Source organism: Catelliglobosispora koreensis DSM 44566 (genome assembly GCF_000379685.1).
In the GTDB taxonomy this organism is placed as follows: domain Bacteria; phylum Actinomycetota; class Actinomycetes; order Mycobacteriales; family Micromonosporaceae; genus Catelliglobosispora; species Catelliglobosispora koreensis.
Genome location: NZ_KB903292.1, coordinates 284,770 through 340,441, shown reverse-complemented (window position 1 = coordinate 340,441; position 55,672 = coordinate 284,770). Strand labels below are relative to the sequence as shown.

The following is a 55,672-nucleotide window of genomic DNA, read 5'->3' as shown; positions in this document are numbered from 1 at the left end:
TGACCCGGCACCCGGCTCGGAATAGCCCTGACACCACATCTCGGTCGCGTTCTTGATGCCGGGCAGGAAGCGCTCCTGCTGTGCCGGGGTGCCAAAGGCGATCAGGGTCGGCGCCAGCAGGCCCTCGCCCACAACGGCAACGCGTGCCGGGGCACCGGCCAACGCGTATTCCTCGTGGAAAATCATCTGCTGCGACAGCGGAAGGTCCCGCCCGCCAAGTGCGGTGGGCCAGCCGAGGCAGGTCCAATTTGCCCGGGCCAGCACGCGTTCCCACTCGAGGCGCTCAGCGAACGCTTCGTGCTCCCGCCCGGGTCCGCCCACGTCAACGAGTTCCGGTGGAAGGTTTTCGGCCAGCCACTGGCGGATTTGTTGCCGAAACTCCTCGTCCTGCATAGGCTCACCCTACCAAGCACTTGCTTGTTTGGAGGAGAGGGTGAATCTCACCATTCCCGCCGCGATGGCAAGAGCGGCAAGCGAATTCGGCGCGGCCGAGGCGATAGCCGAGCCGGGCGGCCCCCGCATGACCTATGCCGCCCTGTTCGAGCAGGTGCAGCGGGTCGCCGGGGGCTGGCATGCGGCTGGTGTGATGCCGGGCGACCGCGTCGCGATCTGGGCGCCCAACACGGCTAACTGGGTGCTGGCCGCTTTAGGCGCGCTTTGCGCCGGTGCGGTGCTCGTGCCTATCAACACGCGTTACACGGCGCCCGAAGCACAGGACATCATTTCGCGTACCAACGCCAAAGCGCTTTATGTCGTCAAGGATTTCCTTGGGCGCGACCGTGCCGCGGAGCTCGCCGATCCGCCAGCCGTGATCTGGCACGAGCCGCACTTTGGCGACCCGTTTCTCGCCGATGTGAGCCCTGACGACGTGTGCGACATCCTGTTCACGTCTGGCACGACTGGGCGCAGCAAGGGAGCGATGAGTGCGCACAGGCAATCGCTGAGTGTCGCGCAGGCGTGGGCAGAGTGCGGCGAACTGTCCAAAGACGACAGATACCTCGTCATCAACCCGTTCTTCCACAGCTTCGGGTACAAAGCGGGGGTTCTGGCCTGTCTGCTGACCGGTGCCACGATGGTGCCGCAGCTGCTCTTTGACGTGCCCGAGGCGATGCGGCTCGTGGCGGCCGAACGCATCACGGTCCTGCCCGGCCCACCCACGATCTACCAGACGATCCTCGACCATCCTGATCGGTCCACTTTGGACCTGTCGAGCCTTCGCCTTGCCGTGACCGGAGCGGCCACCGTTCCGGTCGCGCTGATCGAACGCATGCAACGGGAACTGAGCTTCCGCACCGTGCTGACCGCCTATGGCATGACCGAAGCGGTCGTCATCACGATGTGCCGTCCCGGTGACGATCCGCAGCTCATCAGCACCACCTCGGGCCGGGCGACGGCGGGCTTCGAGGTGAGGCTCGGGGAACATGACGAGATTCTGGTGCGCGGGCCAAACGTGATGCTCGGTTACCTTGACGATCCGGCCGAGACGGCCAAAGCTATTGACACGCAAGGCTGGCTGCACACCGGAGACGTCGGCAAGCTCGACGACGGCGGCTATCTCACGATTACCGACCGCCTCAAAGACATGTACATCTGCGGCGGTTTCAATGTGTACCCAGCTGAGGTGGAGCAAGTCATCGCACGCTTGGAAGGCGTGGCGGAAAACGTGGTCATCGGCATCGCTGATCACCGCCTCGGCGAAGTCGGCAAGGCCTTCGTCGTGCCGCGGCCCGGCTTTTCTCTTACCGAGCAAGAGGTCATCGAGCACTGCCGTGCCAGCCTCGCCAACTACAAGCTGCCGCGGCAGGTCGAGTTTCGCGCCGACCTGCCCCGCAACACGACCGGCAAGCCTCTCAAACGGCTGCTGCGGGAGGAGACGAAATGACGGTTCGCTATGAGGTCCGGGGCAGCGCGGCTGTTATCACTATGGACCGCCCGGAATTCCGCAACGCGCAGAACTCCAAGATGACCTATGCGCTCGACGCGGCGTTCACGCGAGCTGTCGATGACCCAGCCGCCAAGGTAATCGTGCTGGCCGGAGCGGGAGACCACTTCTCGGCCGGTCACGACATCGGCACCCCCGGACGCGACGTCGACGAATCCTTTGAGCGCAAAGCCATCACGTGGTGGGATCACACCACGCGCGACGGTGCCGACCGGCGCATGTCCCGCGAACTCGAGGTCTACCTCGGCATGTGCCGCCGCTGGCGCGACATCCCCAAGCCCAGCATCGCGATGGTGCAAGGCGCCTGCATCGCGGGCGGCCTCATGCTCGCGTGGGTCTGCGATCTGATCGTCGCCTCCGAGGACGCCTTCTTCTCCGACCCGGTCGTCAAGATGGGCATTCCCGGTGTTGAATACTTCGCCCACCCTTGGATGACAAACCCCAGATTTGCCAAAGAAATGCTCTTCACTGGTACTAGGTTCAGCGCGCAGCGCGCCTACGAGGTCGGCATGATCAACCGTGTCGTTCCCCGCCCCGAGCTGGAAAGCGCCACTTTGGAGCTAGCCGAGTCGATCGCCAAGATGCCCGCCTTCGGGCTGGCGCTCACTAAACGGGCCGTCAATCAGTGTGAGGACCAGATGGGCATGCGCTCAGGGATGGACTCGGTGTTCGGCCTGCACCACGTCGCCCACTCCCACAACGCGGAGGTCTCAGCGGACTCGCTCGGGGGCATGAACGCCCAGGCGATGAAGGCAGCGTCCTAAGTGGACCGCTTGTCCTACGACGCCGCCGCGGGCACCACTCCTTCGGCCACCGCTAGCGCGGGCGAGGCGCGAGGTGACGCGGCACGTGGTGTGACACCCGGGTTCCGCGATGAGGTGCGCGCGTTTCTGTCCGAACATGCGCCGCATGGCTTGCCATCGCTGGACACGGCGGAAGGCAATCTGCTGCACCGCGAGTGGGAACGCCAACTCTATGACGCCCGGCTCGCGGCCGTTTCCTGGCCGGCCGAGTTCGGTGGGCGGGACGCCTCGCTGATGGACTGGCTGACGTTCGAAGAAGAGTACTGGGCGGCCGACGCTCCGATCCGGGTCGGCCAGAACGGGCTGTTTCTCCTAGCGCCAACACTGTTCGCGCACGGGACGGCGGAGCAGCTGGCCAGGCATCTGCCGGGGATGGCCCGGGCCGATGACGTCTGGGCCCAGGCGTGGTCAGAGCCGGAAGCGGGCAGCGACTTGGCGGCTATCCGGTCGGCAGCCACCAAAGTGGACGGTGGCTGGACCTTGCACGGGCAGAAGACGTGGAGCAGCCGGGCCGCGTTCGCCGACAAGGCTTTTGGGCTCTTCCGCTCCTCCGGCGAGCGCCACCGCGGGCTCACCTATGTGATGTTCGAGTTACGCCAGCCGGGCGTGACGGTCCGTCCTATTGAGCAGCTGAATGGGGAAACGGGCTTCGCCGAGATCTTCCTCGATGGCGCCTTCGTGGCCGATGAAGACGTCATCGGGGAACCAGGCGAAGGCTGGAAAATCGCCATGGGCACGGCAAGCCACGAACGCGGGCTTTCGCTGCGCAGCCCGGGGCGGTTCGTCGCGACGGCCCGCCGCCTGATCGCGCTGTGGCGTGAGCACGGGTCCGATCCGCTGCTTCGGGATCGCGTCGCTGACTGCTGGATCAAGGCACACGCCTATCAGCAGCACACGTTCCAGACGGTGGCCAGGCTGAACGCGGGCGGGCACCTGGGCGCGGAATCCAGCGCTGGCAAAGTGTTCTGGTCCGAGTTGGACATAGCGTTGCACGAGACAGCACTCGACGTGCTCGGTCCGTCAGCGGAGCTGGCGAACCGGTGGACGGATGGCTACCTCTTCTCGCTCGCGGGCACCATCTACGCCGGCACCAATGAGGTGCAGCGCAACGTCATCGCCGAACGACTGCTAGGGCTGCCCCGATGAACCCTGAACAGGAACAGTTCCGCTCTTCGTTACATAGCTTGCTCGCTGCCTCAGACGTCCCGTCGATAGCGCGGGCGTGGGCGGCCGGCTCCTGCGAGCCCGGCCTTGCCATGTGGCGCAAGCTGGCCGACCTCGGCGTCACCGCTCTGGCGATCCCCGCCGAATACGACGGTCTCGAAGCGACCGCGACAGACCTCGTGATCGCGTTCGAGGAGCTAGGACACCACGCCGTCCCCGGCCCCGCGATTGAATCCGTCGCGGTTGTCCCCTCGCTGATCCTTTCCCGCCTGCCGGAAACCGCCGCAGATCCCGCCGTTGCCCGCGCTTCCGACGTGGCCTCGCTAGCCTCGCAATGGTTGCCACGCTTCGCCTCCGGCGAGACGCTAGCCACGCTAGCCTGGCCGCCACATCAACCTTTCGCCGTGGACGCCCACATCGCAGCGCTTCCCTTCGGCGGCACCCCAGGCGAAACTGTCGCTTCCGTCGACCCCACCCGCCACCTAAGCCACATCGAGAGCGAACATTTCATTGGCGGCCGAAATGACAGGGCGTTTGACCTGGGCGCATTGGCCTGTGCCGCGCAGTTGACCGGCCTCGGGCAGGCGATGCTGGATCTGTCCGTGGCTTATGTGCAGCAGCGAGTCCAGTTTGGACAGCCGGTCGGGAAGTTCCAGGCGGTCAAGCACCATCTCGCTGACGTGCGGATCGCTCTGGACTTCGCCCGGCCGCTGGTTTACAGTGCGGCTGAATCGCTGGCGCCACAGGACATTTCCGCTGCCAAGGTGGCTGCTAGCGCGGCGGCTCAACTCGCGGCGCGCTCCGGTCTTCAGGTGCACGGCGCAATCGCGTACACCCGAGAATATGACTTTAGTCTTTGGCTCGTGAAGGCCAGAGCACTCCTCCCGGCCTGGGGCACCGCGTCCTGGCATCGCAATCGGCTACTGGAGTCACTGTGAACGAGCTTGAAGCCCTTCGTGACGCGGTTCGCTCGCTGCTGGCGACCGGCGATGACGCCTGGCCGAGGCTGGCCAAGGAGATTGGTGTCGCTGGCCTGCTCATCCCGGAGGAATCCGGTGGTGCGGGGGCCGGCCTGGCCGAAGCATGTGTCGTGCTTGAAGAACTGGGTGCCGTCCTTTCCGCAGCGCCCATGCTCGGCTCGGCAATCCTTGCCACGCAGGCGATTCTGCTGACAGAAAACCACGACTTGCTGCCTGAGCTAGCTTCCGGCGAGGTGACCGCATCGCTCGCCTGGACAGACGGCAATGGCAGGTGGGAGCCAGAAACGGTCGCGTTCACCGCCGAAGACGGTCGTCTTACCGGTGAGGCGCATTTCGTGCTCGCCGGAGACGTGACGCTTGCCCTGGCGCACCTGACTTACGGCGGCATCGGCCTGTTCCGGGTCGACGTTTCGCCTGAGCCGGTCGCGACGATGGACGAGACCCGCCCCCTCGGCGTGCTGCGACTAGACCACACGCCGGCCGAGTTCATTGGTGCGCCTAATGTGGCGCGGCTGCGGGATGTCGCGTGTGTGGCCCTCGCCGCGGAGCAAACCGGTGCGGCCGCCCGCGCCCTGCAGATCACCGTCGACTATGTTCAAACACGGGTCCAGTTTGGCCGGTCAATTGGGAGTTTCCAGGCGATTCAGCACCGGCTGGCCGACCTGTTTGTCCTTGTCGAGACGGCACGCTCGGCCTACCTAGCCGCGCTCGATGGGCGGCCCGACAGTGCCGCGGTCGCCCGTGTCCACTGCACGGAGGCGCTCAATGCCGTTGCGGCACAGATGATTCAGCTGCACGGCGGCATCGGCATCACCTGGGAACACGACGCTCACCGCTACTTCAAACGTGCACACAGCGCCGCCCAGTTGTTCGGGTCAGCTTCGGCTCATCTGAATCGCCTGGAATCGTCGGCTCTGAGCTAAGCTCCCGGGTCATGGGTATCGGCTTTAAGACATCCTGGATCGCCGTGCGCGATCGCACCCCGGCGGAAGTCGCTGACGTGCTGCGTCTGGCTGACCGCGAGGAGGCCAGCTGGGCCGTGGGCACCGAGCGTGCCTACCGCGATGGCCTCTTTGTTGGTGCTCCGGTTGACGGCTGGACCCTGGCGCACAGTCGCATCGACTTCGACGATGCCGTTGGCGGCGGTCCGATCAACGTGCCGAAATGGCTTGCCCGCCTGAGCGAACAGCTCGGCGAGGTCCAGTTCTTCAGCACCCACCGCGTGTCTGATTACTACGCGTGGGGACGCGCGATCGACGGCAGCGTTACGCGCGCTGTGGTGTGGGGCGACGGATCGGTCACCATTTGCGAAGGTGTGCCGACCGAGGAAGAGCACCAGCTCGGCATCGGCATCGCGTCCGCTGCGGAAGCCAACGACGACGAGAACTACACCGCGGTGCCGCGCGAGGGCACCATCATGGAGCTGGCCGCGCTTTGGAGCGTCAACCCCACCGCGATTGACGACGCCGACGTTGCCACCAACGGGATCTTGGGTAAGCCGCCGGAGTCACCCGAAACCGCCAAGTTCAAGGCTTCGCTGGCTCAGCTGCGCCGGACCTAAATCCAGTCGGTGTGCCGCGCCCACGAAAGCAGGGTGTCCACGACCTCTGGTGGTCCGGGCACCGGGTCGGGAACCGTTGAGCTGTAACGCCCGCGATAGAACAGCAACGGCCGCTCGTCGCGGATCGGGCCCAGTTCGAGGACCCGGCCAACGACGATGAAGTGGTCGCCGGCCTCCGTCGCTTTCTCGATGGCACAGTCGATCCAGGTGAGCGCACCATCCAAAATGGGCAGACCGCCCGGCGACGGTTTCCAGGTGACGCTGGCGAACTTGTCCGCGCCGGCGGTCCCGAAAATGCGGGAAGTCTCGCGCTGCGACTCCGCGAGCACGTTGACACAGAACGAGCCTGCCCGCTCAATGCGCTGCCACGTCGAGGATTTCGTGCCGGGGCAAAACAGCACCAAGGGCGGATCGAGCGACAGAGCCGCGAAGGCCTGACAGGCGAAACCGACCGGAACGCCTGCTTCCACACTGGTCACCACGGTGACGCCGGTGCAGAAGTGTCCTAACACCTGGCGAAACCGGTCGGGTTCTATAGTCATCAGTGGTGCCCGCCGCCGGCGGCGAATTTGTGGCCCCACACGCTGATCGCCGTGGTTTCCCGGCTGATCCAGGCGACGTCGTTGACGAGCATGCCGCCGGTGCCGTATTCGATGTCGAATCCGCCTGGCGTCTTCACGTAGAACGACACCATGTGGTCGTTGGTGTGCTTGCCGAGCGATGCCGAGGGCTCGATTCCGTTGCGCAGACAGCGGTCTAGCGCTTGCCCGACGCCGTCAAGCGAATCCACTTCGATCATGAGGTGGATGATGCCGCTGGGGAACGGAATCGGGCCGTAAGCCAGCGAGTGATGCCGCTCGTTGACACCGAGGAACCGCATCCACAAAGGAGGCATGTCAGCTGGGGCACCGAACGCACGCGGATCCATGCGCATCGAGTCACGCAGCTTGAACCCCATCACGTTGCTGTAGAAGTCAAGCGCCTTGTCGTCTTCCAGCGCTGGAAGCACGACGTGGCCCATGCCCAGGTCACCCGTGACGAACTTTGTCCCATAAGGACTGACGAACGGCCGCTTCGCCAGTGCCGCGCCCCAGAAGACCTCGTGGCCATTGCCGAGAGGGTCCGTGAAGTGCACCATCCCCAGCACCCGGCGGTCCGCCAGCTCCTCAGCCGAGGCGTCCTTCACCGCGATGCCAGCGCTTTCCAGCTTTTCCCGAACGGCGGCAAGCTCAGCGGCGGACGCGACTTCCCAGCCCGACGCCGTCAAGCGGTCTTCGGAACCAGGCTCGACGACGATCCGTGCCGGAAAGTCATCCATGCGCAAGTAGACGGCGTCGGCGTTGGGGCCCTTGCCTTCCACCATGCCAAGGATCTTCGTGCCGAACTCCCGCCAGGCACCGGTGTCGGTCGCGGACACCCGGAGGTAGCCCAGTGATCTGATGCCGGTCATGCTGCATTCCCCTTCAGAAAGTCGATCGCGAGCCGGTTGAATTCGTGGAACTTCTCCAACTGGGCCCAGTGCCCGCACTTGCCAAAGACGTGCAGCTGAGCGTTCTTCATCGTCTTGAGTGCCATCAGCGCACCGTCGAGCGGATTGACCCGGTCCTCGCGTCCCCAGATCAGCAGCGTCTCGTGCTTGACGCGGTGCGCCTCGCGCCAGAGCATGCCTTGTTCGGCAGTCGCGTGGTCCAAGAAGGACTTGCCCATCGCATACATCGCCTTGAGCGCTTCGGGAGAGGCCGCCGAGGCGAACCGTTCCTCAATCAGCTCATCGGTCACCAGAGACTGGTCGTAGACAAGCGTCTTGAGGAAGACCGCCAGCTTCTCCTTGGACGGCCCGGGCGGAGCCGAGAACTCGAAGAGACGCTTGGTTCCTTCGGTCGGATCCGGCGAGAAAACGTTGATACTCAACCCACCCGGGCCCATCAGGACCAAACGGTCCGTGCGGGTGGGGTGGCGCAACGCGAAACGAACCGCCGTGCCGCCACCGAGGGAGTTGCCGATCAGATGTGCCTTCTCGATGCCCAGATCGTCAAGGAGCGCCACCAAGGCGTCGGCCGCGTAGGTGAAATAGTGTCCCTCCACCTGCGACATCGCCATCGACTGGCCGAAACACGGCTGGTCGACGAGGATCGCCCGGAAATGCTCAGCGAACACCGGGAAGTTGGGGCCGAAGTTGCTGCGGCCCGTGGCACCCGGACCGCCACCGTGCAGGAACACCACGGGAGCGCCGGTGCCGGCTTCTTCGAAGTGCAGCTTCATGCTTAAACCCAGGCATCCGTGAAGGGAACCCCGAATTCGCCCTGTCCATACATGGAAAGAGCCCTTTCAGGATCATTGATCGCGTGTACGCGGCCCGCGTGCGCGTCGCGCCAAAAGCGCTGCAACGGTGTCCCCATCGCGATCACGCGAGCGCCAGAGTTCTCAAACAGCCGGTCGATCGCGTTGATGGACCGCCCGGTGGCCTTGACCTGGTCACGCCTGATCCGCAGCCGCAACGGCATCGGGATCTTCTCGTCAGCGTCGGCATAGCGCATGAGCTCGCGCATGTTGAGCTCTAGCTGCGCCCACGCGGCGTCAATCTCCGACGACGCTTCACCGACGCGGACTTGGGCGAACGGGTCCTCGGCGGTCTTCTGCCCGAGGTAGGCCACGCGGACACGTTCCCGCTGCATCGCCACGTGCGTCTCATAGGCTCCCGTGGCCATGCCAATGATGGGCGTGGTGATGGCGTACGGGAAAATCGATCCCCACGGAAGTTTGTAAAGTGACGATTTGTTGATCTCGTGTCCCGGTGTCGCGCACTTGGCCGTGTCAACAATGGACAGCGCCCGGTACTCCGGGATGAACGTCCCCTTGACGACGATGTCGTTGGAGCCCGTTCCGCGCAGGCCGACCGTGTCCCAAACGTCAACGATCTCGTATTCACTGCGTGGCACGAGGAACGTGCGATAGTCCTGCGGCTTGCCGTCGGCACCCCACACCATGCCGCCCAGCAGCACCCACGTCGCGTGGTCACAGCCAGACGAGAAGCTCCACCGTCCACTTAGCTGGAATCCACCCTCGACCGGGGTCGCCTTGCCCGTGGGCGCGTAAGACGAAGACATCCTGGTGTTCTCATCGGAGCCCCACACATCTTGCTGCGCCTGTGGGGCGAACAGAGCAAGCTGCCAGGGGTGCACCCCTAGCACCGACGAAACCCAGCCGGTCGAGCCACAAGCACTCGCGATCATGCGGACCGCGGCGTAGAAAGTGACTGGATCGGCCTCATATCCGCCGAAAGTCTTGGGCTGAAGGAGCCGGAACATGCCAGCTTCCTCAAGCGATTTGACGCTCTCTGACGAAAGCACGCGGCGGTCTTCGGCCTCCTGTGCCCGGTCACGCAGCACCGGCAGCAGTTCTTCGATCCCGGCCAGTACTTCGTCGCCAACTTTTCCGCTCATCAGGCCTCCCGCGTAAACTAGAACGTGTTCTAGTATGCAATGGGCGTTAGTCTAGCGCACGCTGCGAAAGAGTCTATAACCTGTTTCAGGACGGCTGTAAGAGCTGAAGGAGAGCCATGACTGACACTGAGAGTGTCCGGACCATCGAAGCCGGAGCCATCCCGGCCCGGTTCGCCAGAGGATGGCACTGTCTGGGGCTCGCCGACCGGTTCCGTGAAGGCGGCCCGCACGCGGTTGAAGCGTTCGGGACCAAATTGGTGGTCTTCGCGGATTCAGCGGGCAAGCTGAACGTGCTCGATGCCGCCTGCCGTCACCTCGGCGGTGACCTCAGTATGGGCACGGTCAAAGGAGATTCCGTCGCCTGCCCTTTTCATGACTGGCGCTGGGGCGGCGACGGCAAGTGCACGCTGGTGCCCTACGCACAGCGCATTCCGCCACGTGCCCGCACCCGCTCCTGGATCACGATGGAGCAAAACAAGCAGCTGTTCGTCTGGAACGATCCACAAGGGAACCCTCCGCCCGCGCACGTGACGATCCCGCGCATCGACGAGGCCTTCTCCGACGAGTGGAGCCAGTGGAGCTGGAACTCGCTGCGCATCGAGGGCGCCAACTGCCGCGACATCATCGACAACGTCGTGGACATGGCGCACTTCTTCTACATTCACTTCGCGTTCCCCACGTTCTTCAAGAATGTCTTCGAGGGACACGTCGCGGCGCAATACCTGGAAACCAAGGGGCGCCCCGACATCGAGGTCGCGAGTGGATACACCGGGGAAGATACGCGGCTCAAGTCCGACGCCGCCTATCACGGCCCGTCCTACATGATCGACCGGCTGTGGCACGACTTCAAAGGCATCCCGATCGAGAGCTACCTGATCAACTGCCACTATCCGATCACGAACAACTCCTTCATGCTGCAGTGGGGCGTCATCATGAAGCGGTTGCCGGGCCTGTCCAGCGAGCAGGCTGACCGCGCCGCGGTCAAGTTCGCCAACAGCCTGTCGATCGGCTTCGAGCAAGACGTCGAGGTGTGGAAGCACAAGGCGCGCATCGACAACCCGCTGCTGACCCCAGAAGACGGCCCGGTCTATCAGCTGCGCCGTTGGTACGACCAGTTCTACGTCGACGTGGAAGACGTCGAAGATGACATGGTCGCCCGGTTCGAGTTCGAAGTGGACACCACGAAGGCCAACGAGGCGTGGCAGAAGGAAGTGGCCGAGAACCTCGCTCGCAAGGCATAGCCATGGAACGCGACGAGCTGCTGCACGATCTGCAGCCGGTGGAGTGCCTCAGCTGTGGGGCACAGGTCGGCGTGCGCAAGCACAGCATGGTGCACACGAGCGTGCAATGGAGCGCGCCTTCGGTCGCGAAGTGCCTGGAGTTTCAGGGGATCGACAGCGCTCGCAGCCGGGGATGCGAGCGCTTGCGCCAAAGTATCGATTCTGCTGTGGCAGAAGGACGTGTGGAGGTGACCGGTGGCTGAAGTGGTTCGCGTGCTTGACGTCATCGACGAGACGCCAGACGCCCGTTCATTCGTGCTGGACCTTCCGGCGAGCTGGTCCTACAACCCCGGGCAGTTCCTGACTTTCCGCGCGGGGGACGTGGCGCGTTCGTATTCACTGTCGAGTTCCCCGCACTCCGGGGAGCTGCCGAAGATCACGGTGAAGCGGATTCCCACCGGCGTGGGCTCAAACTGGATGTGTGACAACCTTTCGGCTGGGTCGACATTGGAGGCTCAGGCGCCGGGCGGCGTGTTCACACCGGCTGACTGGAGCCGCGACTTGCTGCTCCTGGCCGCCGGGAGCGGGATTACGCCTTGCATGTCCATCCTGAAATCGGCGCTGCTACTTGGTACCCCCAAAATTGTTTTGGGATATGCCAACCGCGATGAGCAATCCGTCATCTTCAAGGCGGAGCTCGACGCGTTGGTGGCGCAGCATCCGGATCGGCTGACCGTCGTGCATTGGATCGACACCGTCGACGGACTGCCGACGGCACAACGGTTGCGGGACTTCGCGTCGCGCCACCCCGGCTACGAGGTTTTCGTGTGCGGACCGGACGCTTTCATGGATTGCGCCGCCGGTTGCGCCGAGGAGGTCCACGTTGAACGGTTCATTTCGATGACCGACAACCCGTTCGAGCCAAAGCCCGAATCCGAACGCATGGCACGGGTGACCGTGGAGCTTTACAACAACACCTATGTCCTCGACTGGCCGGTGCGCACGAAGCTGCTGGACCTGTTGCTGGAAAACAACATCAACGCACCGTTCTCCTGCCGCGAAGCCACGTGCGCCACCTGTGCGTGCCGGCTTCGGTCAGGTGAGGTGAAGATGATTAAGAACGAGATCTTGGAAGAAGAGGACTTCGCCGAGAACTACATCTTGTCGTGCCAGTCGCTGCCGCTCAGCGACGAAGTCCACGTCTCGTTCGATTGACGCCTCAGATCGACCGCCACCAGTTGACTTCCTCATCGATGGCGGACAGCTGCTCCCGCTGCGGTTCGTCAACGGTCATCACACGGCGCAGGCCGGCGGGCACGCTCTTAGCGGCGTGCCGGCCAGCGCGGCGGCCCGAGAACACACAGTCGGCCAGGGATAGCCCGCTGACGTAAGAGTTCGAGGCGATGCCAACCGCGTTGCGCCCGGCGGCGTAAAGGCCCGGGATAGCGGAACCGTCTTCCCGCTTCGCCTGGCCGGTCTCCTCATCCACGACGATGCCACCAAGGGTCAGCATCGGGGCGGGGAAACCAACACGAGGGCGAACCGAACAATCGATGAGGTAATAGGGCTCCTGAAGTTCTTTGCTGGCACCGATTTCCTTCATCGTGGCGGCGAAACCCGCCCGGTCGATGCGGCCGAGGCCCTTGCGGGCGCTCAGCAGGAGATACCACGTTTGCAAGCGCTGGAACCACAGGGTTTGCGAGGTCACCTGGCGCCTGGCCTCGCGCAGAATGTGCTTGTCCACGACCAGCCATGCCTTGCCGCCGTGGTTATCCATGATGGCGTCGCCGATCGCGGCGCCATAGCGCCCCTCTTCGATCACGCGGCGGCCGTCTTTGCCAACGAGCACGCCCTTGGTTAGCGCCGCCGGTGGCGTGATGAACCGCCACACGGAGATGCTGTCCATGTGCCCGGTTGCTGCACCAACGGCTACGCCGAGTTTGATGCCGCTGCCGTCGTCGCCGGGTGTGCCCAAACGCAAGCCGCCCTTGTGGTTCGGCGCGTGCTGGTCCATCATTTCGCGGTTGTGAATGAAGCCACCGGCCGCGAGGATGACGCCCTCGCGCGCACGCACCCGGAAGGTGGTGGCGTACTTGGCTTCTAGCCGCAGGGCCTGCTTGTGGAGAAACCGCCCGAGCTTCGGGTAGTAGAGCAGGGGCTTAGCGGCCCACTTGGATAGCTTCTGGTGCAGCTTGGTTTTCGTGAGCGTGCGGCACTCCACCCCGATGACTTGTCCGTCATTGTCGGTGATGAGGCGCTGCGCCGTGGTCTGCCGCTTGATCATGACGCCGTTGCGTACGACTGATTCGAGCAGCTTCTCGTAGAAATGCCCGCCTGATGTGCCTTTAGCGTAAGTCCTGTGGCCACGCGGAGCTGGCGGGGCTACGTCGCTAAAAGACTGTTCACTCCCTGAGAAATACAGGTAGTGGTCATTTGTCGGGTATGAGGTTTTGAACGGACAGAGCGAGCTGTCGAACGGAACGCCTTGGTCCTCCAGCCAGTCCAGCATCGAAATGCTCTCCTGGCAGAACTTCAGCAGGGTCTCGTTGGACACCGCGCCATCGACTTCGGTGCGCAGGTAGTTGAACATCGCGCCGGGTGAGTCCTGATAACCAGCGTCTTGCTGGAAATAAGTGCCACCACCGGCGTAGACAACACCACCGGACAGGGCGGTCGCACCACCGCCGTTGAACCGGTCCAGCACCACAACATTGGCACCTGTTTCAGCTGCTTCGATCGCAGCGCTAGCGCCGGCGGCACCTAGCCCAACCACGACCACATCAGCCTCTAAGTCCCAATGACCGGACACTGGTCCCTCCCCTGAGCTAGCCCTTCAATGGCAAAAACTATAACCTGTTCTAGTGACTCTGAACGAGGCTGAGTTTGACGTTGTAATTGTTGGCAGTGGTGCGGCAGGCATGACCGCGGCGCTTACGGCAGTGCACCACGGTCTAACCGCTGTGGTCATCGAGAAAGCGGAGCATTTCGGTGGGTCAACCGCCCGATCTGGTGGTGGGGTCTGGATCCCTGGCAACAGTGTTTTGAGGGTAGCCGGGGTGATCGACTCGCCGGAGGATGCAGTCACTTATCTGTCGCACGTTGTTAATAGTGATGCTCCCGAGGCTAAGCAGAAGGCGTTCCTGGAGCACGGGCCCGCGATGCTCGACTTCGTATTGAAGGAAACGCCGCTTCGCTTCGCCTGGGTTCCCGGCTACGCCGACTACTACCCCGAGCTGCCGGGCGGCAAAGCCCGCGGCCGCACGATCGAGCCGTCGCCGCTCAACGGCAAGGTCCTCGGTCCAGAGCTGAGCAAACTCAACCCCCCTTACATCTCCACCCGTGGCGTTACCGTCACCGCGGCCGACTATAAGTGGCTCAGTCTAGGCACACGCCATCCCAGGGCTTTTCTGCGCGGCATTCGTGTGGGCATCCGCACGGTAATCTCGCGGATCCTGGGGCGCAAGCTGCTGAGCATGGGCCAGGCGCTCATCGCTGGCCTGCGTGCCGGGCTGCTCCGCAAGGACGTGCCCGTGCTCCTGGGGACACCGCTCACGGGGCTCGTCATGGACGGGGAACGGGTCGCGGGGGTTCGCACCGCCGACAAGGTTTACCGGGCCCGGCGGGGCGTTCTCATCGCTTCTGGCGGGTTCGAACGCAACGAAGAGATGCGCACCAAGTACCAGCGCTCGCCGATCACTGCTGATTGGACAGTCGGCGCTGTGGAGAACACCGGTGACGGCATCCAGGCTGGGCTCGACGCGGGCGCGGCCGTCGCGCTCATGGACGACGCCTGGTGGGGCCCGTCCTTCCTGCTCTCCGGTGGCCCCTACTTCTGCCTTGCCGAGCGCAGTCTTCCCGGTTGCATCATCGTGAACCAGGAAGGCAAGCGGTTCGTCAACGAGGCGGCGCCATATGTGGACGCTGTGCACGCGATGTATGACGCGGGCAGTGTGCCGTCGTGGCTGATCGTCGACCAGCGCTATCGCAACAGTTACCTCTTCGCTGGACTCGGGCCGCGACAGCCCATTCCCCGGCGCTGGTACGAGGCCGGTGCTTTGGTCAAGTCCCTCACGCTAGACGGGCTCGCCAAGGGAATCGGCGTGGAACCGTCCGCATTGGAGGCGACAGTGTCGCGGTTCAACGGCTTCGCGGAACGTGGCGTGGACGAAGACTTCCACAAGGGCGAATCTACCTATGACCGCTACTACGGCGATCCGCGTAACAAACCCAACCCCAACCTTGCCCCGTTGCTCAAAGCACCGTTCTACGCGTTCAAACTCTGGCCCGGAGACCTCGGCACCAAGGGCGGTCTTGTGACTGACGAGCGCTCACGCGTGCTGCGCGAGGATGGCAGCATCATTCCCGGGCTATACGCCGCAGGTAACGCCAGCGCCGCGGTGATGGGCCACAGTTATGCCGGCGCCGGGGCCACCATTGGTCCCGCCATGACTTTTGGGTACTTGGCCGCGCTCGACATGGCGAAGAAGGAGGACTGAGCCGTGCCGATCGATCCGACCGTCGCCGTGGGAGCCCAGCTGCCCTCACGGGACATGAGCTGGTCCGCCTCTGACGTATTGCTCTATCACCTGGCCCTCGGAGCGAAGCCGACGGCACTGTCCTATGTGTACGAGCGTGATTTGCAGGTTCTGCCCACGTTCTCTCAGGTGATGCCGACGCTGCGCGACACGGAACCTCCGGTCCTGGTGATGCCGGGCATCGAGGTCGACCTCTTCAAAACGCTGCATGGGCGCCAGGAACTCGTGATGCACAAACCGATCCCGGCGTCGGGGTCGGTCACGGCGACCTCCCGCATCGTCGACGTCTACGACAAGGGTTCAGCGGCCATCATCGTGACGGAGACGTCTTGCGAGTACTACACCTCCCGGATCAGCATGTTCGTGCGCGGTGAAGGCGGCTTTGGCGGCTCCCGTGGGCCGTCAACCGCTACCGAGGTCCCCGATCGGGCTCCGGATCACGAGATCCTGACGCCAACATTCCCGGCGCAGGCTGCGCTCTACCGGCTGTGTGGTGACTTGAATCCGTTGCACATCGACCCCGGTTTCGCTGCCATGGCAGGGTTCCCGGCACCGATTCTGCACGGGCTGTGTACCTACGGCATGGTGTGCATGGCTGTTGTCGACGAGTGTCTCGGTGGCGACGCGTCTCGCTTGGCTTCTTACTCAACGCGTTTCGCGGGCGTGGTCTACCCGGGCGAAACGCTGCGTACGCGGGTTTGGCAGACCGCCGAAGGTCTGGCGGTCATAACCACCGTGGCGGACCGCGAGGACGCTCCGGCGCTCGACAACGCCCTCATCACCTACAACTGAGGCAGGCCGCCGGATCACCGGCGGCCTGCCTCACGATCACTCTGCTTTGGACGCTGCTCCCATGGGCAGGAACACCACCAGGGCGACCGCACCGACCGCGAGGGCGACCTGTAGCGCGATTTCTTTGATGCCATAGCCCGGTTCACTGACAGCGGTCGCGATGGCGGATGCGGCAACGGCTCCGATAACACCGGCGACCGGCGCCATCCAGATGGCGTTCGGCTTCTTGTCCTTGACCAGGAACCAGCCTCCCAGTCCAGCGACAACACCGATGAGCACAGCCACGACAAAGTTCATGTCGCCTCCAATAGGGACGGAACAATGTGACGCGGACCACACTGAACCGCTATTGGCCCTGCTGTCAAGAGCTGAGCACGAGCCCGGAGGTCGGGACACCGGTGCCGGCGGTGACCAGAACCGTTGCCGTGTGGGCGATCTGGTTGACGGCGCTGCCCCGGATTTGGCGTACGCCCTCGGCGATGCCGTTCATGCCGTGGATATAAGCCTCGCCGAGCTGACCGCCGTGGGTGTTCAGCGGCAGATTCCCCGCCGCGACGAACGCCCCGGCTTCGCCACGGCCGCAAAAGCCCAGCTCCTCCAGCTGCATCAGAACGTAGGGCGTGAAGTGGTCGTAGAGAATCGCGACGTCCACATCGGACGCGTTACGGCCGGACTGTGCCCACAGCTGACGTGCCACGACCCCCATCTCGGGCAGTCCCGTGAGCTCATCGCGGTAGTAGCTGGTCATGATGTACTGATCCGGTCCGCTGCCTTGAGCGGCGGCGGCGATGTGCACGGGTGGCTGGGCCAAGTCGCGGGCACGGTCCGCTGAGGTGACGACGATGGCCACAGCACCGTCGCTTTCCTGGCAGCAGTCCAGCAGGCGCAATGGCTCGGCGATCAGCCGCGATTGCTGGTGCTCAGCGAGCGTGACGGGCCGCTTGTAGAACCAGGCGTGCGGATTCGTGGCCGCATAGCCGCGTGCCGTGACGGCGACGCGGCCGAAGTCTTCTGACGTCGCACCGAATACGTGCATGTAGCGCCGGGCAGCCATAGCGACCGTGGCCGCCGGCGTGCCCAGTCCCATCGGGTAGTGCCAGCTGTTGTCGAGCCCCGAGGTGTTCACTTGACTGGCCGCCGCCACGGACACCTGACCGAACCGGTGTCCCGAGCGCTCGTTGAGCGCCCGGAAGCAGATCACGGTCTTGGCCATCCCGGTTGTCACGGCCATGGCGGCTTGCTGGACCGTCGCGCACGCGGCTCCGCCGCCGTAGCCAATCTTGCTGAAGAAGCTGAGTTCTGGCACGCCAAGCTCGCGGGCGAGGGCGATTTCGGCGTTGCTGTCCATGACGAAGCCCACGATGCCGTCCACATCGGACGGTCGCAGACCTGCATCAGCCAGCGCCGAACGCGCGGCTTCCACCGCGAGCTGCAGCTCACTGCGCCCCGAGTCCTTGGAGAACTCCGTGGCCCCGATTCCCACAATCGCCGCGTTCAGTGTCATGGCAACGTCACCTCCACGGTTCCGGTGACGTGCGCACCGAGGCTGTTGCGGCCGGTCACTTCAATGACATGCTCGTTGCCGTCCCGATGGGCGATCACGCCCGTGAACGTCAGCGTGTCGTAGGCGTAGCAAGGCACACCGAGCTTGATCGCGATCCGCCGCACGTCGGCCTCGGGTCCCGCCCAGTCCGTCACGAACCGCTGCACGAGCCCGGTCGTGGTGAGGATGTTGACGAAAATGTCCTTGGAACCGCGAGCGACCGCTAGATCCCGGTCGTGGTGTACGTCTTGGAAGTCGCGAGTCGCCAGCGCGGTGCTCACGACAAGCGTTGGGGTGACGTCGAAGGTCAGCTCGGGAAGGTCTGAGGCGTAAACAGGTTTGGCGGGCGGCGTGTAACCGGCGGGATGCCACACCGGGAGCACGAAATCGCCAACGGGAGCGAAGCCCACCTGCACCGGCATGCCAATGTGGACGGACGCCGGGTCCACCTCACGCAACTCGGCCATCACGCGCACGCCTTCGGGTAACTCCACGAGCGCCACTACGAAGGGCAACTGCTTACCTGGTACCGGTGGGTGGTGGTGCACGACGAAGCTATAGACCGTGCCGGTGCCGGCGGCGACCACGTAACCTGGTTTTGCCGCGCCACACGACGGGCACGTGGGCCCGGGCGGATGCCGCAAGAGCCCGCACTTGCCACACTGCTGAATGCGTAACTCGCCTTCGACCGCGCCGTCCCAGAAGAACGACGTGTCGCGGGAGACGAGCGGCTGGATCGGTTTGCCTACCGAACCAGCGGCACCCGGCTTGAACTTCAGCACCCGGAAAAGCATTGTCGCCACGGGTTCAACGCCTGCGTACCAAGTGCTCTCGGTGGTGAAGAACCAGCCTTCACCGAGCGCGGTCTTCTTCGGCCCCGCATAGCTTTCCAGCCGCGTGCGGACCGTCAGTTCTTCTCCGATGCGCACATAACGCGAATACTTCTGCTCACAGTTCGTGGCCACGACAGAGGTGTACCCGGCGTCGTCGAGCGCCTTCGACATGATCTGAAGCGGATCGTCTGGGGTGGACACCGGATGCAGGCCACGCATGGTCCACACCTGAGTCATCGCGGGCGGCGCTTCCCACTCCAGATAGCGGGGATTGGTGTCGCCGATGGCTTCCGTCCAGTTGTTGATCATCGCCTGATTGACGGGATCACGCCCGGCCCGTGGGCTGCACAGCCCAGCCGCCATTACCTCTTCGGCGATCTTCGCGATGTCTGTCATCGGGGAACCCTCGGCAAGTTCAGTCCAGCTGTGGCGATGAGTTCACGCTGAATCTCGTTGACCCCGCCGCCGAAAGTCAGCACGAGATTGCGTTTCGCCTGCACGTCAAGCCAGCGCCGCAGCGCCACTGGTGCGTTGTAGCGGCCCGCCACCGTTTCCAGAACCTCGTTGAGGCGCTGGAGCCGTTCGGAAGAGAAAACTTTGGTCGCGCTGGCGTCAGCGATGTCGACCGTAGCCGCGGTCGCGACCTGCCAGTTGAGCAATTCGTTGACACGCAAGGCGACTCGTGTCTCTCTCAACGCGGCCGCCACATCGGGCTCGTCCAGCAAACCGTTCTGTGCCGCCCAGGTGTGCAACCGGTCGTAGAGCACGGCAATGCGCCCCGACGGGCCGAGCATGACACGCTCATGGTTCAGCTGGGTGGTGATCAGCCGCCAGCCCTGGTTTTCCTTGCCCACCAGCATGCTCGCCGGAACGCGGATGTTCTCGTAGTAGGTCGCGTTGACATGGTGCGCGCCATCGGCCGTGATGATGGGAGTCCACGAATAGCCCGGATCGTTTGTCTGCACAATCAGGATGGAAATCCCTTTGTGCTTGGGCGCTTGCGCGTCCGTACGGCACGCCAGCCAGATGTATTCGGCGTCGTGCCCGCCCGTGGTGAACGTCTTCTGTCCATTCACGACATACTCGTCGCCATCGCGCACGGCACGAGTGTTCAGTGACGCCAAGTCCGTTCCCGCGCCCGGCTCGGTGTAACCGATCGCGAAATGCAGCTCCCCCGCCAGAATCCGCGGCAGGAAGAACTCCTTTTGCTCCGGCGTCCCGTGCTCCTGCAACGTCGGCCCGACCGTTTGCAAGGTAACCGCCGGAAGCGGAACGTCTGCACGCGCCGCCTCGTTCACGAAGATCTGCTGCTCGATCTGCCCGAACCCACGCCCGCCAAACTCCACCGGCCAGCCCACGCCGAGCCAGCCGTCGCTGCCCATCTGCCTGATGATCTCGCGATAGACCGGCCCATGCCGTTGTGTCATCAGGACTTCGCGCTGCCGCGCCGTCATAAGCCCGGCGAAGTATTCGCGTAACTCCGCTTGCAGCTTGCGCTGCGCGTCAGTGAGATCGATGTACATACCGGGTCAGATCCTTCACGAGGGAGTAGTACCGGTGCAGGGGGTAGGTCACATCGAGCCCGATCCCGCCGTGCAGGTGATGACACGTCCGCAATGCTTTCAGCGCTTCGGTTTCCAGCCAGTGCTCCGCCGCCTCGACATCGGCGCTCACGTCCTTGCCCGTGTCGAGTCCCCACGCCAGCGACAGCGCGAGCAAGTGGGTGGTGCGCCAGGCGATATAAACGTCGGCTATGTGGCCCGCCGCGATCTGAAAGGTGGCCAACGGCTTTCCAAACTGCTCGCGGGTACGCAGATGAGCCGTCGTCAAATCCAGAGCCCCCGCGAGCAAACCGTCAACCATCGCGATCGCGCCCGACAGCAAGTAAGGAAACACGTCTCCGCCCACGGCTTGCCCAGCCGTCAGCGTCGCGTTACTCTCCGCCAGCCCACTCGACGAGAACCCAGGCTCCACATCGGACGCCGCAGCCACCGCTGTCTCGCGCCGCCCCACCAGCAACACCCGGCTCGCCTCCGCCAAGAACGGCGCCGCCACCTTCCGCCCTCCACTCGCCGCGGACGTGGCGCCTTCCACGGAAGCCGCCATGGCGCTCGGCGCGGATGCTGTGCCAGGCGCGGGAGTAGCGGCTTGCGCGGATGCGCTGCCCGGCACGGATGCGGTGGACGAAAGGGCCGCCTGTGCGGAGGTGAGGCTTGGCTTGAGTCGCGGCTGGGCGAGAGCGAAGGTGAGGAAGGTGTCGGCGGTGAGGAGGTCGGCACGGTTGAGGCGTGTTAACGCGAGCGATAACGATAGCGCGGGAAACGCTGGCGTCACGAGCGCGCGACGGCCGAGTTCCGTGAGGACGATGCCGGTCTCGATCGCGCCGAGGCCGTCGCCGCCGAGCGATTCGGGCAAGGCGAGGGATAGCAACCCGGCTTGGCCGAGTGCCTTCCACGCCGCTTCGGGTGCGGCTGAATCGAGGACTTCCGTTGCGGCCTGTAAGACCGCTTCTTGAGTCTCGCTGTAAGTGAAGTCCACTATGGCTCCCTCGGTAGCCCTAGAACCCGCTCGCCCACAACGGAAAGCAGGATCTGTGTCGTGCCACCCGCGATGCTCAGGCAGCGGGTGAGCAGGAACTGATGGGTGACGTCGGAGCTGACCGCTCCGTTCAGGCCTGCCGTCTCCAAGGCGAATTCCGCGACGGACTGTCTATGGGCGACACCAAGCAGTTTGCGGACCGTCGAATCCGTGCTCTGGCCAGAAAGTGCCGCCAATGTCGCGCGCAGGTTCAACAGCGTGATCACGGTTCCATTGGCGACCAGGGTGCCCAGGCCCGCGGTTGGCTCTTTCGCTTGCTGCAGCAGCTTTTCCACCTCAGCACCGACTGACGATCCGGTGCCCATGGCGACCCGTTCGTTAGCCAGCGTCGTGCGCGCTAACTTCCAGCCGTCACCGGGAGCGCCCACGAGGCAATCGTCAGGCACGAAGACGTCGTCAAGGAAGACCTCGTTGAAGATCGTCTCGCCGGTGATTTCGCGCAGGGGGCGGATGTCCAGCCCGGGTGAGTCCATCTTGACGAGGAAGTAAGTGATGCCTTTGTGCTTAGGCACGGTGGTGTCCGTGCGCGCCAGGCAGATCGCCCAGTCGGCTTCGCGGGCGAGGGAGGTCCACACCTTCTGCCCGGTCAGCTTCCAGCCACCGTCCACTTTGTCAGCCCGCGTGCGCAGTGCGGCCAGATCCGAGCCAGCTCCGGGCTCGCTGAACAGCTGGCACCAGACCAGGTCACCGAGCAGGGTCGGCCGCACGAAGCGATTCTTCTGCTCCTGCGTGCCGTGCTGCAGGATCGTTGGCACCGCCCACGCCCCGATTTTCAGGTCAGGGCGAGTCAGTCCGGCGCGGGCCAGTTCCTCATCGATAGCCAGTGCCTCCCGTGGGCTGGACGGGAGAAACACTCCAGCATCAACCATCGCGGCCCGCTGGTCGCCAGGAGGAAGGCTGGCGATGGCGGCCACTCGCGCCGCGACGGCCGAGTCTCCAACGCCGACAGTCAGGGTCCTTCGCGCACCTGACATGGCTAGTTCCGCGGCACGCCGCTTCCATGGGTCACTGCCACCCAGCAGCTGCCGTAGCGACAAGGCCCGGCGCAGGAAGCGGTGCGCGTCGTGCTCCCACGTGAAGCCGATGCCACCGAGCACCTGGATGCAATCCTTGGCGTTGTCGACGCCTGCGTCGAGTGCGGCCGTGGCCGCGACAGCCGCCGCGAGCGGAAACTCAGCAGCGCCAAACGCCCGGGCCGCATCCCACGCGGCCACGCTGGCCGCTTCGGCTCGCGCGTGCATGACCGCGCACAGGTGCTTGATCGCCTGGAACGACCCGATCGCTCGGCCGAACTGTTCACGGACCTTCGCGTATTCGGCGGCGGTCCGCACACACCAGCTCGCCACGCCAGCAGCCTCCACAGCCGCCAACATCGCGAACACGTCCCGCACATCCCCGTCAAACGTCACCGACTCGCCCGCTGCTTCGCGACCCTCACCAACGCCGCCCGCGTCAAGGCCGGCGTCACCCCCGACACTCGAAGCGAGGCCACCCGAGTCGGGACCGACCGCGACAGCCGCCTCGCCAAGACCGCCGTCAACCGCGACGCCACCCGAACCGGGACCGACCGCGACAGTCGCTGCGGGAAGGCCCGCGACTGACGCAGCGGCCGAGGGGCGAAGGTTGCCAAGGGTGCGGGTTAAGTCGATGTGGTCGAGGGAGTCGAAGGTGAGGTCGGTGGCGGAGGCGAGCGTCCACTGCGTTGGCGCGGGATTCAGCAGCACGTGGGTGGATTCGCCGGCGCACAGGACAGGTCCGTTTGGTGACACTTGCAGGGCCACCGTCGCTGTGCCAGTCATGATGGCGTTTTGGAGGGGATGCTCGCCCAGGATCAGTCCAGCGAGGAGGGTCGGCAAGAGCGGACCTCGTACCCCCGAATGGGTTAATTGCTCAAGCGCCGCGGCGAGGTCGGCAGCTGAACCGCCCGCGCCTCCCACGGCCTCTGGCTGGGTTATCCCGAAGATGCCGAGCGCGGCGAGATCGGGCCAGGACGGTTCACCGGCCTTGGTCAAAGACCGGATCGAGTCGGCTAGGGCGAGCTGATCCTCGGTGATGGCGATCGGCACGAAGAAATTAGAACACGTTTCAGTATTTCGCCGCTAGCGGCCTGCGCATAGTTTAGAAACATTCGCTTGATACGCTAGCGATCGCACCGCTTGAATCACGAAAGGTCCTCGATGGCACCGCCAAGAACGCGTACCAACGGCAACACTGCCCTCAGCGCGCCGACCGATGCCGAGCTCGGGTCCGCGGCGCAACGTGAGCGTCGCAAAAGGATCCTCGATGCCACCCTCATGCTCGCCTCAAAAGGCGGCTATGACGCGGTGCAGATGCGCGCTGTCGCGGAAAAGGCTGATGTCGCCCTCGGGACGCTTTACCGCTATTTCCCGTCGAAGATCCACCTGCTCGTGTCGGGCCTGGCGCGTGAGTTCGAGCGCACGCAGGAGCGGATGGACCGCACGGTGGTGCCCGGCGATAGCCCCTACGAGCGCATGATCTTCGTGCTGGGCCGGATCACGCGGGCGATGCAACGTGACCCACAGCTGACCGAAGCCATGACACGCGCCTTCATGTTCGCTGACCCTTCGGCCGCGGCCGAAGTGAACACCGTCGCGCGCATGATGGAAGTGATGTTCACAAAGGCGATGCACGACGGGGAACCATCCGAAGACGACAAAGCCATCGCCCGGGTTATTGGCGATGTGTGGCTGTCCAATTTGGTCGCCTGGGTGACCAGGCGGGCGTCGGCTAACGATGTCGTGAACCACCTGGAGCTCGCCGCCCGCCTGCTCCTGAAATAAGGGCGCTTAGCCCAGCAAGTTTTTGAACTTCTCCAGCGACGCCTCAGCCGCGGCGCCGGCGTTCTTCTCCGCCATCTTGGCCATCGGGCCATTGAGGGCGGGGCCGTTGAACTCCATCTCAAAGGTGATGTTGGAGCCACCCTCGCCTGGCTCGATCAGGAAGCGGTTGATGGCCTTGATGCCCATCGGCCCGTCACCGGTGATCTCCAAGTGGCCGGGAGAGTTGGCGGTGGCGACCTTCCAGGCGATGTCGGCTGGCATGCCCATCATCTTGACGCGCTGCTTGTAGGCGGCGCCTTCTTCAAGCGTTCCCGGCACGTCGCCGGAGAACGCGTCGTGCATAGTGAGCCACTCGGCATAGCGCGGCAAGTCAACAGCAAGCTGCCACACCTGCTCAGGGCTGGCTGGTGAACTCGTGGACGCACTAACTTTCGGCATCACGTACCTCCTCGTACTTACGACTTCGTGGGCGCAACGGTATTAGAACCTGTTTTACTTTTCTAGACCCTCGCACCTCAAAGGCAAGTCTTGTTCATCAAACTGAAACCTGTTCTACTGTCCGAGTGCGAGTGTGTCTTGCGTTACTTTTATGTCTCGCCATGACCTCCGCTTGCGGCTCGGCCTTGAGCAAGGAGCAGCGAGACCAGGTACTTGGCGGTACCAACGGTGCCGGAGCTGGATCAGGTTCCGGTGCGACGGGCGGCACCGCGGGTGAAGGCGGAACCGACGGCGGAAGCACGGGCGGGTCCTCTGGCGGCGGCTCTTCAGGGGGCACTGCCCCGGTCGCGTGCAGCGGCACCGGTGGGGCGACCGACACGGGTGTCACCGCGAACTCCATCAAGATTGCCAACGTCTCGGATACCAGCGGTCCGGTGTCGGGACTTTTCGAAGCCGCGCAACAGGCCACCAAGGCATACGTCGCCTACGTCAACAGCACGGGTGGTGTCTGTGGGCGCAAGCTTGAGCTGCTCGCCCTCGACTCCCGCACCGACAGCCGCGGCGAGCAGGAAGGCACCGCTCAGGCGTGCAACCAAGCCTTCGCGATGGTCGGCTCGATGTCGGCCTACGACCAGGGCGGCGCGCAACAGGCCGCTAGCTGTGGCATCCCGGACATTAGGGCGGCGAGCGTCACCTCGCAACGGCAGAACGTCGCGAACTCCTTCGGCGTTAACTCGACCCGCATGACGCACCAGCCCACGGCTCCGCCGGACTACTTCAAGAGCAAGTATGGCGGCGCCACAACCAAGGCGGCCTTCCTTTATCTGAACGCCGAAGTGACCAAGCAGAACGCCGAAAGCTTCATGAAGGCCTACTCCGGCCGCGGCTTCAACTGGATCTACACGCAGTCGATCGACATCGCCGACTTCAACTATTCGCCCTACGTGGTGCAGATGAAGGAGAAGGGCGTCCAATACGTACAGTGGCTCGGCTCCGGGCAGCACGGCGCCCGGCTGCTGCAAGCCATGAAGCAGCAGGGCTACACGCCGCAGGCCTTCGTCATGGACGCCACGGGCTACGACGCCAACTTCGTCAAGTCAGCCGGTGCCGCCGCCGAAGGAGTGACCGTCTTCATCAACACCTCGCTGGTGGAAGAGGGCGGTAGCAATAAGGAACAGCAGCTCTATCGCCAGTGGCTCGCCCGGGTCGCCCCGAACGCACGGCCGGACTACTTCGGCTTCTTCGCATGGGGCGCCGCCAAGCTGTTTGTGCAGCAGGTAGCGAAAGCGGGGCCAAACCTGAAACGTTCCGCCATCATCGACGGATTAAAGAGCGTGCGCGACTATACGGCTGACGGATTGTTCGCGGCGCAGGACGTGGGCGGTAAACGGCCCTCCAAGTGCTGGGCGTTCATCAAGCTGCAAGGCGGCAAGTGGGTGCGCGAGGCGCCCGGCTCCGGATACAAGTGCGGCGACGTCGTGGGGGTCTGACGAAGATGCTGTCCGCGTTCCTGACCTTCACCGTGCTCGGGCTCGTCACCGGTGCCGGATATGCCGTCGCCGCAAGCGGTTTGGTGCTCACCTACAGCACGACCCGGGTATTCAACGTCGGTCACGGCGCGGTCGCGATGCTGATGGCCTTCCTCTACTGGGAACTCAGCGTCCACTTAGAACTGCCCGTTTGGCTAGCTCTTCTGCTCACGGTGGGAGTCGCGGCCCCGGTGCTCGGATGGCTGGCCGAACGGGTCATGATGCGCCACCTCAGCGACGCTCCGGTGAGCACCACGCTGGTCGTGACCGTTGGCCTGCTCGTGCTGCTGATCGGTGCGGCACAAGCGATCTGGCCGCCGACGGCCCGTCCGGTGCAGCCGTTCTTCAACGGGGACGGATTTCCGGTGGGGTCCGCCTTCGTGAGCTATCACGACCTCATGACGGTCATCGCGGCGGTCGTTGTGGCAGCGGCGCTCTACGCGTTGCTGACCTTCACCCGCATCGGCATCGCCATGCGCGCGACAGTCGACAACCGCGGCTTGCTTCAGCTTTACGGCGCCCGGCCATCACTGCTGTCGACCCTGAGCTGGGCCATCGGTTCGGCTCTGGCCGCTCTCGCCGGGATCTTGCTGACGCCGGTGGTGCAGCTTTCGTATTTCGACCTGACGCTGCTGGTCATCAGCTCCTACGCCGCCGCCGTGTTCGGGCGGCTCAAGAGTCTGCCGTGGACATTCATCGGCGCTCTGCTCCTGGGGCTGTGCCAGTCCTACGCCGTGGGTTACCTGCCGCCTAGCGAGCTGCTCAGCGGAGTACGGGCCGCGATTCCCGCGCTCTTCCTGTTCGCGGCACTTCTGCTAGCGCCGCAAGCTCAGCTGCGCATTGGCCAGATCAAAGGCATCGCGGGGGTACGCGTACCAAGCGTCCGCAAAGCCCTGATAAGTGGCGCCGGGCTGATCGCTGGCACCGCCGTTCTCGCGTTCGTCATGGCACCGCAGCACACCGACCGGATGGCGCTCGGGTTCATCCTCGGCATCGTCATGCTGTCGCTCGTGCCGCTGACGGGCTATGGCGGCTACGTGTCGCTGACCCAGTTCACGTTCGTCGGCATTGGAGCGATCGTCGTCGCCCGGCTCGACAGTCCGTCCCCGCTGACGTTGCTGGCAGGCGCCGCGGCGGCCGCTGTGGTGGGCGTCCTGGTGGCGTTGCCAGCGCTGCGGTTGCAGGGTCTCTACCTTGCCCTGTCCACGCTGGCCTTCGGCCTGCTGATGGACAAACTCGTCTTCCAGGCGGACTTCGCCTTTGGTTTCAACGGAAGTCTCGAAGTGCCCCGGCTCGCGTTGCCGGGCCTCACTTTGGACACTCCCGCTTCCTACGCCATCTTGTCGGTTGTGGTCTTCACGCTGGTGGGCTTTGGCGTGCTGGCGTTGCGGCGCAGCCGTTACGGGCGCATCCTGCTCGCGATGCGCGACAGCCCGGCCGGCTGCGCGACCCTCGGGCTTAATCTGCGCTGGACCCGCGTGCGGTTGTTCGGCCTGTCGGCCGGCATCGCCGGCCTGGCTGGTGGCCTGCTCGGCGGGCTCAACCAGTCGGTCTCGGCGACAGAGTTCCAGCTTTTCAACAGCTTGCCGTTGCTCTTGCTCGCGGTCGTCGCCGGTGTCACATCGGTCTCCGGCGCGGCGATCGGCGGCATGACGCTGATGCTGCTTCCGGTCGTGGCCGGGGAGTTCGAAGCATTGGGCGGCTTGATGTTCCTGTTAATCGGCGTCGCCGCGCTCGGCCTGGGCCGTGACCCCAACGGTGTCGCGAGCCGCCTGTTCACCCTCGGGCGCTGGCGTCCCTCAGCGAAGGTGACCGTCCCGTTTAGACGGCCCGCTCCCGCTTATGCGACCGGCACCGCGGCGGTCCGCGACGTGCCCGTCTCCGAGGCTCCCGTCTCCAGCGTGCCAGTTTCCGCGACGCCCGGGTCTCCAGCCGCCGAGGTCCGCGCTTCCAGGGAGGGCAAGTGGTGACACACGTTTCGCCGTCGTCCACGATCGCCGCGCTCCGTACGGGCGGGGCTCACCGTTCGCCATCGCCCACGAGCGCGCCGCGAAACTGCGGCGAAGGCGCTTGGTTGGGCGCCAAGGTTCGTGCGTCTTCACGAAAGTCGCGAAACCGCGGTGAAGGGGGGCGGTTGTGATGCTGCTGCAGGCGCACGATGTGACGGTCCGGTTTGGGGGCGTCACGGCCGTGCAGAACGCTTCGCTCGACGTCAGCGCCGGGCAGATCACCGGGCTGATCGGCCCGAACGGAGCGGGCAAGACGACGTTTTTCAATGTGCTCACGGGGCTGCAGAAGCCGACGGATGGGTCTGTCTATTTCGACGGCGAGGACATCACCGGCAAGCCAACGCACGAGCGGGCTCGCCGCGGGATCGCACGAACGTTTCAGCGGCTGGAAGCCTTTGGCTCGCTGTCGGTCTGGGAAAACGTGCTCGTCGCCGCTGAGATCCACCGTCAGCACGCGCAACGCATCAAGCGCGGCACCGGATCGCCTTCACAGGTCGCCGAGCGGCTGATCGAACGCGTCGGGCTGCAACGCTATGCCGACCGTCAAGCCGACACCATCCCGACCGGCATCGCCCGTTTGCTGGAGCTGGCTCGCGCCCTCGCGTGCGACCCACGGCTGCTCCTGCTCGATGAACCGTCCTCGGGACTTAGCACCACCGAGACCGAGGATTTTGGTGACCTGCTTGAGGAACTCGCCGACGAAGGACGGGCCGTGCTGATCGTCGAGCACGACATGGAACTCATCATGCGGGTCTGCGACCACTTGCACGTCCTCGATTTCGGCCAGGTCATCGCCTCGGGCAGTCCGGCCGAAGTCCGGGCCAGTGACCGGGTGCAAGCCGCTTACCTGGGACAGTCCTATGCGCAATGATCCCATTCTCGAATTGCTGGACGTGCACGCGGCGTACGGCCGGATCGAAGTGCTCCATGGCGTGGACTTGACGGTCCCGCGTGGCTCTGTGATGGCTCTGCTCGGGCCCAACGGAGCCGGCAAGTCCACGTTGCTGAAAGTCGTGAGTGGACAGTTGCGCGCCACGAGCGGTCATGTGCACTTGGGCGGAACACACGTCAACGACGCCAGTCCCGATGCTCTTGCCCGCGCTGGCCTGTGCACTATCCCGGAAGGACGCTCTGTCTTTCCCAACCTGACCGTCACCGAGAACCTTCGGCTGGCCGCCTACGGCGGCGTGCCCGCCGCACACGTCTATGACGTCGCGTTCAGCCGGTTTCCCCGGTTAGGCGAACGCTCGAACCAGCTCGCCGGATCACTTTCCGGTGGGGAACAGCAAATGCTCGCGATGGCCCGCGCCTTGGCCACCAATCCGGCCCTGCTTCTAGTGGACGAGTTGTCCATGGGCCTCGCGCCACTGATCGTCAAAGAACTCTACGAAGTCGTCGCGGCACTGGCTGAAGAAGGCGTCAGTGTCCTCGTGGTGGAACAGTTCGCCGACGCCGCCCTGGCCGTCGCCGACCGCGCCGCCGTTCTCGTGCACGGCAAGGTGGTCGCCACCGGTGGACCGGACGAGATCGCCGCCGACCTAACTCATCTTTACCTCGGAGGTGCGCCGTGAAGCTCGCCCGGACAGTGGTCGCTCTTGCCGTCGCCAGCCCGTTTTTCGTTCTGCCCGCTCCAGCACAGGCTGTGGAGCTCGGTGGCTATGAGCTGAAAGCGGAAGCGGCGCCTATCGCCATGCATATCTACGAGAAGCTGATCCCGATCCCGGCGGAACCACAACTCGAAGTGGACATGTCGTTCTCGCGGGCCAACTTCTCGACCGGGCCTACGGGACGGTCGGTGTCGAGCCTCTTCTGGCTTGGCGATGCTGTCGGCTATGGGCTCCCTGAGCTTCTCAAGAACCCGGACGCCAAGTACCCCATCAAAGTGGACGCCGCGCACCCGTCTGGCCCTAAGGATGGCAAGCAAGAGCTTGTCCCCGGCACCGGAATGGTTTCGCACGCCGATGAGAAAGGCACCATCGCCACCTCGTCGATCGCCAAGCCTCAGCTGCCGCTGACTCCCCCGGCCGGAATCCCCATCCCGCCCATGCTGATCGCCGTCGAGGCGTTCTCGTCGGAGAGCAAGACCGTCGTCACGGCGGACAAGGTGACCTCTTCGGCCTACGCCACGGCTGGCTCGATCTCGCTGCTCGGTGGGCTCGTGCAGATCCACGGACTGCGGAGCGAGTGCACCGCGACGAGCGATGGCTCGAAGGGCACCGCCTCAGGCAAGTACAGCTGGGGCTCGATAACCGTTGCGGGACAGACGTTCGCGGCGACCGACGCGGGCGTGCAATCGCCCCTGGGCGTCACGCCGTTGCCGAAGATGCCCGACAGTGTCGTACGCCGCCTAGCCGACTTTGGCCTCACGATCACGCCACCGACGGTCGAGCAGAAGGTCGAAGGTGCCGCCGCCAAGGTGCTCAGCCGCGGCATGACCATCACGCTCGACACGTCGGTCATGAAGAGCAAGCTGAGCCTGAGCTGGCTGCTTGACCCGCTCATGGCATTGCTGCCAAAGGAACTGCGCAACCAGGTCACGCCCTGGCTGGATCTCGCGCCAAAATTCGTCTTCATGCTCGGGACCTCCGCTGTCGAGGCGACCGCCGTTCCCGCGTTCACTGACACGCCCATCGCGCCGCCCGCCGACACCGGCTCGGGCAGCAGCGGCGGCAGTTCTGGCGGTGGCGGCGATATCACCCCGGCACCCACCGGCGAACCCGTGCCGGTCGCTAGCGCCGGCTGGCCTGTCTTCCCCGGCGTCCCGTTCTGGCTCGTGCTCGTCGGGCTCGCTATGGCAGCCGCCGTGGCCGGTGGCTTGAAGAAGTTCGCCGCGCTCATGTTCGGCGCTGGTGGCTGTGACCTTGGCGCGGCCAACGGTGTGCCCAACCTCAGGGAGCAATAGATGTCACGTGAACAACGGTTCCAGCAGATCCTGACGATAGTCGGCGGATTCCTTATGCCGCTTGGGCTCGCGGTGATCGGCATCGGCTGGTATGGCACCGCGCACACCGGTTACGTCTTCGAGCAGATTCCCTACATGGTCTCCGGCGGCCTGCTCGGTCTTGGCCTGACGTTCTCCGGCGCGCTGATCTTCTTCAGTTCCTGGCTCGCCCGCTTGGTGCAACTCCAGCGTGAGCAAGCCGCTTTGACCGCCCAGCTGATCAAACAACTGTCCACAACGGACAGTTCCGCCGCACCCATCCGGCGCGACACCGAGATCCTGCCCATCCGGGAACGCGTTCGCTAACGTCAATCGCGGGCTCAAACGCCGGACTTCCCGGATGAGCCCGCGCTTGAAGCGGTAGGTTGGAGGCCGTGGCACACATTGAGCGCGCTCAAGCGGCTGCGGCGGCTGCTGGCATCGATGCCCTTCTGATCTCGCCTGGGCCGGATCTGCGTTACCTCACCGGCTATGACGCCCTGCCCTTGGAGCGGCTGACGTGTTTGGTGCTGCCCGCTCATGGTGAGCCGTTCATGGTGGTGCCGTTGCTGGAAAAGCCTGCGGCACAGGCCTCCGCGGTCGGAACGCTCGGCATCGAGCTGGTCGCGTGGCAGGAGACCGAGGACCCCTACCTGCTGCTGGCGGGACGTCTGCCGGCCGGGCTGATCCGGGTGGCGGTCGACAATCACATGTGGGCCGAGAAGGTGCTTGCCTTCCAGGACGCGTTGCCCGGAGCACGGCAAGTGCTGGCCGGGCCGGTGCTCAGTGAACTGCGTATGCGCAAGACGCCGGAGGAAGCCGCCTCGCTGAAGGCCGCCGGCGCCGCGATCGACCGGGTGCACCACCAGATGGCTGACTGGCTGCGCCCTGGCCGGACGGAACGTGAAGTGGGCAAGGACATCGCGGACGCGATCATCCAATCAGGACACTCACGGGCCGATTTCGTCATCGTCGCGTCCGGGCCGAATGGCGCCAGTCCACACCACGAAGTCTCCGAGCGCGTCATCGAAGCGGGCGATCCGGTCGTGGTCGACATCGGCGGGACCATGCCCGACGGCTACTGCTCGGACTCCACCCGCACCTACAGCGTGGGCGAGCCGCCCGCCGAGTTCGCGACCTATTACGACGTGCTCCTGCGGGCCCAGATGGCGCAAACCGAGGCGGCCCGGCCGGGGATCACCGCCGCCGAACTGGACGCTGTCGGGCGGGACATCATCGCCGCGGCCGGATATGGCGAATTCTTCATTCACCGCACCGGTCATGGGATCGGGCTGGAGACGCACGAAGAGCCCTACATCGTGTCCAGCTCGAGCCGCGTTTTGGAGCCGGGCATGGCGTTTTCCATCGAGCCCGGGATCTATCTGCCCGGCAAGCACGGTGCGCGCATCGAAGACATCGTCATCTGCACCGAGGACGGTTCCGAGCGGGTAAACCAGACGCCACGGGAACTGCGCGTTATCTAGGCTGGCCGTCGTGCGCGTAAAGCCGATGAGCCAGGACGCCGTGACCGCCATGATCGTGAGCCGGATCCTTGAGCTGCCGGCACCCTGGACTCGGGTGGCGCTCGATGGCGCGCCCGCCGCCGCACCGGACACCTGGGCCGAATCGCTCGCCGCCGCGATCCGCGAGACGGGCCGCACCGCTTTGCACGTCAGGACCGCCGACTTCCTGCGGCCAGCGTCGCTGCGCCTGGAATTCGGGCGGTCCAACCCGGACTCCTACTACGACGGCTGGTTTGACCTCAAGGCGCTAACGCGCGAAGTGCTAGAGCCACTGGCTCCCGGTGGCAGCGGCCGTGTGCTGCCAACGTTTTGGGACCCCATTAAAGACCGCAACACCCGCAGTGGGTACGCCGAACTGCCGGCCGGAAGCGTGCTCGTGCTCAGCGGCCCACTGTTACTCGGGGCCAGACTGCCCTTCGACCTTGAAGTGCACTTGGAAATGTCGGCGCCAGCGCTGGCCCGGCGCACCCCGCCGGAAGACTCGTGGACACTGCCGGCGTTCGCGCGCTACGCCGAGGAAGTGGGGCCAGCTTCGTTCGCCGACGTTGTCATCAGGGTGAATGATCCAGCTCATCCCGCCTTGGTCATTAGGTGAAACCCTAGCGATCACGCGCGAGGGTGTGCGAGATTGGGCATGTCCGGCAGACGGGAGAAAATTCCGGGCGAAGGCTTGCCTGAGCGAGTCAGCAGTTCAGGTTCGCTAGTGCCTCATGACGCCGGCGACCGAAGGGAGACGACGGCATGAGCGATCTCACCCCGAACAGCCCCCTCGACACTCCACATCCGATGGTCTTTCGCACTGGTTCAGATCAGCCGTGGGATCCAGAAGACCTCGCTATGGCCAAGGGGCTGGACCCCACTCCGAAAAATGTCGAGCGCGCCCGGCGCGAGCTCGCGGAGCTCGGGCCGAAGGCGATCGAAATAACGGTGCCCTAAAAAGCGGTAATGGTTGACGGTGCGCGTTCGGCCCTGGTCAGGGCGCGCAACACTGCCGCTTGCCCGTGGCGCGCCACCGACAGCTTGGTTAGCAACGACAGCACCGGATCGAGCACATTGGACGGCAGATCCGGCGTCTCCAGCCGCACACTGCACGCGAGATCGTCAGAGTGGACAGCGATCTCCATCATTCGTGTGATCAAAAAGTCATCGAGGGTCAGCGCCCAAGGGCCGGCTGGCACGGGTGCGGTCCGCTCCACGGGCTGCTGTGGCAACAGCTCCGTTACCGTCGCCAAGGCTTGGGCCATGTCGGAACGCAGCTGCTCCGGGCCTTCGTGAGCCCGGTCCTCACCGTTCTTGCGGATCTTCACGTTCACTTCGGCGTCAAGGTCAGCACCGACCCAGGCCGCGCGCTCGTAGTGTCCTGTGATCGGAATCGCCTCAGTCTCCGGCTGTTCCCGCGTCAGCGCGAACTGCACCGAGAACAGCTGCCCTCCAAGATGGGACGCGAGACCGCCCACCGTGAATCCTTCGAGCGCACTGGGCTTATCCCAGGCCGAAGCCACCGCATCATTGTTGATCAGGTTCACCGCTGCCTGCGCTGCGGTCAGGTACGCATCTCTGATCGGCGTCATGGCCGCCACGGTAGCGGCTAAACTGGTCAGCTTGCGGGTTGGGCGGCGCGAACTGGGGTGGGCTTTGCCGAGCGACAACATCAGCCAGGAACAAGAGATCATTTCTGGGCTCTATGAACGGCTGGACACGTTACGGGATCAAGCGGCGCAACGGCTGGACGAGACCATGCAAGGTGGTCCCGGAGGGACCCATCAGGCCCGTTCTGAGCGCGACTCCGCGGTCAGCCAGCTGCGCCAGCAAATCCGCCAGTGGGACGCCGCCGAGCACGGGTTGTGCTTTGGCCGCATCGACTTCGACGCCTCGGGCGACGACCGCCTGCACATCGGCCGGATCGGGCTGTTCGACGACGACTATGAGCCCCTGCTCATCGACTGGCGAGCCCCAGCGGCCAGGCCTTTTTATCTCGCCACCGCGGCGGCACCCGGCCCGGTCCGGCGGCGCCGCCACATCCGCACGAGACTGCGCGAAGTCACGGGCGTCGATGAGGAGATCCTTGACCTGAGCGCGGTTCAGGACGCCAGTGATCAGGGTCTGGTCGGCGAGGCGGCCCTTCTGGGCGCGCTGAACGCCAACCGCACGGGCCATATGAAGGACATCGTCGAGACCATCCAGGCCGAGCAGGACCGCATCATTCGCGCTCCGCTCAGTGGAGTGCTCGTGGTGCAGGGCGGTCCGGGCACCGGAAAGACCGCGGTGGCGTTGCACCGCGCGGCCTATCTGCTCTACACCCACCGTGAGTCGCTGACGCGCCAAGGGGTGCTGATCCTCGGTCCAAACGAGACGTTCCTGCGTTACATCTCGCAGGTGCTGCCGGGGCTAGGGGAAACCAGCGTGCTGCTGTGCACCCTCGGCGACCTCTTTCCTGGTTTGCGGGCGCGGCGCGAAGAATCCGCCGAGCTGGCCCGGTTCAAGGGCAGCCTGGAAATGCTGGCCATCCTGCGCGAGGCGATCGCGGCCCGTCAGCAGGTGCCCCCGGCCGACGTCGAGGTTCTGTTGTCTGACACTCACGAGGGCCTGGGCTATCAGCGCGAGAAGGTCGCCATCGACCGCGAGACGATCGGCCGCGCGATCGGCATCGCCCGCCAGAGCGGAAAGCCACACAACCTCGCCCGGCCGTTCTTCACCGAAGAAATCATCGCGACCTTGGCGAGGCAAATCGCTGAGCTGCAAGGGTTTGACCCGTTCGCCGGAGAAGCGCTCGGCGGTGATGACGCCCCGGGCGAAGGGACGCTCCTGCTCGATGACAACGATGTCGCGGAAATCCGCCGCGAGCTTCGCGAGGACACCGAGCTGGCCGCCGCGATGGATGAGCTGTGGCCCAAGCTCACGCCACAACGCTTCCTGGCGGAGTTCTACGCCACGACCGACATCGAGGCACTGCGGCGGGAACCAGGCGACTGGTCGCCCGCAGACGTCCCCCTGCTCGACGAGGCGGCCGAGCTGCTGGGCGAGGACGAGGAAGAGGCCCGTGCCCTGACGGCCCGGCTACGGCGCCAGATCGCTTACGCCGAGGGTGTGCTCGACATTTCCGCCGGGTCCGTCTCCACCGACGTCGAGGTCGGCGAAGAGGCCGAAGTCCTTGTGGCCACTGACATTCTGAGCGCCAGTGAGCTAGCCGAACGTCAGGTCGTCACCGAAGACCTGACCGCCTCCCAACGGGCCGCCACGGATCGCAAGTGGACCTTCGGGCACGTGATTATCGATGAGGCACAAGAACTCTCGCCGATGGCGTGGCGTTTGCTCATGCGCCGCACACCGAGCCGGTCGATGACTGTCGCCGGTGACGTGGCCCAGACCGGTGACCTGGGCGGAGCCCGCAGCTGGGGCGAGGTGTTCGAGCCGTTCGTCGCGCAACGCTGGCGCCTAGCCGAACTGACCGTCAACTACCGCACTCCCGCTGAAATCATGGAGCTCGCCGCCGAGGTGCTGGCCGAGATCGATCCGTCGCTTCGTCCTCCAGATTCGGTGCGGGCTTCGGGAGTACCCCCAAGAGAGATCTTTGGAAGAAAGCTTCAGGACGTCATCGCGGAAGAGGCCGCACTCGGCGGGAAGATCGGAGTGATTGTGCCGCAAGCGAAAGCGGCCGAGCGCTCGGCTGACCTGGACAGCCAGGTCGCCATTTTGACGGTCCGCGAGGCCAAAGGTCTGGAGTTCGATTCCGTCATCGTGGTTGACCCTGATGCCATTAAATCCGAGTCGCCACGAGGGCGAAACGACCTCTACGTCGCACTTACGCGAGCTACCCAACGGTTGACCTTGCTCCGGTGAAAATTTTCTTCAATCGATATATTGACGTAACTAGTTTTTATGTCTGACGATTGAAGGCATGACCATTGTCGGTGAAATGTCATGGTTCTGCTGCGGAAGTGCCTGGGGCCCTTGTGGTTCCACCGGGCGCGGCGCATGCGGCACTTGCAACTCCGGGTCGCGCCAGCACGCCTGGCCCAACGCCTCCCAGGCGTGCTACGACATCACGCGCCCGGATCTGTGCGGCATCAGCGGGATGTCGCGCCGTGGCTGCGGATTCCAGCACCGCACCACCAACCTCTGCAACGGCTCCTCGGTCGTCACCTCGATAGCTGACTGCGGGCCACGGACAAAGAGCTTCTGCGGCGAGCAAAGCTGCTGTGGCGCCAACTGCGGCCGTCATCGCATCGTCGACCTGACGCCCTCGGCCTACAGCGTGATCGCCAGCCTCTCCACCGGACTGCGCCCAGCGCGCGTCACCCTCCCCTAAGGCGGCTGAGATGACAACAACTTTGGACCGCCGTCAGGTGCTCACCGCGGCCGCACTCACCGGCGCGACTGCGTTTGGGTCACTGGCTCCCGAAGATGCGTTGGCGGCACCGGCTTTCGATGTCGCCCCCGGCGCACCCGACCCGAATTTCGCCGAAGGCCGCATCAAGAGCATTGAGGGCAGCAAGCTTTTCGTGTCGGGTTCGGACGGTGTGTTTCACCGGATTCAGGTCACCGAAGGAACCAGCATCTGGAAGCTGACCCCGGTCGACTTCAGCAAAGTCGCCTTAGGCGATGGCCTTTACGCCCGTGGTGTGCGCATGCCGGATGGCTTGCTCGCCGCGGAATCCGTCTGGGTGAACATCGTGAACCTCGAAGTGCACATCAGTTCCATCAGCCACAACGTGCTGCACATGGAACACTTTGGCAGCAAGATTGTCGGTCACGTGCGGCCGGGCATCACGGCCTCGGTCTACAACGGGACGCCAGCGGTCAGTGACATGTCGCTGTTGAAGGTCGGCAAGCACGTCAAGGTGATCGGTGCCTGGCGGCCAGACACCAACGAAATCGACATCGCGACCGTCTACGCGGCGGTCTGACATGCTCACCGCCTCGACACTGTTCGTCGGCGCCGCGCTGCTTTGGGCGGGGGTCTTCAAGGCCTTCGCCCGGTCAGCCCCGGTCGCCGCCGTCCAATCTGGACTGCCCGTCTGGTTCTACCGAACGGTTGGCGCCGTTGAGCTAGCGGCTGCTTTCGCTGTCTTCATCGTGCCCATCGTGGCTGTGCCGCTGGCGCTTGGCTTCCTTGTGTTTCTGGGCTACCGCAAGGTGACCCGTCCCGAATCATCGTGCGGCTGCACGAGTGCGCAGCCTTCCCCCATTGGCGTGCGCCACTTCGCCAGGGCCGGTCTCCTGCTCGCCGCGGCTGTTCATGCCGTGATTGCCGGGCCAGTGCCGCTGCTGACCGCTGTGGTCGTGTCAGCGCTCGAACTGCTGGTTTTCGCTTTGGTGTCACCAGATCTGGACCGCTGGTGGCTGTATCCCTTGCGCCGTCTCAAGGTTAAGCTCACGCATCCGCTCGCGGACACAGCGACGGGCGACATCCCGTTGCTGGCGACCGTGCAGCAACTCCAGCGCAGTGAGGCCTTCCGCCGCGTCGGCGGGCTGCTGCGCTCAGACGTGGTCGAAAGCTGGGACGAGGGCGAGTGGCGCATCCTTCGTTACACCATCGGGCACGAGGGCAAGCTCGCTGACGCGGTCTTCGCCGTCCCCCGGCTGACCGATGAACCCGACCGCATAAAACTCGCGATCGTCGCGCGCTGAAAGATGGCAGAATGCCGCCCCGTGGGCAATTCGGTGACGTGGCGGGTGTTCAGCTCGCCCGAGGTGGGTCTCGCGTGGGCGGCGGCCTCAGCGCTGCTTGAGCGCCACCGCACGGGATGCTGCCCGTCGCACCTGGATTTCTACGCTCAAGGCCTGTCCACGGCTACTGATCTGGATCGGTTCCTGGCCATCCCCGGAGCGAGCGCCAGCTTCGACGTGCCGCTGGAGCAGTGGCCAGCGATCGCCGCGTCCGTCAACGACCTTCGGCGCGACCGCGACTGGGCGACGTACTACCGCGACTCCGGAAAGATCCACCTCAACCTTGACCTCACTCCCGCCCTAGTCTCAGCGTTCCGCAGCCTGCCCAACTTCGTGGCCGACATCTCCACGCCCTACCTCGACATCAGCAACGCGAATGCGGAGTTGTTCCTCTCTGTCGTCGAAGACGCGCAGGCAGAGCTGGCTTGGCGACTGTGCTGGCCGCGCGAACATGATCGCGGCGGGCTGCAACTCGCCTTGAACGGCTACCCCATTTGGGGTAACGAGGGATTTCCTGGGCATAGTGTATTTCTGCACTACCATGGCGGTAAGCCGGAGGAAGCGGCCGAGCTGGCCAGGTCAGCGGGGTTCGCGGACCTCGACGGACCGGGAAGTGGCTGGTAGCGACCCCTTGCGCTGGTGTGCGACAGTGGCCGTCAAGCGGAAACTTGACAGTTGAGAAGGCTGGTCAGCATGCATGGGGGTCGACTCAGAACAGGCCGGGTGATGTTGAGTGCGTTCTTCCTGGGCCTGGCTGCCTCGGGAACGAGCGCGTGCTCGTCGTCCGGGGACGACTCCGATACGCCGCCAACCTTCTACTGCACTGACGCTAACGAGGTCATTGTCGACGAGGACAAGTGTGACAACGACCGCAGCGGCCTCTACTTCCTCGCCTTCGCTCCCTTCTTCGTCAAGGGCCTCAAGCCCGGCACGCGCCTGCCCTCCGGGGGCAGCCGGTTCGCCGCCTCGGACACCGCGGCACGGGCCTCCTGGGGACTGCCCACCACCGGGCGCATCAGCAACGGGACGACGGTGAAATCTGGTGTGATCGGCACGAGCGGTTCAGGCACCGGGACCACGTCGGGCTCCTGACGTGCGCCGCATCGCCAATGGCATGATCCGCCCGAGCTGGGAGGAAACCAACCGCTCACTGGGCCTCGTCTACGGACAGGACTACTGGCGCGAAGGGCCGTTCTACGACTTCGAACTCGACGAGATTCTCGTGCTGGAACAGGCCGCCACAACCCTGCATCGCATGTGCGTCGTGGCCGGAGATCACATGGCCCGGCAGTGCCCGCGCAGCAGCCGCGACGTTCGTCATCGGTCCTATCTGGAGCAGGTCTGCACGCCGGAGGACTGTCTGCTGACCCGCATCGGGATACCGGAATACGCGCACGAGCAGATCATCCGGACCTGGCACGACAACAGTCCCGAGGCTTGGCAGCACGGCGACAAGGATTTGTTCGGCACGCATGCCTATGCGGCACAAGGGACCGACTACTCCCCGAGCGTCTACGGCCGCTTCGACCTTTGGTACGGCGGACGTGGTACGACGCCGAAGTTGCTGGAATACAACGCCCAGACGCCCACCTCCCTCCTGGAAGCCGCTGTCGTGCAGTGGCAATGGATGGAGCAGACGATGCAGACCTGGCACCCTGAGCGGCAGTGGTCGAGCATGCACGACCGGCTGATCGCGGCCTGGCAACGCAATATGGCTGAGCTACGGGCTGCCCGCCCTTGGCTGCCGGAAAAGCCGGTCATTCACTTCGCCTATGACGGCCGGGAGTCCTCGGGCGAGGACCTAATGACCGCGGGTTATCTCATGGAAACCGCGCATCAGGCAGGCTTTCCCACCGAACTCATGACGGTTGCCGACGTTGGCGTCGATCAGGCCGATGGCAGCATTCGCTTCAACGGCAAGAGCATTGACGTCATCTTCATGCTCTACCCGTGGGAATGGGTGTGGCACGAGGAAGGCGGCAAACCCATCTTCCTAAATATGGCCGATCCCACGAAACGCGGCACTGTCTGGATCGAACCGCCATGGACGGCCCTGTGGTCGGGCAAGGCACTGCTCGCGGTTCTGTGGGAGTTGTTTCCTGGCAACGATTTGCTGCTGCCAGCCTACTTCGAGCACAACAAGCCAGCCTCGATGACTTCCTTTGCCCGCAAGCCTCTGTGGTCTCGTGAGGGCGCCAACGTGTCGCTTGTCCGCAATGGACAGACGGTCGCTCACAATGAGGGCGCCTATGGCAGCGAAGGGTTCATTTACCAAGAGCTAAAGGAACTGCCTGAGTTTGACGGGAATCATCCAGTGCTCGGCGTCTGGATGATCGACGGTGAGCCCGCGGGACTGGGGATCCGGGAAGGCGGCCTCATCACGGGCAACGGTTCCTTCTTCGTGCCGCACACCATCGGATCGTATAAAGGCGGCTCCCTGTAACGGGAACCGCCTTCATGACGTCAGTAGATGGACAAGTGCACGTGGTTCGTATGGTCCCCGGCGGGATCATCACCACATCTTGACCCGGACGAGTTGTACTTTCGCCAGCCTGTGGCCGGATGCCAAATCGTGCAGTACCACACGACATACATCACGCCGAAGGCCTTGTTGTTCTTGACGTAGTAGGACGCGAGCCGGTCGCCATAGACCTTCTCAGCGCCGGTCGCCGTGCCCCGGAACGTGGATTCCGCCGACGCCCAGTCGCAGGCCCGGCCCTTCGGGTGCTCATATTGATCACCCGGCCGGTAGCACGACACATAGCGGCCGAATCCGTCTGCCTGGGTTTCCAGCAAGGCGTGCTTCGTGCGGGGCGTTAGGCATCCGCTGGTGGTCGGGTCGTCCTCAGAGCACGACTGCGATGGGAAGCTGCCATCGGGGTTACGCGGAGAGGGTGTGGCGTCCGGTAGTGACGCGTGGTCGACGTCAACGCGGGTCGGCGTGCCGCCGACAGCGGCGAGAGCCCGCTCGGCGACCTGCTTGCGTACCCGCATTTCTTCGACTTCTTTGTTCTGCTTGTCGATCTCCTCTTGGATGCCATCTGAGGCGACCATGAGGAGGGTCTGTGCCTGCGTGTACTTGTCGAGCGCGGTGATGTCACGCTGGGTCAGCCGGTCAAAAGCGACCATCCGGTCAAGCAGCTCGTCTTGCGAACGGGAGCTGAGCATCAAGCCCAGGGGGCTCAGGCGGCCCATCGTGTAGGCCTGAGCCGCGTACTTCCGTACCGAGCCTTGCACGGCGGCGATTTCCGCCTGCGCCTGCTTCTGCTTCTGCTCGTACTCAGCTTGGCGCTCCTTGGACTTATCAAGCCGCGCTTCAGCCTGGATGTATCCGGCCGCGGCGGATTCGAGATTGGCCCGGAGCGTATTCAGCGTCTGGTTGCTGCCGTGGTTGGGAACCGGCTCAGCCGACGCGGGGGTCGCCAGGCCGAGGACCACAGACACCACAGCTAGCAAGGCTGTGGCCACCATGAACCGCCGGTGGCGAGGGAACACCGAAGGGGTCACGGTCGGCCACATTACCGCACGGAATCGCCGCAGCTCCAGCTCACCTTGCGTGCGCACCTGGCTACTTCCTTCCCAAACGCCACGGCACCAGCACCGGAACCGCCTTCTGATAGGCCGCGTAAGCGGGCCGGCGGCTAAGCGAACGACGTTCCATAAGCGGGATGCTCACGCCGAGGAACAGCCCCACCATGGCGAGCGGTCCGATCACGGTCCACCACCAGTTGGGTGCGGCTGCCAGGCCAAACAGCCACATGCCCCACCAAAAGCCTATTTCGCCCAGATAGTTGGGATGCCTCGAATGCTTCCACAGTCCAATGTCGACAGTCTTGCCCCGGTTGGCGGGATCGCTGGTGAAGCGGCGCAACTGAATGTCGGACAAGGCTTCGATGCCGATGAAGCCCGCGGTTACCAGAATCGCCGCTATATCAATCAGCCCAAACGGCTTGCTACCTGTGATAGCGGGCCAAACGGGCAGCATGCCCAGGAAGACCACGAGCGTCGGCACGAGCTGGATGCCGGTGAAGCTGACGAGCCACCAAGGCAGCCGCCCTCCGGACTCGTTGCGGATCTGAACGTAACGCCAGTCTTCGTGACCAAATCCGGTCCAGCCGATCGCCCAGTTCGCGGTAAGCCGCACTGCCCACACCGTCATCAGTACGAGCAGGCAGACCTGCCGCAGCGCGACGCCGTCTGATGTGGACAGCAGCCACGCGACCGCGATGAGGGGCGGGGCGAGGCTCCAATATGGATCGTAGAGACTCGAATTGGCGAGCAGCATCGACAGCGCGAAGATGACGACAGTCGCCACGATGTCGGCCCAGAACAGTGCCCCGATGGGGTGCCAGGACTTCAGCGCGATGACGACAGCCCAGCCCGCGAGCGCGGCGAGAACGTAAGCGGCGGTCACGACGCCAAACGCTTTGGGCCGCGAAAGCTGTGCCCAGTGACGGCCTATCCGGTAGGGAACCTCAGCCATCGGGTCACCGTAAGGCCTCAGCCCTTGTAGCGGAAGGTCTTGCGCGCCGGGACGGCCGATGGGCCCACGGATGGGGCCGGTTCAGCGCTCGGTCCGGGATTCGCCGACGGCGATGGGCTCGGTGTCACAGCCGGGCTCGGTGTCGCCGACGGTGCGGGCGCAGGCTCACAGCCGCCGCAGTTGTAATAGAGGATGTCCCAATGATCACCCTCGTCGGTGTAGATGTTCCCGGCCGGTGATTTGTACTGGTGTCCCCAGCCCACATGACCCAGGTAGCGGAATCCATTTCGGATATAGGCGTCAACGCAGCCGCCCCGGCTGATGTCGATTTTCCAGCCATCCCAATGCGTGTACATTCCGCCGCTGCCGTGGCCAGTCTCCGTGCCACCGGTGACGTTCACGGGGCACCCGCTTGCCGTCTTCAAGGTGATGATGCCATCGATGGTGTCCTGCCGGATGCCTTCGAAAGACGTGCAGTTGGGGTTGTTACGGTCGTCGCAGTTTCCGCTCGATGACCAGGTGAGCCCGGCTGCGGTGATCATGTCGACAGCGCTGCCGTGACTGAGCTGAAGAGCCGCTGCTAATGCCATCGCCGCTGCCGCCCTAAAGATCACTCAGCTAGCTGACCCCAGAAAGCAGGTGGAATCAAGGCGTGACACGCGATATTAGAACACGTTACAGTTTTGCCCATGAAGTTAACCGGAGCTTCGCCCTCACTGCCGCCCCACCACGCCGGTAAGTGGGGTCCGCGATGAAGTTCACGCTCGGAATCGCGCTGAACCCGCTCGAGCAGATCGTCGAGCTGGCCCAAACGGCCGAGGAGTGCGGTTTCGCCTCCATCGCCTTGCCGGATTCCATCTTCTTCGCCGAAGAAGTGGCCAACCCCTATCCGTACACTCCGGACGGCAGCCGCTTCTGGACCAAAGACACCCACTGGCCCGACCCGATGGTCGCCGCCGCCGTGATGGGTGCCACCACCTCGACGATCCGCTATTACACGCAGGTGCTCAAGCTCGGTCCGCGTAACCCTGTGCTGCTGGCACGGCAGGTGGGATCGCTGGCCTACCTCACCAACAACCGGTTTGGGCTTGGGGTCGGTCTCGGGTGGACACCGGAGGAGTTCGAGTGGTGCGGGGCGCCGTTCAAGAACAAGGGTGCCCGTGCCGATGAGTCGATCGACATCCTCAAACTGATTCTCGGTGGCGGAATGGTGGAGTACCACGGGAAGCACTTTGACTTTAATAATCTGCAGATGAGCCCGGCGCCGACGGAGCCTGTGCCTATTTACGTTGGCGGGCATACCGAAGCGGGGCTGCGCCGTGCGGCACGCGTTGGCGACGGCTGGTCGTCAGCGATGATGAAGTTCCGCGATCTGACCGCGACTATCGCCCGCCTGGGCGAACTGCGCGAAGAATACGGTCGCTCCCACCTGCCGTTTGAGATCCAGGCCGTGTGCATTGACCGGTTTGGCGTTGACGGCTACAAGCAGCAGGCCGAAGCGGGCGTCACCGACGCGATCGTGGTGCCCTGGCTGTTCTACGGCGCGGGTTTCGACGCCGATGTGCAAGTGAAGAAGGACGGTCTGCGGCGCTTCGCCGACGAAATCATTTCCAAAATGGAGAACTGACATGAGTGACGAACACCCGGCGCGCGCGGCTTCCAAACGCTCCATGGACGCCGTAACCCGTGGCGCGAAAGAGGAATGGCTCTCCTTGTTCGCCGAGGACGCCGTCGTTGAGGACCCGGTCGGCCCATCGATGTTCGACCCCGACGGCAAAGGCCACCACGGCAAGGAAGCCATCGCCGCCTTCTGGGACAACGCCATCGCTCAGGCCGAAGGATTCGAATTCCAGATCGCGGACTCGTTCGCGGCCGGCAGCGAGGTCGCCAACGTCGGCACCATCGTCGCCTTCATGCCCGGCGGCATGCGCGTGGATACCGAGGGCGTCTTCGTCTACCGCGTCGGCGACGACGGTCTGATCAAGTCCCTGCGGGCGATGTGGGAAATGGAACGCGCCTTCGCCACCCTGCGCCCCAGATAGCGCAGGAACTGGCCGCGGAGCTGGAGCGACTGGTGGCCGCGCGCCGCTAAGCTGCAGGGATGGCGGAGTTTCGCAGTGGGGACTTAGCGTATGACGCTGCCTACGCGAAAGCGGCGGCGGATGTGGCGGGCAATGTCGTCAATGGACGGTTCGTCGCGGGGAAACGGTGGAACACCATCTGGACCCGCGACAGTTCCTACGCGTTTGACCTCGGAGTCGCTTTCAGCCACCCGGCCGAGGCACGCGCGACACTGGAAGCGCTCGCGCCGCAAGGGTTTTGGCGACAGGACCCGTGCCGTCACTTCGGGGGCTGGCCGAATCTGACCGACTCGATCGTTGGCACCGTGGGGGCTTGGGCGGTTTACCTCGCCAACGGCGACGAAGAGTTTCTGCGATGGAGCTTCAACGTCAGCCGGCTCACGCTAGAGCGGGCCGAGCACGAGGCTTGGGATGCCGAGACGGGCCTGTTTCGCGGGTGCTCCAGTTTCATGGAATCCAACAGCGGCTACCCGTTTCGCTTTCACCACAACGGGACCAAGGTCGGCCGCACCAAAGCGCTGAGCACCAACGTTTTGTACTACCGGGGCTACCTGCTCGCGGCCCGCATGGGCGCGCTGCTCGGTGCTGACGTGAGTTCCTTCTACGCCAAGGCAAACGAGCTTCGCGACAAAATCAACGAACATCTGTGGGTACCAGATAAGCAGCTCTACGCCTATTTCGAGTATGAGCACGGGACGAAGTCCAGTCGCATGGAGGGCCTAGGCGAATCGCTGGCGGTGCTGTGGGGTGTCGCCGATGATGATCAGGCCGAAGGAATCCTCAGCCAAGCACACGTCACCAAACACGGCATCCCCTGCCTGTGGCCGCCTTATGCGTTGTGGCGCCTGACGTGGAATGACGCCCACTACTACCACAACGGCATGGTGTGGCCTTTCGTTCAGGGCTACTGGGCGCTGGCCGCCGCGTCGCAAGGAAGGTCCGATCTCCTGAGCGCCGAGTTGACGAAGCTGGCCGATCTGGCCGGGCGGGACGGTTCGTTTCATGAGTTCTACCGTCCTGTGAGCGGCCGGCCCGACGGGTCAGCACGCCAGTTGTGGAGCGCCGCCGGGTATCAGGCGATGGTCCACTTCGGACTGTTCGGCATCCAAGCGAGCGAAGAGGGCCTGAAGATCCGCCCTCTTGTCCCAGAAGGGTTCCGCGAGCTGACTCTAACCGGCTTCCGTTATCGGGACATGACCCTCGATATCCACGTGACCGGCACAGGCCAAGCCGCGGACACCATCCTCCTGCCCACAGACCTGACCGGACACCAGAGCGTCGACGTCACGCTGGGAACCTGACGGCATCCGCGCCGGTCGGGCGAGGTCACGCTGAGACTGACGGCAGGCGCCGCAGGAAGCCATGCCCCGCCAAAGGCCGGGTCACGCCAGGAATTTGACGATCGCGGAAGCGAAGTCGGGATTGCGGACGGCGGTGAGGTGGTCGCCGGAAAGCACGCGCCAGCGGGCGCCCGTGATCGCGTCAGCGAGCACTTCGGGACGGGTGGCCAAGTGGTCGTCCACGCCGGCGAGCACGAGCGTGGGAGCGGTGATGCGGTCGAGGGCGATAGGACTACGGTGTGACGCGAGCACTTGGGCAGCAAGGGCTTGACGGTCCGCTCCGGCGGCGTCGGCGAAGGCACGAAACGCCATGACCTGCGGATCGTCAATGGACGCGACATCTTGCGCCTGTAGACCGTCCACCAGCGCCCGGCCCGGCAGCGCGCGCGAGTCGAGACCACCGAGTTCCACCGCGCTGGAGCCAATGCCACCCGCGACAAGACGCCGGACCCGCTTGTCACTGATCGCGACAAGCAGCGCCACGATGCCACCCATCGAGTAGCCCACGAGGTCGATCTGCTCCGCGCCAATCACTCCGAGCAAAGTGGACACGTCTTCGGCCATCCGGTGTTCACCGTAGAAGGCCGGATCGTGCGGCTTGTCCGAGGCGCCGTGCCCACGGGAGTCGATGGCGAACACGTGCCGTCCCGCCTCGGTTAGCGCGGCCACGACACCGGGCAGCTCCCAGTTGGACAGCGCGCTCGCGCTGAACCCGTGATGCAGCACGACTGGGACGCCGGATCCGGGTGAGCCCCACTCGTAATAGGCGAGGTTCAGGCCATCGGCACTGGTGAACGTCTTCATGCCTGGTGAGTTTGGTGCTCCGGCGACCGTGCTCGCATCGGTGAAATGACCGGTGATTTCGCCGATGCAGGCTCACGGCGTACCCGTAAAAAATGGCGCTTATCAATCCCCGAGAGCAGGGAGGCAAGGACGTGCGAACGTCACGCACCGCCAAAGCTGTCGTGGCAACAATGGCAGCGGTGGCACTCTCGATCATCGTCCCCCAGGCCGCGCAAGCGGCAGACAACCCGTACGAGCGGGGCCCGGACCCGACGAACGCGATTCTGGAAGCATCCCGGGGTCCATTCGCGACGTCTTCGGTCTCCGTCTCATCCCTCGTTAGTGGCTTCGGCGGCGGGGTCATCTATTACCCCACTGACACGAGCCAAGGCACCTTTGGCGCGATCGCGATCTCGCCCGGCTTCACCGCCCGGTGGTCAAGCATCGACTGGCTGGGCCCGCGCATCGCCTCGCACGGTTTCGTGGTCATCGGCATCGAGACCAACTCGGTCTATGACCAGCCCAGCAGCCGGGGCACGCAGCTCCTGGCGGCGCTGGACTATCTGACGCAGAGCAGCTCGGTCCGCTCCCGGATCGACAACACGCGGCTTGCCGTGGCCGGTCACTCGATGGGTGGCGGCGGCAGTCTCGAAGCGGCCAGCGACCGCCCGTCGCTTCAGGCCGCGATTCCGATCGCACCGTGGAACTCCGACAAGACCTGGTCGGAGCTGCGGACGCCCACCCTCATCATCGGTGGCGAAAGCGACTCCATCGCTCCCGTGAGCTCGCACTCGGTTCCGTTCTACAACAGCATTCCCAGCTCGGCCGAGAAGGCCTACCTGGAGCTGAACGCGGCAAGCCATTTCTTCCCGCAGTCCGTCAACACGCCCACCGGCAAGATGATGGTCGCCTGGCTCAAGCGATTTGTCGACAACGACACACGCTATGAGCAGTTCCTTTGCCCAGGCCCGAGCGGTAGCGCGATCGAGGAGTATCGCAACACCTGCCCGAACTCCTAAAGCTCAGGCCAACGAGGGCGGCAGCATCGTGGCTGCCGCCCTTTCGGCATCACGAATGCATATTTCTTCAGGATGAACCCCTTGACGTTGTGGAAAAAAACATGCACTCTCCGTGTCAATAGTTTGGAGGTGGGGATGGAGCTGCACGGCATCGGAGTGCGGTTTGGCGGCCTGGTGGCGCTGGAGGACGTCACGCTGACGGCCACTCGCGGGCATGTTCTGGGGATCATCGGGCCTAACGGTGCGGGCAAGACCACGCTCTTCAACGTCTTATGTGGACTGATCGCGCCCTCAAGCGGGAGCATGACCCTCGACGGGAAGCCGCTAAAACCCAAGCCGCATCAGCTAACGCGGCTCGGCGTCGCCCGCACGCTGCAAGGGGTCGGGCTGTTTCCCGGCATGACAGCGTTAGAAAACGTCATGGCCGGCGCGACGGGCAGCGCTGGGTTTCTGTCCGCATTGCTGGGGTTACCCTCATCCGCCCGCAGCGAACGCGTGTTGCGCGAGTCAGCACGTGCCCGGCTGGATGAGTTCGGCATCGCCGCCTACGAAAAAGCTTACCCGGCAACGCTTCCCTATGCGGTAGGCAAGAAGGTCGCGCTCGCCCGGGCACTCGTGACCCGGCCCCGTTACCTGCTGCTCGACGAACCGGCTGGCGGTCTGTCCGAAGAGGAGATCGCGGAACTGGCGACGCTGATCCGCACTCTGCGCGGGACGTGCACGGTGCTTCTCGTCGAACATCACATGGATCTCGTAATGGAGGTCTGCGACGAAGTCACCGTGCTGGACTTCGGCCGTGTGATCGCTTCTGGTGCGCCCCAAGAGATTCGCGACAATCCGGCCGTCGCTGACGCCTATCTGGGGGTGGCGGCGTGATTCTTCAGCTCGAAGGGCTGACCGCTGGCTATGGCGCGGCACCCGTGCTGCGGGACATCCATCTTGAGGTGCCCCAGGGTTCCATCGTGACCGTGCTCGGGCCCAACGGAGCCGGCAAGACGACGCTGTTGCGCACGATCGCGGGACTCCTTAAGCCCACGACAGGCCGAATCCTGTTTGACGGCGACGACTTGCGTGGGGTTCGGGTGGAGCATCTGGTACGCCGTGGGCTCGCCCTCGTCCCCGAAGGCCGCGGTGTCATCACCGAACTGACCGTCGAGGAGAACCTGCGGCTCGGCGGACTGTGGCGAAAGGACAGTGCCGCCACGATGAGCGAGGTCTACGAGCTGTTCGAGCCGCTGGCACGCCGTAACAAAAGCATGGGGCATCAACTTTCCGGCGGTGAACGGCAGATGCTCGCGATCGGCCGGGCGCTGATGGCACGGCCACGGCTGCTGTTGCTCGACGAACCGTCGCTTGGCCTCGCGCCCAAGGTAACGGCGCAAATCATGAGCCTGCTTCGCCAGCTGCGCGACAACGACGGGCTGTCCGTCCTGCTCGTCGAGCAGAACGCCCGCAGCGCTTTGTCGATCGCCGACGCGGCGGTGGCGATGTCGCTCGGCAGGCTGGCCGAAACCAGCTCCGGCGACATGCGTGCCGCCTACCTCGGGTCCTGAAAGGAAGCCATGGAACGCTTTGCCTTCCTCACCTTTGACGGCTTGGCCAACGGAGCGGTCTACTCCGCTTTCGCGCTCGCACTCGTCTTGATCTGGCGCGCGGCCCGCATCGTCAACTTCGCCCAGGGCGCGATGGCGGTCGCCGCGGCTTACGCCGCCTATGCCGTCACCTCCGCGACGGGCTCCTACTGGCTCGGCTTCGCCGCGGCCCTTGCCGGCGGGATGGCCTTGGGCGTGCTCGTCGAGCGCGGTGTCATGCGCTTCACCAGTCACAGCGCTCCGCTGAACCAGGTGATCGTCGCGTTAGGACTCGTGCTGACCATTCAGGCCGGGCTAGGCATGTTGTACGGCAACGAGTTCCGTCCCGTGGGCACACCGTTTAGCCGGGACGCGATCGATGTCGGTGGCGTGCCGCTGCTGTCGCAGTACGACGTGTTCGTCTTCGCGGCCGTGCTGACGATCGTGCTCTTGCTGGCGCTGCTGTTCACGAAAACGTCCACGGGACTGCGGATGCGGGCCGCCGCGTTCGCTCCCGAAGTCTCCCGCCTGCTCGGGGTGAATGTCGGCGGCATGCTGACGCTCGGCTGGGCGCTGGCCGCCGGTGCCGGAGCGGTCGCCGCGATGCTCGTCATTCCCACGGAACTCGGCCTGCACCCGCACGCGATGGATCTCGTCTTCGTCACGTCGTTCACGGCGGCGGTGATCGGCGGGCTGGACAGCCCGCCTGGAGCCGTCGTCGGCGGGCTGTTGCTGGGGCTCGTGCTGTCTTACGTCAGCGGATACCTCGGTTCCAGCGTCACTCCCATCGCGGCGTTCGCCGCCCTGCTCGCGGTGCTATTGGCCCGGCCACAGGGCTTGTTCGCGGCTTCGAAAGCGAGGCAGGCATGAGGACATTGCTCTGGAGCGTCGCCGCGGCGGCCGGTCTTGTCGCCGCGACAGCGATGCTCGACCCGTTTCGTAACTATCAGCTCGCGACGATCGCGGCCTACCTGTGCGCGACGGCTGGGCTGACCGTCCTGACCGGACTCAACGGCCAGCTCTCGCTCGGCCACGGTGCGCTGATGGCGATCGGTGCCTATACGGTCGCCTTCGCTCAAAAGTCTTGGGACAGCTTGTATCTCTCGCTCGCGCTCGCCGTCGTGGTCACCACGGTGGCGGGCGCGGTCGTCGGGCTCGCCGCCGCCCGGTTACGCGGGCCGTATCTGGCCGGGGCCACGCTGGCACTGGCGATCGCGGTGCCCTCGATCACCATCACGTTCCAGAGCGTGTTCAACAGCGAACAAGGGCTGCCAGTCTTTCTTACGCCACCGCGGACTTTGGACATCGAGCGGTGGCAGGCACTGGTCGCTGGCGGCGCGGCTGTGCTCGTGATGTGGTTGCTGGCCAACCTGTCTCGCAGCCACCTCGGGCGGCGCATGCGTGCCGTGCGGGACAACGAGGTGGCTGCGTCGCTCACGGGGGTAGCGGTGTCGCGTACGCAAGTTCTGGCCTTCGTCATCAGCTCAGCTTGCGCGGGACTGGGCGGAGCGTTGATGGCCTTCCTCGCCCAAAGTGTTTCCCCTGGCGCCTTTCCGCTCACGTTGTCGCTGTTTTTGCTAATGGCGGTGGTGATTGGCGGTCTGGGCAGTCTGGCCGGTGCGTTGTGGGGAGCTGTGCTCCTCGTCGCACTGCCGGATGTCATCCACTCGCTGACCGAGGGCATGGTGCTCAAACCAGCCATGGCCAGCCGTCTCGAAGGCAATCTTCCGCTCGCCATCTTCGGCGTCACGCTCATCATCGTGATGCTCGCGGCGCCGGGCGGATTGCAAGGCCTGTTCTCCCGTTTGCTGAAGAGAGGTCACCATGCACCGAATAGTTAGTGTCGCCCTCGCCGCGGTTCTTGTCGCGGCGTGCAGCAGCGGCGGCGAGACCCCCGGCGGCGCGAAAGGCGACAGCACGGGCGTCACCGATACCGAAATCGTTGTCGGCACACATATGCCACTGACCGGCCCGGCCGCGGCCGGATACTCCGAGATCGCTCCCGCGACCAAGGCGTATTTCGATCACGTCAACGCCAGCGGCGGGGTGCACGGCCGAAAAATCACTTACAAGGTGATGGATGACGGCTACAACCCGGCCAACACCCAGACCGTCGTGCGCCAGCTGGTGTTGCAGGACAGGGTTTTCGCGATCCTCAACGGGCTCGGCACGCCAACGCACACCGGTGTTCTCGACTTCCTGAAGACCAACAAGGTGCCTGATCTCTTTGTCGCGTCGGGCAGCCGGACGTGGAACCAGCCGGAGAAGTATCCGCACACGTTTGGTTTCAACACGGACTACACCGTTGAGGGCAAGATTCTCGGCAACTACATCAAGCAGAGTCTGCCCGGCAAGAAGGTCTGCTTCTTCGGCCAGGACGATGACTTCGGCCGCGACAGTCTGCTCGGGGTGGAAAAGGTGCTTGGGGCGACGGCTGTGGTGTCCAAGCAGAAATACGTCACCAGCAACACCGATGTCGCGCCACAAGTTGGAGCCATGAAGGCCGCGGGGTGCGAGGTGGTCGTGCTGGCCACGATTCCGGGATTCACGGCCCTTTCCATGGGTACTGCCGCACGACTCGCCTTCAAACCACAGTGGGTCGTGTCCAACGTCGGATCCGATCACCCCACGCTGGCTAAGCAACTGGGCAACGCCGCGCCCCTGCTCGAAGGCATGGTCGGGGTGTCCAACCTGCCATCACCGGCCGATCTGACCGACCCGTGGACGGCGGCGTTCAAGAAGATCCACGACCAGTACAACGGCAAGGCACCGTTCAACGGCAACGCGGTCTACGGTCTGTCGGTCGGTTACCTGTTCGTGCAAGCACTCCAGGCGGCGGGCAAGGACCTGACCCGCGAAGGTCTGCTTGCCGCGGTCGAGAAGAACGGCTTCAAGGGCCCGGGTTTCGCACCCCTGCGCTATTCCAAGACGAACCACTCTGGATACGGCGGCCACCGGTTGACGAAAGTGGCAGCGGGAGTTCAGGTCTTCTTCGGTGACGTCTTCGAGACCGACTCGGCCGACGGATCCGTGAACGTGTTTGGTGAGCAGCGGCCGACACCGCCTGCTAACACCATCGCGAGTTAACCCCTCCTCGCGGGCGGAACGGGCCGGTCTGCGAACCGGCCCGTTCTCGTTACACTCGCACCTAGCTTTCTGGAGGTGAACGCCAGTGACGACCGTCGACGGCCGGGTTGCCCGGGCTGAGCGCACACGCGCCGCGATCGTTGATGCCCACCTTGCTCTGATCAACGAGGGCGATCTCAAACCCAGCGGGGAGAAGATCGCCGACCGGGCGGGCGTTTCGCTGCGTACCCTCTGGACGAATTTCAAGAACATGGAGACCCTCTTCGCCGCGAGTGGCGAACGGGTGCTGGCCCAGGTGGATGCCGCCTTCAAGCCGGTCTCGCCAACGTTGCCTCTGCCCAAGCGGATTGACGCGTTCTGCCGGCAGCGGGCCAGCATGCTCCAGCTGATCGGGCCGACAGCCAAGGCAGCGCACATGCTGGAGCCCTTGTCACCACAGCTGCATCGCAACCGGCTGGTTCACGTCGAGCGGCTGCGCGATGAGATCTCGGTGCTTTTCGCTGACGAGCTAAGCAAAGCGGGCAGCGGCCGGGAGCAACTGACGCACGCGCTCATCGCCGCGACGATGTGGCCGGCCTGGTCGATGCTGCGCGATGGGTTAGACCTTTCCGTGGACAAGGCACGTGCCGTAATGACGCGAACAGTGGCTGCCCTCTTGGCAAGCTAGGTACCCGTGGGTAACACTCGGAAGCATGGTTAGTGCACTCGCAGTGCAAGAACTTCTGGCAGCGGGCTCCGGTTCGCTTGTCCTGCAAGGACCGCCGGGCTCGGGCAAGACCTCACTGCTGGAATCAGCGGTGTCCCCCGGGCTGACCGTCGTGCGGTTCACCGCCTATCCCGACGAGACGACGGTGCCAGGCTCGATGGTGGACCGCCCCGATCTGCTCCGTTATCTGACCGCGTTGGACGGTCCGGTGTTGTGCCTGGCCGACGATCTGCAGTGGGCCGATGAGGAGTCGCTGAACGCGCTGACCTTCGCCGCGCGGCGGCTGCAAGGGCGGTCCGTCATGATGATTCTGGCGACCAGCGCGCGGACCGCACCGGCGGGGATTCCGGTTCACCGCCTGGAACCGTTGTCACGGCAGGAATCCTTCGTGCTACTGGACAACCTAGGGACGCCAGCGGACCGTCAGGCAGAGCTGGTGGAGATGGCGCAGGGCAATCCGCAAGCGCTCGTGGACCGCTCACTGTTGTTTGACGCCTATGTGCGACGGCTTGACCTTCTGCCTCAGAGCACACGATGGCTGCTGCTCGTGGCCGCCGCCGAGGAAGAGATGGACACGGTGACGCTGCTGCACGCGGCAAGCCTGTCGGGAGTGGACGTTCTGGCGCTTAGCCCGGCTGAGGAAGCTGGCTTGGTCCACGCCGGGGAACGGCTCTGTTTTGAGTGGCCGATGCTGCGGGACGTGATCTACCGCGAAGCACCGCTCGCGCACCGGCGTGCGGCACACCTGTTGCTGGCGCAGGTGCCCGGCATCAGCCGGCTGCGACGTGCCGTGCACCGGGCCGCCGCCGCGGTCGGGCCAGACGCGCGCCTCGCCGCGGAACTAGAGCAGGCGGCCGGAGAGGCGGAAGGATATGACGGTGCGTCCACAGCACTCGAACGCGCAGCGCAGCTGACCGCCTCACCGGCCGGGGCCGCCAAGCGCTTGGTGACCGCGGCGCAATACGCGTGGCTGGCGGGCAGTCCGCACCGGGCCCGGTCGCTCCTCGAAACGGCCAGCCCCGTGTCCGGAGTGGACGAAGGCCGCCGAGACGTCTTGGCGGGCGAGATCGAGCTGCGCTCCGGTGCCGCGTCGTCCACTTTGGACCGTCTGCTCGCCGCCGCCGACCGGTTCGGCGACAGCTCACTGTCGCTGGCGGCCTTGATTCGAGCCAGCGAAGCCGTTTGCTTCTCTGGCGACCACGAACGGTTCGCGGAAATCACCGCGCGACTGAAGCCGCCCGGAGATTCTCCCGCGAGCGCACTGATATTCGCCTACCTGACCGGGCTTGGCGCGACGTTCATGGGACGGTTCCGGGAAGGGACGATCGCCCTGCGTCGCGTCCTTCAGCTGGCTGCGGAGCTGACCGACCCGGCTTCGCTCACGTGCGCGAGCGCTTCGGCGCTGCTCCTCGGCGACGATCACACCGCGCATCGCTTCGCGGTCAAGGCGATCATCGCCGCTCGCTCGGCCGGTGATCTCGCCGCGTTGCCGATCGCCCTGGAGATGCAAGCGGTCGCTGAGTACTGGCTGGGCCGCTATGACATCGCGGCGACGACGTCGCAAGAAGGGCTGAGTCTGGCGCACGCGTGCGGGCAGGACAACTACGCCAGCGATCACCAGGCGATGCTGGCCGTGCTCGCGGCGATCCGGGGTGAGCGTGGCACGTGCCTGGAATTGCTGCACACGCTCAGCGTCCCCGCGGGTGCCGGTCAGATCAGCCGTCCCGCGGCGCTGAGCCGATGGGCACGGGCCGTCCTCGACGTCGTCGCGGGCCGCCCAGCCGACGCTGTCACGCGGCTAACCTCGATCGCCGATCCGCTGACCGGGCAAGGCCATGTGGTTGTGCAAATGATGGCAACGCCCTGGCTCGTCGAAGCAGCCGTGCGCAGTGGCGGCCGGGACGCGGCGCTCGCCGCGCACGCGGCCTTCGCCCGCTGGGCTGGCAGCACCGGAGACGCGTTGCGCCAAGCACTTTCCGCCCGCTGCCGGGCTCTGCTCGCGCCACGGGGAAGCACCGAGGCCGAAGAGCACTTCCGGGAAGCACTGCACCTGCACCTGTCCGGAGAGGCCGACTTCGAGCGGGCGCGCACGGAACTTCTGTTCGGCCAAGAGCTGCGCCGGTCACGCCGGTCACGGGAAGCACGGGAGTTCCTCAATCGTGCTGTGGAAACGTTTCACCACTTGGGTGTCACGGCGTGGGTCGAGCAGGCCCAGGCGGAACTGCGAGCGGCCGGTGCCCTGACGGAAAGCATCGCGATCCCGGAAAGCCTTACGGCACAACAGCAGCACATCGCGCG

General features: G+C 64.6%; 57 protein-coding genes and 1 pseudogene (2 of these 58 running past the window's edge). 39 read left to right on the top strand and 19 right to left on the bottom strand.

Going from position 1 to position 55,672, the window contains the following annotated elements:
* On the bottom strand, positions 1-393 hold the start of the coding sequence (locus A3E1_RS0135790) for an acyl-CoA dehydrogenase family protein (RefSeq protein WP_020525648.1). It extends 753 nt beyond the left edge of the window; the window shows 393 of its 1,146 coding nt (coding positions 1-393); it begins with the start codon at positions 391-393; its stop codon lies beyond the left edge, outside the window.
* A 64-nt stretch (positions 394-457) separates the two neighbouring features.
* Here A3E1_RS0135790 and A3E1_RS0135785 point away from each other — a divergent pair, with 64 nt between their 5' ends.
* The 6 genes from A3E1_RS0135785 to A3E1_RS43885 all read left to right on the top strand — a co-directional run bounded on the left by A3E1_RS0135785 (position 458) and on the right by A3E1_RS43885 (position 6,450).
* Positions 458-1,882, top strand: a complete 1,425-nt coding sequence (locus tag A3E1_RS0135785; RefSeq protein ID WP_083929784.1) for an AMP-binding protein — start codon at positions 458-460, stop codon at positions 1,880-1,882.
* Positions 1,879-2,706 carry an enoyl-CoA hydratase gene (locus A3E1_RS0135780; protein WP_020525646.1) on the top strand — a complete coding sequence of 276 codons (828 nt, stop codon included), beginning with the start codon at positions 1,879-1,881 and terminating at the stop codon, positions 2,704-2,706. Before A3E1_RS0135785 ends, A3E1_RS0135780 begins: the two co-directional genes overlap by 4 nt.
* 90 nt (positions 2,707-2,796) lie before the next feature.
* On the top strand, positions 2,797-3,891 hold the full coding sequence (locus A3E1_RS0135775) for an acyl-CoA dehydrogenase family protein (RefSeq protein WP_026209154.1): 1,095 nt from the start codon (positions 2,797-2,799) through the stop codon (positions 3,889-3,891).
* Positions 3,888-4,847 (top strand): acyl-CoA dehydrogenase family protein, encoded by a 960-nt coding sequence (locus A3E1_RS0135770; RefSeq protein ID WP_026209153.1) that lies wholly within the window; start codon positions 3,888-3,890, stop codon positions 4,845-4,847. Before A3E1_RS0135775 ends, A3E1_RS0135770 begins: the two co-directional genes overlap by 4 nt.
* Positions 4,844-5,812, top strand: coding sequence for an acyl-CoA dehydrogenase family protein (locus tag A3E1_RS0135765; RefSeq protein WP_020525643.1), 969 nt, complete (start codon positions 4,844-4,846; stop codon positions 5,810-5,812). Before A3E1_RS0135770 ends, A3E1_RS0135765 begins: the two co-directional genes overlap by 4 nt.
* 11 nt (positions 5,813-5,823) lie before the next feature.
* On the top strand, positions 5,824-6,450 hold the full coding sequence (locus A3E1_RS43885) for a hypothetical protein (protein WP_020525642.1): 627 nt from the start codon (positions 5,824-5,826) through the stop codon (positions 6,448-6,450).
* On the opposite strand, the gene hsaB is transcribed toward A3E1_RS43885, so the two are convergent.
* Genes hsaB through hsaA form a run of 4 tightly spaced genes read right to left on the bottom strand, consistent with a single transcriptional unit; the run spans position 6,447 to position 9,893 of the window.
* Entirely contained in the window at positions 6,447-6,992 is a 546-nt protein-coding gene (hsaB, locus tag A3E1_RS0135755; RefSeq protein WP_026209152.1) for a 3-hydroxy-9,10-secoandrosta-1,3,5(10)-triene-9,17-dione monooxygenase reductase subunit, read from the bottom strand. The two genes, A3E1_RS43885 and hsaB, sit on opposite strands and share 4 nt — an antisense overlap.
* Positions 6,992-7,900 carry an iron-dependent extradiol dioxygenase HsaC gene (gene hsaC / locus A3E1_RS0135750; RefSeq protein ID WP_020525640.1) on the bottom strand — a complete coding sequence of 303 codons (909 nt, stop codon included), beginning with the start codon at positions 7,898-7,900 and terminating at the stop codon, positions 6,992-6,994. The genes hsaB and hsaC overlap by 1 nt, the downstream gene beginning before the upstream one ends.
* Complete coding sequence (gene hsaD / locus A3E1_RS0135745) at positions 7,897-8,712, bottom strand: 4,5:9,10-diseco-3-hydroxy-5,9,17-trioxoandrosta-1(10),2-diene-4-oate hydrolase (protein ID WP_020525639.1); 816 nt, start codon at positions 8,710-8,712, stop codon at positions 7,897-7,899. Before hsaD ends, hsaC begins: the two co-directional genes overlap by 4 nt.
* A 2-nt stretch (positions 8,713-8,714) precedes the next feature.
* A complete protein-coding gene (gene hsaA, locus A3E1_RS0135740; RefSeq protein WP_020525638.1) occupies positions 8,715-9,893 on the bottom strand; it encodes a 3-hydroxy-9,10-secoandrosta-1,3,5(10)-triene-9,17-dione monooxygenase oxygenase subunit in 1,179 nt (392 codons plus the stop codon).
* Between the two features lie 116 nt (positions 9,894-10,009).
* Between hsaA and A3E1_RS0135735 the strand changes: the two genes are divergently transcribed.
* From A3E1_RS0135735 to A3E1_RS0135725, 3 genes are read left to right on the top strand one after another with little or no spacing between them, the layout of a single operon-like run.
* Positions 10,010-11,134 (top strand): Rieske 2Fe-2S domain-containing protein, encoded by a 1,125-nt coding sequence (locus tag A3E1_RS0135735; RefSeq protein ID WP_020525637.1) that lies wholly within the window; start codon positions 10,010-10,012, stop codon positions 11,132-11,134.
* 2 nt (positions 11,135-11,136) lie between these two features.
* Positions 11,137-11,376: a hypothetical protein gene (locus tag A3E1_RS43880; RefSeq protein ID WP_020525636.1), complete on the top strand. Its 240-nt coding sequence runs from the start codon at positions 11,137-11,139 to the stop codon at positions 11,374-11,376.
* Positions 11,369-12,328, top strand: coding sequence for a ferredoxin--NADP reductase (locus tag A3E1_RS0135725; RefSeq protein ID WP_020525635.1), 960 nt, complete (start codon positions 11,369-11,371; stop codon positions 12,326-12,328). The genes A3E1_RS43880 and A3E1_RS0135725 overlap by 8 nt, the downstream gene beginning before the upstream one ends.
* A gap of 4 nt (positions 12,329-12,332) precedes the next feature.
* Here the strand turns inward: A3E1_RS0135725 and A3E1_RS43875 are convergent, their stop codons facing one another.
* A complete protein-coding gene (locus A3E1_RS43875) occupies positions 12,333-13,922 on the bottom strand; it encodes an FAD-binding protein (RefSeq protein ID WP_083929776.1) in 1,590 nt (529 codons plus the stop codon).
* Positions 13,923-13,974: 52 nt separating this feature from the next.
* Between A3E1_RS43875 and kstD the strand changes: the two genes are divergently transcribed.
* Positions 13,975-15,609, top strand: a complete 1,635-nt coding sequence (kstD, locus tag A3E1_RS0135715) for a 3-oxosteroid 1-dehydrogenase (protein WP_020525633.1) — start codon at positions 13,975-13,977, stop codon at positions 15,607-15,609.
* 3 nt (positions 15,610-15,612) lie between these two features.
* Positions 15,613-16,440 carry a MaoC/PaaZ C-terminal domain-containing protein gene (locus A3E1_RS0135710; protein ID WP_020525632.1) on the top strand — a complete coding sequence of 276 codons (828 nt, stop codon included), beginning with the start codon at positions 15,613-15,615 and terminating at the stop codon, positions 16,438-16,440.
* Positions 16,441-16,476: 36 nt separating this feature from the next.
* Here the strand turns inward: A3E1_RS0135710 and A3E1_RS0135705 are convergent, their stop codons facing one another.
* From A3E1_RS0135705 to A3E1_RS0135680, 7 genes and pseudogenes are all read right to left on the bottom strand, one after another.
* Positions 16,477-16,737 (bottom strand): hypothetical protein, encoded by a 261-nt coding sequence (locus A3E1_RS0135705; protein ID WP_020525631.1) that lies wholly within the window; start codon positions 16,735-16,737, stop codon positions 16,477-16,479.
* Positions 16,738-16,801: 64 nt separating this feature from the next.
* Positions 16,802-17,944 (bottom strand): lipid-transfer protein, encoded by a 1,143-nt coding sequence (locus A3E1_RS0135700; RefSeq protein WP_020525630.1) that lies wholly within the window; start codon positions 17,942-17,944, stop codon positions 16,802-16,804.
* A complete protein-coding gene (locus A3E1_RS48715; protein ID WP_281167420.1) occupies positions 17,941-18,357 on the bottom strand; it encodes a MaoC family dehydratase in 417 nt (138 codons plus the stop codon). Before A3E1_RS48715 ends, A3E1_RS0135700 begins: the two co-directional genes overlap by 4 nt.
* Positions 18,352-19,212: pseudogene (locus A3E1_RS48710) on the bottom strand (bifunctional MaoC family dehydratase N-terminal/OB-fold nucleic acid binding domain-containing protein); the annotation flags it as partial. The pseudogene A3E1_RS48710 and the gene A3E1_RS48715, both read right to left, overlap by 6 nt.
* Positions 19,209-20,339 (bottom strand): acyl-CoA dehydrogenase family protein, encoded by a 1,131-nt coding sequence (locus A3E1_RS0135690; RefSeq protein ID WP_020525628.1) that lies wholly within the window; start codon positions 20,337-20,339, stop codon positions 19,209-19,211. The pseudogene A3E1_RS48710 and the gene A3E1_RS0135690, both read right to left, overlap by 4 nt.
* Positions 20,320-21,354, bottom strand: a complete 1,035-nt coding sequence (locus A3E1_RS48705; protein ID WP_020525627.1) for an acyl-CoA dehydrogenase family protein — start codon at positions 21,352-21,354, stop codon at positions 20,320-20,322. Before A3E1_RS48705 ends, A3E1_RS0135690 begins: the two co-directional genes overlap by 20 nt.
* On the bottom strand, positions 21,354-23,480 hold the full coding sequence (locus tag A3E1_RS0135680; protein WP_020525626.1) for an acyl-CoA dehydrogenase family protein: 2,127 nt from the start codon (positions 23,478-23,480) through the stop codon (positions 21,354-21,356). Before A3E1_RS0135680 ends, A3E1_RS48705 begins: the two co-directional genes overlap by 1 nt.
* Positions 23,481-23,591: 111 nt before the next feature.
* Here A3E1_RS0135680 and kstR point away from each other — a divergent pair, with 111 nt between their 5' ends.
* Positions 23,592-24,215: a cholesterol catabolism transcriptional regulator KstR gene (gene kstR / locus A3E1_RS0135675; RefSeq protein WP_020525625.1), complete on the top strand. Its 624-nt coding sequence runs from the start codon at positions 23,592-23,594 to the stop codon at positions 24,213-24,215.
* Positions 24,216-24,221: 6 nt separating this feature from the next.
* Here the strand turns inward: kstR and A3E1_RS0135670 are convergent, their stop codons facing one another.
* Positions 24,222-24,653, bottom strand: a complete 432-nt coding sequence (locus tag A3E1_RS0135670) for a type II toxin-antitoxin system Rv0910 family toxin (RefSeq protein WP_020525624.1) — start codon at positions 24,651-24,653, stop codon at positions 24,222-24,224.
* A 161-nt stretch (positions 24,654-24,814) separates the two neighbouring features.
* Between A3E1_RS0135670 and A3E1_RS0135665 the strand changes: the two genes are divergently transcribed.
* From A3E1_RS0135665 to A3E1_RS0135625, 9 genes are all read left to right on the top strand, one after another.
* Positions 24,815-26,143, top strand: a complete 1,329-nt coding sequence (locus A3E1_RS0135665) for an ABC transporter substrate-binding protein (protein ID WP_020525623.1) — start codon at positions 24,815-24,817, stop codon at positions 26,141-26,143.
* Between the two features lie 5 nt (positions 26,144-26,148).
* Positions 26,149-28,152 carry a branched-chain amino acid ABC transporter permease gene (locus A3E1_RS0135660; protein WP_020525622.1) on the top strand — a complete coding sequence of 668 codons (2,004 nt, stop codon included), beginning with the start codon at positions 26,149-26,151 and terminating at the stop codon, positions 28,150-28,152.
* A gap of 169 nt (positions 28,153-28,321) precedes the next feature.
* On the top strand, positions 28,322-29,062 hold the full coding sequence (locus A3E1_RS0135655; protein WP_020525621.1) for an ABC transporter ATP-binding protein: 741 nt from the start codon (positions 28,322-28,324) through the stop codon (positions 29,060-29,062).
* On the top strand, positions 29,052-29,762 hold the full coding sequence (locus A3E1_RS0135650) for an ABC transporter ATP-binding protein (RefSeq protein WP_020525620.1): 711 nt from the start codon (positions 29,052-29,054) through the stop codon (positions 29,760-29,762). The genes A3E1_RS0135655 and A3E1_RS0135650 overlap by 11 nt, the downstream gene beginning before the upstream one ends.
* Positions 29,759-31,093, top strand: a complete 1,335-nt coding sequence (locus A3E1_RS0135645; RefSeq protein WP_020525619.1) for a choice-of-anchor P family protein — start codon at positions 29,759-29,761, stop codon at positions 31,091-31,093. Before A3E1_RS0135650 ends, A3E1_RS0135645 begins: the two co-directional genes overlap by 4 nt.
* Positions 31,094-31,438 (top strand): hypothetical protein, encoded by a 345-nt coding sequence (locus A3E1_RS0135640; RefSeq protein ID WP_020525618.1) that lies wholly within the window; start codon positions 31,094-31,096, stop codon positions 31,436-31,438. It begins immediately after the preceding gene.
* 68 nt (positions 31,439-31,506) lie between these two features.
* Positions 31,507-32,595: a M24 family metallopeptidase gene (locus A3E1_RS0135635; protein ID WP_020525617.1), complete on the top strand. Its 1,089-nt coding sequence runs from the start codon at positions 31,507-31,509 to the stop codon at positions 32,593-32,595.
* 10 nt (positions 32,596-32,605) lie between these two features.
* Positions 32,606-33,229, top strand: coding sequence for a nucleoside/nucleotide kinase family protein (locus A3E1_RS0135630; protein WP_026209149.1), 624 nt, complete (start codon positions 32,606-32,608; stop codon positions 33,227-33,229).
* 146 nt (positions 33,230-33,375) lie between these two features.
* A complete protein-coding gene (locus A3E1_RS0135625; protein ID WP_020525615.1) occupies positions 33,376-33,570 on the top strand; it encodes a hypothetical protein in 195 nt (64 codons plus the stop codon).
* Here the strand turns inward: A3E1_RS0135625 and A3E1_RS0135620 are convergent.
* A complete protein-coding gene (locus A3E1_RS0135620; RefSeq protein WP_020525614.1) occupies positions 33,567-34,205 on the bottom strand; it encodes a maleylpyruvate isomerase N-terminal domain-containing protein in 639 nt (212 codons plus the stop codon). The two genes, A3E1_RS0135625 and A3E1_RS0135620, sit on opposite strands and share 4 nt — an antisense overlap.
* A gap of 64 nt (positions 34,206-34,269) precedes the next feature.
* Here A3E1_RS0135620 and A3E1_RS0135615 point away from each other — a divergent pair, with 64 nt between their 5' ends.
* The 7 genes from A3E1_RS0135615 to A3E1_RS0135585 all read left to right on the top strand — a co-directional run bounded on the left by A3E1_RS0135615 (position 34,270) and on the right by A3E1_RS0135585 (position 40,747).
* Positions 34,270-36,474: a HelD family protein gene (locus A3E1_RS0135615; protein WP_040392951.1), complete on the top strand. Its 2,205-nt coding sequence runs from the start codon at positions 34,270-34,272 to the stop codon at positions 36,472-36,474.
* A 58-nt stretch (positions 36,475-36,532) separates the two neighbouring features.
* On the top strand, positions 36,533-36,943 hold the full coding sequence (locus tag A3E1_RS0135610) for an RlpA-like double-psi beta-barrel domain-containing protein (protein WP_020525612.1): 411 nt from the start codon (positions 36,533-36,535) through the stop codon (positions 36,941-36,943).
* Between the two features lie 10 nt (positions 36,944-36,953).
* Positions 36,954-37,541 carry a hypothetical protein gene (locus A3E1_RS0135605; RefSeq protein ID WP_020525611.1) on the top strand — a complete coding sequence of 196 codons (588 nt, stop codon included), beginning with the start codon at positions 36,954-36,956 and terminating at the stop codon, positions 37,539-37,541.
* A 1-nt stretch (position 37,542) separates the two neighbouring features.
* Complete coding sequence (locus A3E1_RS0135600; protein WP_020525610.1) at positions 37,543-38,265, top strand: MauE/DoxX family redox-associated membrane protein; 723 nt, start codon at positions 37,543-37,545, stop codon at positions 38,263-38,265.
* A 21-nt stretch (positions 38,266-38,286) separates the two neighbouring features.
* Positions 38,287-38,928 carry a hypothetical protein gene (locus tag A3E1_RS0135595; RefSeq protein WP_020525609.1) on the top strand — a complete coding sequence of 214 codons (642 nt, stop codon included), beginning with the start codon at positions 38,287-38,289 and terminating at the stop codon, positions 38,926-38,928.
* Positions 38,929-38,997: 69 nt separating this feature from the next.
* Positions 38,998-39,396, top strand: coding sequence for a hypothetical protein (locus A3E1_RS0135590; RefSeq protein ID WP_040392779.1), 399 nt, complete (start codon positions 38,998-39,000; stop codon positions 39,394-39,396).
* A gap of 1 nt (position 39,397) precedes the next feature.
* Positions 39,398-40,747 carry a glutathionylspermidine synthase family protein gene (locus A3E1_RS0135585; protein WP_020525607.1) on the top strand — a complete coding sequence of 450 codons (1,350 nt, stop codon included), beginning with the start codon at positions 39,398-39,400 and terminating at the stop codon, positions 40,745-40,747.
* 20 nt (positions 40,748-40,767) lie between these two features.
* Here A3E1_RS0135585 and A3E1_RS0135580 read toward each other — a convergent pair whose 3' ends face one another.
* The 3 genes from A3E1_RS0135580 to A3E1_RS43865 are packed head-to-tail and all read right to left on the bottom strand — an operon-like array spanning position 40,768 to position 43,377.
* The gene (locus A3E1_RS0135580; RefSeq protein WP_020525606.1) at positions 40,768-41,868 is read right to left on the bottom strand and encodes a coiled-coil domain-containing protein; all 1,101 of its coding nucleotides are present in this window, start codon (positions 41,866-41,868) and stop codon (positions 40,768-40,770) included.
* A 4-nt stretch (positions 41,869-41,872) separates the two neighbouring features.
* Positions 41,873-42,787, bottom strand: a complete 915-nt coding sequence (locus A3E1_RS0135575; RefSeq protein WP_020525605.1) for a DUF1295 domain-containing protein — start codon at positions 42,785-42,787, stop codon at positions 41,873-41,875.
* 17 nt (positions 42,788-42,804) lie between these two features.
* Positions 42,805-43,377, bottom strand: a complete 573-nt coding sequence (locus A3E1_RS43865) for a hypothetical protein (protein ID WP_020525604.1) — start codon at positions 43,375-43,377, stop codon at positions 42,805-42,807.
* Positions 43,378-43,538: 161 nt separating this feature from the next.
* Here A3E1_RS43865 and A3E1_RS0135565 point away from each other — a divergent pair, with 161 nt between their 5' ends.
* From A3E1_RS0135565 to A3E1_RS0135555, 3 genes are read left to right on the top strand one after another with little or no spacing between them, the layout of a single operon-like run.
* The gene (locus tag A3E1_RS0135565) at positions 43,539-44,414 is read left to right on the top strand and encodes a TIGR03619 family F420-dependent LLM class oxidoreductase (protein WP_020525603.1); all 876 of its coding nucleotides are present in this window, start codon (positions 43,539-43,541) and stop codon (positions 44,412-44,414) included.
* A gap of 1 nt (position 44,415) precedes the next feature.
* Complete coding sequence (locus A3E1_RS0135560) at positions 44,416-44,829, top strand: nuclear transport factor 2 family protein (RefSeq protein WP_020525602.1); 414 nt, start codon at positions 44,416-44,418, stop codon at positions 44,827-44,829.
* Positions 44,830-44,888: 59 nt separating this feature from the next.
* Complete coding sequence (locus tag A3E1_RS0135555) at positions 44,889-46,169, top strand: MGH1-like glycoside hydrolase domain-containing protein (RefSeq protein ID WP_020525601.1); 1,281 nt, start codon at positions 44,889-44,891, stop codon at positions 46,167-46,169.
* A gap of 81 nt (positions 46,170-46,250) precedes the next feature.
* Here A3E1_RS0135555 and A3E1_RS0135550 read toward each other — a convergent pair whose 3' ends face one another.
* Entirely contained in the window at positions 46,251-47,012 is a 762-nt protein-coding gene (locus A3E1_RS0135550; RefSeq protein ID WP_020525600.1) for an alpha/beta fold hydrolase, read from the bottom strand.
* 170 nt (positions 47,013-47,182) lie between these two features.
* Here A3E1_RS0135550 and A3E1_RS0135545 point away from each other — a divergent pair, with 170 nt between their 5' ends.
* The 8 genes from A3E1_RS0135545 to A3E1_RS0135510 form a co-directional block, all read left to right on the top strand.
* On the top strand, positions 47,183-48,010 hold the full coding sequence (locus A3E1_RS0135545) for an alpha/beta hydrolase family protein (protein ID WP_245571545.1): 828 nt from the start codon (positions 47,183-47,185) through the stop codon (positions 48,008-48,010).
* Between the two features lie 135 nt (positions 48,011-48,145).
* Positions 48,146-48,886 carry an ABC transporter ATP-binding protein gene (locus A3E1_RS0135540; protein ID WP_020525598.1) on the top strand — a complete coding sequence of 247 codons (741 nt, stop codon included), beginning with the start codon at positions 48,146-48,148 and terminating at the stop codon, positions 48,884-48,886.
* Entirely contained in the window at positions 48,883-49,563 is a 681-nt protein-coding gene (locus tag A3E1_RS0135535) for an ABC transporter ATP-binding protein (RefSeq protein ID WP_020525597.1), read from the top strand. The genes A3E1_RS0135540 and A3E1_RS0135535 overlap by 4 nt, the downstream gene beginning before the upstream one ends.
* A 9-nt stretch (positions 49,564-49,572) precedes the next feature.
* On the top strand, positions 49,573-50,451 hold the full coding sequence (locus A3E1_RS0135530) for a branched-chain amino acid ABC transporter permease (protein WP_020525596.1): 879 nt from the start codon (positions 49,573-49,575) through the stop codon (positions 50,449-50,451).
* Positions 50,448-51,422 carry a branched-chain amino acid ABC transporter permease gene (locus tag A3E1_RS0135525; protein ID WP_083929775.1) on the top strand — a complete coding sequence of 325 codons (975 nt, stop codon included), beginning with the start codon at positions 50,448-50,450 and terminating at the stop codon, positions 51,420-51,422. The genes A3E1_RS0135530 and A3E1_RS0135525 overlap by 4 nt, the downstream gene beginning before the upstream one ends.
* On the top strand, positions 51,406-52,668 hold the full coding sequence (locus A3E1_RS0135520) for an ABC transporter substrate-binding protein (RefSeq protein WP_020525594.1): 1,263 nt from the start codon (positions 51,406-51,408) through the stop codon (positions 52,666-52,668). Before A3E1_RS0135525 ends, A3E1_RS0135520 begins: the two co-directional genes overlap by 17 nt.
* Before the next feature lie 85 nt (positions 52,669-52,753).
* The gene (locus tag A3E1_RS0135515) at positions 52,754-53,335 is read left to right on the top strand and encodes a TetR/AcrR family transcriptional regulator (protein WP_020525593.1); all 582 of its coding nucleotides are present in this window, start codon (positions 52,754-52,756) and stop codon (positions 53,333-53,335) included.
* A gap of 25 nt (positions 53,336-53,360) precedes the next feature.
* Positions 53,361-55,672, top strand: partial view of a helix-turn-helix transcriptional regulator gene (locus tag A3E1_RS0135510; protein ID WP_020525592.1) — the 5' portion only. 142 nt of this gene lie beyond the right edge of the window; only the first 2,312 of its 2,454 coding nucleotides appear in the window; it begins with the start codon at positions 53,361-53,363; the stop codon falls past the right edge of the window.

Excerpts from the sequence above, each read along its gene's own strand:
- A3E1_RS0135785 (WP_083929784.1), top strand. The coding sequence starts at position 458 with ATGGCAAGAGCGGCAAGCGAATTCGGCGCGGCCGAGGCGATAGCCGAG.
- A3E1_RS0135780 (WP_020525646.1), top strand. The coding sequence starts at position 1,879 with ATGACGGTTCGCTATGAGGTCCGGGGCAGCGCGGCTGTTATCACTATG.
- A3E1_RS0135770 (WP_026209153.1), top strand. The coding sequence starts at position 3,888 with ATGAACCCTGAACAGGAACAGTTCCGCTCTTCGTTACATAGCTTGCTC.
- A3E1_RS43885 (WP_020525642.1), top strand. The coding sequence starts at position 5,824 with ATGGGTATCGGCTTTAAGACATCCTGGATCGCCGTGCGCGATCGCACC.
- hsaB (WP_026209152.1), bottom strand. The coding sequence starts at position 6,992 with ATGACTATAGAACCCGACCGGTTTCGCCAGGTGTTAGGACACTTCTGC.
- hsaC (WP_020525640.1), bottom strand. The coding sequence starts at position 7,900 with ATGACCGGCATCAGATCACTGGGCTACCTCCGGGTGTCCGCGACCGAC.
- hsaD (WP_020525639.1), bottom strand. The coding sequence starts at position 8,712 with ATGAAGCTGCACTTCGAAGAAGCCGGCACCGGCGCTCCCGTGGTGTTC.
- hsaA (WP_020525638.1), bottom strand. The coding sequence starts at position 9,893 with ATGAGCGGAAAAGTTGGCGACGAAGTACTGGCCGGGATCGAAGAACTG.
- A3E1_RS0135735 (WP_020525637.1), top strand. The coding sequence starts at position 10,010 with ATGACTGACACTGAGAGTGTCCGGACCATCGAAGCCGGAGCCATCCCG.
- A3E1_RS43880 (WP_020525636.1), top strand. The coding sequence starts at position 11,137 with ATGGAACGCGACGAGCTGCTGCACGATCTGCAGCCGGTGGAGTGCCTC.
- A3E1_RS0135705 (WP_020525631.1), bottom strand. The coding sequence starts at position 16,737 with ATGAACTTTGTCGTGGCTGTGCTCATCGGTGTTGTCGCTGGACTGGGA.
- A3E1_RS0135700 (WP_020525630.1), bottom strand. The coding sequence starts at position 17,944 with ATGACACTGAACGCGGCGATTGTGGGAATCGGGGCCACGGAGTTCTCC.
- A3E1_RS0135690 (WP_020525628.1), bottom strand. The coding sequence starts at position 20,339 with ATGTACATCGATCTCACTGACGCGCAGCGCAAGCTGCAAGCGGAGTTA.
- kstR (WP_020525625.1), top strand. The coding sequence starts at position 23,592 with ATGGCACCGCCAAGAACGCGTACCAACGGCAACACTGCCCTCAGCGCG.
- A3E1_RS0135670 (WP_020525624.1), bottom strand. The coding sequence starts at position 24,653 with ATGCCGAAAGTTAGTGCGTCCACGAGTTCACCAGCCAGCCCTGAGCAG.
- A3E1_RS0135665 (WP_020525623.1), top strand. The coding sequence starts at position 24,815 with ATGACCTCCGCTTGCGGCTCGGCCTTGAGCAAGGAGCAGCGAGACCAG.
- A3E1_RS0135660 (WP_020525622.1), top strand. The coding sequence starts at position 26,149 with ATGCTGTCCGCGTTCCTGACCTTCACCGTGCTCGGGCTCGTCACCGGT.
- A3E1_RS0135655 (WP_020525621.1), top strand. The coding sequence starts at position 28,322 with ATGCTGCTGCAGGCGCACGATGTGACGGTCCGGTTTGGGGGCGTCACG.
- A3E1_RS0135650 (WP_020525620.1), top strand. The coding sequence starts at position 29,052 with ATGCGCAATGATCCCATTCTCGAATTGCTGGACGTGCACGCGGCGTAC.
- A3E1_RS0135640 (WP_020525618.1), top strand. The coding sequence starts at position 31,094 with ATGTCACGTGAACAACGGTTCCAGCAGATCCTGACGATAGTCGGCGGA.
- A3E1_RS0135625 (WP_020525615.1), top strand. The coding sequence starts at position 33,376 with ATGAGCGATCTCACCCCGAACAGCCCCCTCGACACTCCACATCCGATG.
- A3E1_RS0135620 (WP_020525614.1), bottom strand. The coding sequence starts at position 34,205 with ATGACGCCGATCAGAGATGCGTACCTGACCGCAGCGCAGGCAGCGGTG.
- A3E1_RS0135610 (WP_020525612.1), top strand. The coding sequence starts at position 36,533 with ATGACCATTGTCGGTGAAATGTCATGGTTCTGCTGCGGAAGTGCCTGG.
- A3E1_RS0135605 (WP_020525611.1), top strand. The coding sequence starts at position 36,954 with ATGACAACAACTTTGGACCGCCGTCAGGTGCTCACCGCGGCCGCACTC.
- A3E1_RS0135600 (WP_020525610.1), top strand. The coding sequence starts at position 37,543 with ATGCTCACCGCCTCGACACTGTTCGTCGGCGCCGCGCTGCTTTGGGCG.
- A3E1_RS0135590 (WP_040392779.1), top strand. The coding sequence starts at position 38,998 with ATGCATGGGGGTCGACTCAGAACAGGCCGGGTGATGTTGAGTGCGTTC.
- A3E1_RS0135575 (WP_020525605.1), bottom strand. The coding sequence starts at position 42,787 with ATGGCTGAGGTTCCCTACCGGATAGGCCGTCACTGGGCACAGCTTTCG.
- A3E1_RS43865 (WP_020525604.1), bottom strand. The coding sequence starts at position 43,377 with ATGGCATTAGCAGCGGCTCTTCAGCTCAGTCACGGCAGCGCTGTCGAC.
- A3E1_RS0135565 (WP_020525603.1), top strand. The coding sequence starts at position 43,539 with ATGAAGTTCACGCTCGGAATCGCGCTGAACCCGCTCGAGCAGATCGTC.
- A3E1_RS0135560 (WP_020525602.1), top strand. The coding sequence starts at position 44,416 with ATGAGTGACGAACACCCGGCGCGCGCGGCTTCCAAACGCTCCATGGAC.
- A3E1_RS0135555 (WP_020525601.1), top strand. The coding sequence starts at position 44,889 with ATGGCGGAGTTTCGCAGTGGGGACTTAGCGTATGACGCTGCCTACGCG.
- A3E1_RS0135550 (WP_020525600.1), bottom strand. The coding sequence starts at position 47,012 with ATGAAGACGTTCACCAGTGCCGATGGCCTGAACCTCGCCTATTACGAG.
- A3E1_RS0135545 (WP_245571545.1), top strand. The coding sequence starts at position 47,183 with ATGGCAGCGGTGGCACTCTCGATCATCGTCCCCCAGGCCGCGCAAGCG.
- A3E1_RS0135540 (WP_020525598.1), top strand. The coding sequence starts at position 48,146 with ATGGAGCTGCACGGCATCGGAGTGCGGTTTGGCGGCCTGGTGGCGCTG.
- A3E1_RS0135530 (WP_020525596.1), top strand. The coding sequence starts at position 49,573 with ATGGAACGCTTTGCCTTCCTCACCTTTGACGGCTTGGCCAACGGAGCG.
- A3E1_RS0135525 (WP_083929775.1), top strand. The coding sequence starts at position 50,448 with ATGAGGACATTGCTCTGGAGCGTCGCCGCGGCGGCCGGTCTTGTCGCC.
- A3E1_RS0135520 (WP_020525594.1), top strand. The coding sequence starts at position 51,406 with ATGCACCGAATAGTTAGTGTCGCCCTCGCCGCGGTTCTTGTCGCGGCG.